The organism is Sphingobacterium sp. Ag1, assembly GCF_000988325.1.
GTDB lineage: Bacteria > Bacteroidota > Bacteroidia > Sphingobacteriales > Sphingobacteriaceae > Sphingobacterium.
In genome coordinates, this window is sequence record NZ_LBGU01000042.1 from 288357 (window position 1) to 346027 (window position 57671).

The window sequence follows — 57671 nt, forward strand, 5'->3', positions numbered from 1 at the left end:
GTATAGGGTGAAAGATAATCAAGGATAAACCAAAACAAAACCAAAATATTATAGATAGGAAATAGCCTAAAAACTTCTTCATAAATGTTATTTAATGATACAAATATATCATTAAGCAGTGGTTTTTAAAAAATATTGATTTTATAGTGTTTTGTTTTAATATTATTAATGTTATATTTAATAATATTAATATAGTTATTATTTAATGAAAAAAATACCGGTTGATTGCCCTTGTTGTGAAGCGAAGTTAAAAGTCGCTAAATTGGTGTGTGACTCCTGTGAAACCGAAGTTGTTGGAAAGTTTTCATTACCCGTGTTAATGCAACTTACTGTTGAGGAGCAAGAATTTGTTCTGAATTTTTTGATACACTCAGGAAGTTTAAAGGAAATGGCAAACCAAATGGGAAAATCCTATCCGACAGTTCGTAATATCCTGGATGATCTGATTCAAAAAGTGAAAGCTCTTACGAATAAAAATAGTGTTGGCAGAAATAGAAATATTTAGTGGCGAGGGAAATCGAATGATTGATGAACATAGAATGATGTCATGATGAAAAATAATACGCTTTTTACCGAAAGCCAATCTTTTTTTAGCTGGTTATTATGTTTGATCCTTTTAACGGTCAGTGTAGCCAGTTTTTCTGTGCACTGGCATGATATCTTGCAGTTGGATTTTGTTCCATTATTTCAATTACCAGGATTTTGGATCAATTTGGTATTGTGGGGGTTATTTGGCATACTACGATTAAAAACTACTATTCGTGAAGATGGAATTGAAGTCTATTTTTTCCCATTTAATTTCTATCGTAAAAGGACGCTTTGGGCAGATATCCGTGCTATTCAGGTACGAAACTATAACCCGATCGGTGAGTTTGGTGGATGGGGATTGCGGAGGGGGGTGAGAGGTCTGGCTTTTTCAGCTCGTGGTAATATGGGGTTACAACTTACATTGGAAACTGGTAAGATATTACTTATTGGAACCCAAAATCCGGCTGTGATTGAACAGCTGAACTTATCTCAATTCTTAAAAAATGAAAGTTAAACAGATTTTTCAGAATCCATTTGCGGAATTCCCAGAGTGGAAGTTATTCTTTGCAGGTGTTATCGGATTTTTGTTATCAAGCTATGTTATTTATTTATCGGGCCAGCAGTTCAATGGTTTTATGCATTTCTATCAACCGGATAGGGTGATTTCGATATGGGCTGTATTGGGCGTTCATGCCTGTATGGTTTTGGCTCCTTTTACACTTCTTTACGGTACTGGGATGTTATTGAACAGAAAGACCAGAATCATCGATGTCATGAATGTCGTTCTGATTATGCCATTTCCGCTTTATCTTGCCTTATTTTTAGGGAAATTGTTAAACCAGGATAAATTCACGGCTCAAGTATTAAAAGCAGTGCAAAACGGTGATCATACATTGGCTGGAGTTGATAGAAACCAGCTGCTTTTATTCGGTATGTTTGGAATGGTCAGTTTGTTATTGCTATGCTATCAATTCTATTTATTGGTTAAGGGTATGAATGTAGCCGTTAATAATAAGAAAATTGGGATCAGTATGGTATTTGTGGCATTATATTTTATATTGGATTTATGCATACAGTTTAATTTCTAGTAAAAAACGACAATGAGAAAAATTTTATATCTATTTATCATTTGTTTTCATTTTTCATGTACCCATGCGCAGACATTTGATGGCTCATGGAAGGGCGAGGTTGAGGTTTCAGGGCAGAAGCTGCTATTGGTATTCAATATTCAAAAAGATAGTGCAGGGAAGTGGAATGGTACCTTTGAGAGTCCGATGCAAACAGCGCAGAAATTTCCAATCAATCAAATACGTATTCAACACGATTCCATTTGGATGGATGTTAAGAATATAGGTCTTCTGTATGCGGGCTTTTTGGATCGGGATAAAGATGTTATGAAAGGGGTGATGAAACAAGGCCCCTTTGAATCTGCTATGATTTTAGTACGAAGCGAGAATGAACAGAGTGGGCTTTCTCGTAAGCAGGATGTTTTTCCTCCTTATAGCTATACGGAAGAGGAAGTTTCGTTTAAAAATAGTGCCGGCAATGCAGTTCTTACGGGCTCTCTGACTTATCCTAAAAATGGTGGACCATTCCCCGCGTTGGTGTTGGTCAACGGTAGCGGTCAGCAGAATAGGGATTCTGAAGTGTTTGGCCACAGGCCATTTAAGGTGCTTGCAGATCATCTTACCAAAAATGGTTTTGCTGTATTACGTTACGATGATCGAGGGGTAGGCGGCTCTAAAGGAGAAGTTAATTTAGCGACAACAATTGATTTTGCCTCTGATGCCAATGCTGCAGTTGATTTTCTCAGCAAGAAAGCTATAGTAGATGTGGATAAAATCGGAATGATCGGGCATAGTGAGGGAGCCCTAATTGCCGAAATAGTGGCATCCGAGAACAGTAAGGTAAAGTATATTGCACTTTTGTCTGGACCTGTGATCAAAGGAGATTCTTTACTGATCTTACAGAGTTATGCTTTAGGAAAAGCGGGCGGATTATCTGAAGTAGCATTACAGACCAATAAGGCAAATAATCGAAAATTGTATACTATTCTATTGGAAGACGAGCCACCCAAGGTGTTGGCCGAATCGTTGGAAAAGGAACTTATTCAGCAAAATAATGGTAATCCACTAACGCCTGATATGAAGATTAAGCTTAGTCCAATGATGAGCCCCTGGTTTAGAACGTTTCTTCGTATCGATCCGGCTTATTATCTGAAGCAGCTGAAAGTACCGGTTTTTGCTTCATTTGGCGGAAAGGACGTCCAAGTTCCTGCAAATGAAAACATTTATTGTCTCCAACATCTGCACTTAAAGACTACCGACATCACCATTAAGGATTATCCTAATTTGAATCACCTTTTTCAGCACGCGCAAACTGGAAAAATTGAAGAATATTTTGAAAACTCAGAGAGTTTTAATGAGCAATTGATGGACGATCTTACAAAATGGCTTAAATTGAAGACAAATTGATGTAATGAACTGAAGGCCGCGAGTTTTAGTATTTCTTTCCGGATCAAATAGGGGTAAAAGATCAGGGCCATTTAATGTTCTATTAAATGGTCCTGACTATATTAGATCAACCTGACTATATTAGATCAAGGGATATATCTCTTTGAAAGGTTGATTTTCCAATTAAGGTGTTGTATTGGCTACAGGAAGTATTTTCCCATTGAAATAGTGATGTCCATTTTGAGCGAACTCTGCGATATAACGACCCATTTCAAAGGCTAAAGTACCCGCTTCAACACCCGGAAAAGCAGCCTCGAACATTTCAGTCTGAGCAGATCCTAAGGCTAGACAGTTCACTTTGATTCCTTTTTCCTTAAACTCCTCCGCTAAGCATTCTGTAAGCACTGCTAATGCGGCTTTGCTGGTTGAATATGCCGAAAGTCCGGGAAACTTCAATGATCCCTGGAATCCGCCCATACTGCCAATATTGACAATATGTGAGCCTGATGGCATCATGGGAACAACGTGTTGTATCATATTGACATGTCCCATTACATTAGTTTGTAGCATTTCTGCAAAATCCTTTCCATCAGTTTCCATAAATGGCTTATTGATCAGTGCTCCAGCATTGTTTATCAAGATATCAACCTTATCAAATTTTGATTGGATGAAGGGAACAAGTGTAGTATAGTCATCGTAGACAATATCAAATTGAGCGGGGTATAAGGTGCCGCCATCATAGTTGAGCTGACCTGCAATTTCATGAAGTTTTCTCAGTTTGTCTGCTGATCTAGCCAAAGCAATGACTTTGTTGTCCTTTTTAGAGGTCAAATCCAACACCGCTTCAAATCCAACACCACTACTTGCACCTGTAATAATAATATTTGCCATGTTTATTCTTCTAGTTTTTGACTTTGTTCAACTTCTTCTGCGGAAGGTAATTTGTCCTCTCCAATTGCTTGCGGATGAAAGATAAAATAAATTCCTGAAAGCGCGACGAGAGCGGAAATAATATAAAATAACAAGGTGATTAAAACCGCATTGTGTGAGTCGACGTGAAATATGCCCGCTCCCCACATAATCACAAGTTCGCGCATGCCTAATCCACCGACTGAAAAGGGAATGATTGAAACCAGAGAAGATGCAAGGAATAAAAATAGGTAAGGAGAAAATTTGCCGCTAAATCCTAGCGCATAAAGGATAAGAATTGCTGCAATAACTTGCATGGATTGTACACCGATTGCTTTTAAATGAGCTTTTAGAAATGTAGCCTTGTATTCTTTAAAGAACTTGGTTACGATAAAGTAATAGAGAACGCTCCCTATTATAAATAGAATAACGGTCAGATAGTTCGGGATTCCCAGCTGTGGCATATAAGTAATTAGCGCTGCAATGATCAGGCAAAGTGCCCATAATCCACTTAATCTATCTAAAAATAAGGCTGTAAATAATTTTCGTCCTTTAATATTGAATCGTTTTCTGAGGAAGAATATTTTATAACCATCTCCGCCAACACCGCCTGGTAAAATGAGGTTGTAAAATAGGCCAAGTTGATACAGTTTTAAATTATATTTTTCAGTAACATCCAAACCAATTGCCTTTAAAAAGGTCAATAAACGCGAGGAGGAAATAAAAATAGAGGTGCTATAAGCAACTAAAGCAAAGAATAGATAAAGTGGATTGGAATTGATGATGGCTTCTTTCAGATCCTTTAGCGATACCTTGCTGAATACCCAATATAAGGCCCCCACAGTAACGACAATCTTTGCTATATTTTTGGCTATTTTGAGCCCCTTTTTTTTATCCATATAAATTATACATCCAATCTTGTTCGGCTGTAATTAGCGTTTTGGAGAATCCAAAGTTAGAAACTTTGGCGAATTGTGCAATTGCGATTAAGCAATCGTTGGGTAAATTCTTGAATACAATAATATCAAATATAAAATACCAAAGATAGTGGCGAGAGAAAATAGCCAATTTAGGTCAATTCTGTTATATTTGTGCTTGAGCACAGCGATCATTAATCCAATAATGAAGCAAAATAACAGGATAGGAGCTATAAGAGCTATCTTATTGGTAAAAGCAAGGCTGATTTGATTCAATTTGCTTTTTGCTTCCTGTCCTAAAAAGAGCGGATAAGAGGCAAAGGCCAATAAAATGATAAATAACCTTAACAGTGTTTTTGCGATTATTTTGCTTATGGTATGATTTTTGGCTGTAATCTTCATGATTTGTGGATTAATTAAACCCAAAAATACAATTTGAAATTAAAATTTATACATATGAATCGATTCGTTTTATCATTAGCAACTGTTTTTGCTACGGTGACCTTATTTTCTTGTGGAGCACAAAAGCAAGGTACATCAACTGGAAATCCTTCTTCCAATACGAGTGCAGCTTCTGGTCCTAGCGCTTCGGATTGGAAATCCGCTGTAAAAGGAACGTGGACATTGAATACAATCGATAGAGAGAATTTACCTTCTTCATTCACGATCAAAAGTGTATTTGAAGAAGCTCCGGCAGAATGTTTCGTAGGTAGCACATGGAATTTTATTGGAAATGGGAAAGGATCAATTACATTTAATGCGCAAGGAACTTTGTGTGCTCCAGGAGCATCACGTGAGATTTTTTGGTCTATCTATAATCCTGGAAAAGGCTTAGGAGAACCTCAGTTTCAATTTAAAAAGATTTATGCGGGCGATAAGGCGAAGAACGTAACAACAGGTTACCGATTAGATTTATCTTATTCTGATGGAAATAAATTAGTTATGCGTATGCCGTTGACAGTTGCTAATGGAGAAGCTTATTTAGTTTTTAACTTTACGCGCTCAAATTAAACATAAACGATAAAAAAAGAATAACAGAAAGCTATAGGAATTCCTATAGCTTTTTTTGTTTAAAATTTAATACTTTTACACTCCCAATTCATTATGATTTATTTGCACTGTAGACGGATGAGTTGACGAATACGGTGGACGGCAGGTATTGTATGATAATCTTGTGCGTGGCTAAATTAATCGCGGATAAACTAATTGTAAGTATGGGTATGGGATAAATATCTAACGATTTCGTCAGGTATTGCTTAATCTAGAGAGAAACATGGCTGAACAAAACACGAAAACTGCTTTAATAACAGGTATAACAGGACAAGATGGTGCCTATCTAGCAGAATTCCTATTGAAGAAAGGATATAAAGTACACGGTTTAAAACGCCGTAGTTCTTTATTCAATACGGATCGTATTGACCATCTTTATCAAGATCCTCATCTTGACAACCGAAATTTCACGTTGCATTTTGGTGATTTAACGGATTCAACCAATTTGATTCGTATTATACAAGAAACACAGCCTGACGAGATTTACAACCTTGCGGCACAATCTCACGTAAAGGTTAGTTTTGATACGCCAGAATATACTGCGAATGCAGATGGTATCGGTACCTTGCGGATTCTTGAGGCGGTCAGATTATTGGGAATGATCGAAAAAACCCGGATTTATCAGGCTTCCACTTCCGAATTGTATGGATTGGTGCAAGCGGTTCCACAAAGTGAAACAACACCCTTTTATCCCCGAAGTCCGTATGCTGTAGCAAAAATGTACGGGTATTGGATTACTGTAAATTATCGGGAAGCTTATAAGATGTATGCCTGTAATGGTATTTTATTTAATCACGAGAGCCCTGTAAGAGGAGAAACTTTTGTGACACGTAAAATTACCAGGGCTGTGGCAAAAATCGCACTAGGGTTGCAGGATAAATTATATCTTGGTAATCTGTCTGCACAACGTGACTGGGGGCATGCCAAAGATTATGTAGAAGCAATGTGGTTGATTCTGCAACAAGAAACCGCAGAAGACTTTGTGATTGCTACAGGTGTGACAACAACTGTTAGAGACTTTGTTCGCATGGCTTTTGCAGAATTGGGAATTGAGATTGAGTTCAGTGGAAAGGGAGAGCAGGAGAAGGGGGTAATTATCGATATCGACGAAGAACGCCTGGCCCAATTAAATATTGATAAGTCGTTGATTAAATTCGGTCAGACTGTTGTCAAAGTTGATCCGGCATATTATAGGCCAACTGAAGTCGATTTACTTATTGGTGATCCGACAAAAGCGAATACAAAACTTGGATGGACGCCAAAATATGATCTTCAGATGTTGGTAACAGACATGGTACAATCCGATCTTCATCTGATGAGAAAGGAAGAATACTTAAAACAAGGCGGATTTGAAACCTTGAATTATTTTGAATAATTCATAATTGGTAAAAAAAATAAAACTGGAATAATTTTTGTTTAAACATTCAATAGTATAAATTTATAGATTTATACCTATGAAAATGACAGTATATTATGATAAATTCAGAAGTTGTTTCGAGTAAGAAAGAAGAAGAAAAGAAGAAAGATTCTTCGAAGATTTACTTCTTTATCATTGCGATAGCAGCATTACTTGCAACAAACATATATTTTTATGTCAAGTTTAAGTCCAATGGTGAAAAGGTCTACACACTTACAGTAGAAAAAGAAAATCTGCAGGTACAAATCGATCGTATTGAAGCTGAATTGGATAAAATTGATGTAGAAAATGTCCAATTGACGCCAGAGATGACCGTGCAGAAGGATGATTCTAGGGCGGAGATAGCAGTGCTTCGTAAAAAGCTTGAAAATAAAAGTATTACTCCAAAAGATATTGATGATGCACAGCACAAGATCAATCAGCTTAAGAAGCAGGTGGATACGTATCGTGTAAATGTGCAACGGCTGATCCAGGAAAATCAAATTTTATCGAAGCAAAACTCCAATTTGAGCGAATCTGTAGTTGAAAAAGAAAAACAGATTACTTCGTTAGTTACATCAAATTCGGACCTGAAAGAGAAGGTTGCGACTGCTTCGGCACTAAAAGTTTCAAGCATCAGTATAAATGGCCTTGAAGTCAAAAAGAATGGAAAAGAATTTGTAGAAGAACGTGCTAAAAAAATCGATAAGCTGAAAATCAACTTTACCGTTGCTGATAATCCGTTGGCTAAAAGTGGAGAACGTGATATATATGTCAGAATTATTGATCCGCCGGGAAATCTGGTCGTGCAAGGTGATAATATTTTCTATGTACATGGCGAGAAATTACAATATACTTTTAAACACAATATTTTATTTACCAACAAAGGTGAAGATTATATCGTCTATTGGGCAGCTGAAGAAGGATTCTCTAAGGGCGCCTATACGGTTCTGTTATATGAAGATAATGCAATCATGGGACGATCTACTGTTGTATTGCGTTAAAAATAGATACACTATTAAACAAAAAAGCTCTTTGCAGTCATGCAAAGAGCTTTTTTGTTTAATAGTGTATGCTGACTTGTTATACTGATCCTTAAACCAGAAGGATAAGGCTATCCATTAACTTGATAAGTTATATGCTATCAGTGTTTGAATTATGAGGTGCTCATTGAATTGGAGCAGCAAGTCCTTATATATACGCTGGAGATAGGCCGTATATAAGCTTTCTTCCAGGTCTTATTTTTGTTGATTACCTAGCTACACCTATTAAGATTCTATCTGTTGCAAAGGAAGCAGTATATGAAACGTTGTACCGTCGCCTTCAACAGTCTCAAAATAGATTTGTCCATTACTGGCTTCAATTGTCTTTTTGACAAGAACTAGCCCTAAACCGTTTCCGGAACTCTTCGTCGTGAAATTAATCTGGAAAATTTTATCCTGCATCTCTTTGGGAATCCCATAACCGTTGTCTTTGATATCTATCTTGACAAATTTGTCTGAGTAGCGTTCAATAGAAATCTCGATTTTCATGTTTTTTCGTCCATAACCGCCTTCAATTGCATTTTTTATTAAGTTATTGAAGGTTCTCAATAGCTCATTACCGTCGGCTTTTACAATAAGAGTTTTGTGATCAGCATTGTTAATCAGACGAATACTGACATTTGGTGTGTTGTTGTACAAGGAAATAGACTTTGCTACTTTCTCTACAATATTGATATTTTCCATTACCGTATTTGGGAATTTCGCAAAATGTGAAAATTCCGAGGCAATATGCGTCAATGCATCGATTTGTTCGATGAATGAAGTGGAGAATTTATTGAAGCGATCCGGAAATTTAGGGTCTTCATCTTTGTACGATCTACGGAGTTGCTGAATACCTAGTTTCATCGGTGTCAGCGGATTTTTGATTTCATGGGCGATCTGTTGAGCCATCTCGCGCCAGGTGGATTCTCGCTCGGTATCTTTGATTTTATTAGCATAGTCCTCCAGCTTTATGATCATGAGATTATATTCTTTGATCAATGTACCTATTTCATCATTTCGTTGCCAAAACAGAGGCTCGTTAGGCTGTCCCAGGCGAAGTTGTGAGATTTTCTTACTGATGATACTCAATGGATTGGTGACACTGTTGGCCACAAACGTCGCATAAAAACCAAAGCCTATGATGATCAGCGAATAAATGTTCACTATGGTATTTAAAAGAAGATTCTTATTGATATTTTCTTCCTTCTGAAGTGAGAAGTTTGGTATACCTATATAAGCCAGTGTATTATAGTTTTTATCCCTGATGGTGGCGTAGCTGGTCTCAAATTGGAAAGTACCTATACGCTCATCTTCAATCGTCTCCGATTTTTTTAAGATGGAAAGATTCTTCAGTGCAGCCGGATTAATAAAAGTGGAAAAAAGCTCCAGATCGTAGATTCTGCGCTGCGAGCTATAGAGTAACCTGCCTGATTTGGAATAAAGATTGAAGTCTTTGGAAATAGTTTCGGATAATGTCTTGAGAATACTGATAAGCTGCGTCTCGGTGGATGTTTCATCTGTGTAGGTCAACATATTTTCCATCCGTTTGCCTAGTTCGATAATAAAACGTTCCTTACTTGCTTTATTGTTATTATAAAGCTGCTTGTTGATACTTATATACGAAATTACTGCCGATATGAGGATTGCCAGTATTACCGATGAGATAATGGAGGTCTGAATACGTGTAGAATACTGTATTTTATTAACTATTTTGTAGAACTGATATTTTAAATTACGGAAAGTTAGCTTGGTGTTCTTAAGAAAGATATAGAAGGATTTTATGAAATGGAAAAACATGAAAATCATAAAAAATACCAAGAACAGAAATGAAGTCGTCGCTAGATAATCCCAAAAAGAAGGCTTTTGTTTACTGATCACATAGGTGGAGAATTTATTGGCAACATAAGCCATATGTAAATATGCATCGCGATCCAGCACCTGAATATATTCTCCTGGAACACCTTTCAGCCCCCTCAAATTGTTTTCGTAGGTATACTTTCCAAACTGTGTTATTAAAGAACCTCCTTTATAAAGGGCTATTGAATAATCCCCTTTGTTATAATATTGCGAATTGTTGATCCGCATATCGGTGAGGATTTCAGGATAGGGAACCGTATAACTAAAGTCTTTATTGGAAAGATTGATGATAACATTGACGATCCTATTTTGGTCAATGGTGACAGGAATGATGGAGAAGTATTCATGCGTGCCTAATTCCGCGCTGGCACGGTAGAAGTTCTGTGTGACTTTTATCGACTTATTGATTACCTTTTCTCGATATTCATTGATCTTATTCTGACTGGCCGGATTGAGCGGAACATTATTCTGATCATAATAATATGCTTTGAACTCATATTTGGAGAGATAGCCACTAAAGTACTTTTTCTTGATGAAATCGTTGATCCCCTCGGTATTGGTATAGGGAAGGCTGATATTAAATAGGTGTTTTAATTCTTGATCGTTTGCTATACTACTTTCAATATCGGAAAACAATGAAACAGCATTGACATCATCTTCTGATTGTAAATTACTCAATAAGATTTTCATGTCAATTAAGTTCCGTTCCTGATAGAAACGAGCGTGCGTGATCGCACTTATGATTGCCCAAAGTATCAGTACGGCAATATAATTTGTTAATATATGTCGATCGAAATACTTTTCGCCAAAGGATTTAATAAGGATGATCAATGCAAGTAACAAATTGACCAGGCTATTTTTCTCTATATAGAAGGATATGATCAGGATGACAAAAATGACACATGCCAGTTGAATGTTGAGTAGCTGCGTTGGTTTTAATTCTAATTTTTTAAGAAAAAATAGGACAAGATCAATGTAGATGCTCAAGGCCAAAATACCCATGCCAACAATGCCTAAATCTACCCAACTTAGGAAATGTAAATCGACAAGTTTTGTGAAATCAAAATAGATGTTGTTGGAGTGTGTAATCAGGGTACCAGCGATGTCATACAATAGACCGAACGACAGGTATATACTTAGAATAAATCCGATTGCGATAGGAATTCTGAAGAGTCGGATGTTCTTTATCTTGTCGAAATTGAGCTCTTTGCGAATTGAATAGATAAATAGAATCAACCATAACACCAATATGGTGGTGGACATCACGGACCATATATTGGGGAAGAAGCGATTGTAAGCGTAATTGCGCGAATCGAAAATTGAAAATGTCGCGTTTTCGGACAGCAGATTCCATTTAAGATCGGCAAATTTGACGAGGCTAAATACCGATAATAGCAGTAATGCAGACCACCAGGCCCTTCCTGTCTTGGCCATATGTAGGCAGAGACTATTGAAGAAGATCAGTAATGCGATCCAGGCAAGTAGCCAACAGAAGAATTGCAAAATCGTATAGGCATTTTCATGCTCTCCGTCTTTTAGCTTAACAGAGAATAGATAAGACCCTTCATTGCTATAGATATTTTTAATGGTGACCGTGTCTGTATAGGAGGCAATGTCGATATTTCGAGAGTCGAAGAAGTTCCTTCGCAATGAGCTATTTAAATAGGGGTTATTGTTATTTGTATAGCCTTTTACAATAATATAGGCGAGTATACTGATATTACCAATTGTTTTTTTTCGAACAACGTAAGAACGGTTATCATCCTGAATAAAATTGGATTTTTCTGGGAATCCCTGATCTGTAATTGGCACAAATAGATGTGTGCTCCACATCTTCGGTTCATGGTCCTTAAAGAGAAATAAATAAACCTTCTCATTGGTTTTAAACTTTTCGAACGCCTGATAAACTGCAATAGGATATTGGTCGTAGTTTTTAAATGTTTTGAGTAGAAGAGAATCATTGAAAATTCGGTCGACCTTTTTCTCTTGTTGAGCGATATAATCATTGAGTGATTTTGTATCAATGTCCAGTATTTCCCTATTGGTAACAGATTCTTTAATGGTGATAGCTGTTCCTATAAAGCATAAAGTCAAGATAAGTAGGAGTAATCGAATTTTTATACCAGAATTCACGTTCGTCAATTTACATTATTGTAAATATAAAAAAAAGTCCTTGCTTTCTTAGGGCAAGGACTTTTATATTATTTTCTGAATAGCCTATTTTAATGGGCTAGAAAGAATCTTCAATCGGTTTCTTAAGCATTTGTTAATGCTATCGAAAACACGAAGGATTTTAATTGCTTATTAAGCGTGCGGTTCTTCTTGTCTGAAGATTTTAGCAGTCAAGTACTCACGATTTAAGCGAGCAATGTTTGTTAACTTGATACCTACAGGACATTCAGCTTCACAAGCACCCGTGTTGGTACAGTTACCGAAACCTTCAGCATCCATTTGATCTACCATTGCCTGAGCACGTTCGTAACGCTCAGTTTGACCTTGAGGTAACAGAGCAAATTGAGATACCTTTGCAGATACGAATAACATTGCAGAAGCATTTTTACATGCTGCAACACAAGCACCACAGCCGATACATGTTGCCGATTCGAAAGCTTCGTCAGCAATACGTTTAGGAATAGGAATCACGTTTGCATCAGGAACACCGCCTGTATTGATATTTACATATCCTCCTGCCTGTTGAATGCGATCAAAAGCAGTACGGTCGACTGCAAGGTCTTTCAATACGGGGAATGCAGCGGCTCTCCAGGGCTCGATCACGATAGTCTGTCCATCGTGGAAGCTACGCATGTGCAATTGACATGTTGTAGTACCTTCTTTAGGACCGTGAGGGCGACCGTTGATGACTAATGAACACATCCCGCAGATACCTTCACGACAGTCGTGATCGAAATATACAGGATCTTCTCCTTTACGAGTCAATTCTTCATTGACAATATCAAGCATCTCTAAGAAAGACATATCATCAGCGATATCGTTTGCCTGATAAGTTACAAATTGACCTTTATCTTTATCATTTTTTTGACGCCAAACTTTCAGCGTTAAATTCATATGTTGTGCCATGATAATTTTCCTTCTTATTTATAACTTCTTTGTGTTAACTGAACGTTCTCGAATACCAAGTCTTCCTTGTGTAATTCCTCAGGTACATTGTCTCCTTTGTATTCCCAAGCAGATACATAGGCGAATTCATCATCGTTACGTTTTGCTTCACCTTCTTCAGTTTGGCTTTCCAAACGGAAGTGACCACCACAAGACTCAGCGCGTTGCAATGCATCCACAACCATTAACTCACCTAATTCTAAGAAGTCAGCCACGCGACCAGCTTTTTCTAAAGAAAGATTTAATTCTTCGTTCTCTCCAAGTACTCTAACGTTTGTCCAGAATTCTTTTTTCAACTCTTGGATCAAACCTTGTGCCTTTTGTAGTCCTTCAGCTGTACGAGCCATACCACAGTATTCCCACATGATGAGACCTAATTTTTTGTGGATATCATCAACAGTTTGTGTACCATTTAAAGACAACAATTTGTTGATTTTCTCTTCAACTTCTTTACGTGTAGACTCGAAAGCTGGGTGGCTATGATCTACTGGCGCAAATGAACCTAATTTAGCTAAGTAATCACCTACAGTGTAAGGAATTACGAAATAACCATCGGCAAGACCTTGCATCAACGCCGAAGCACCTAAGCGGTTTGCGCCGTGGTCAGAGAAGTTACACTCACCCAATGCATACAATCCAGGAATTGTAGTCATCAAGTTGTAATCAACCCATACACCACCCATTGTGTAGTGAACAGCTGGGTAGATACGCATTGGTTGTTTATAAGGGTTCTCGTCCGTGATTTGGTAGTACATGTCAAATAAGTTACCGTATTTAGCACGTACAGCATCTTCACCTAGACGACCGATAGCCTCTTTAAAATCCAAGAATACCGCGAAACCAGTTTTACCAACACCACGACCATCATCAACAGCTTCTTTTGCATTACGAGATGCCACGTCACGTGGTACCAAGTTACCGAATGAAGGGTATTTACGCTCCAAGAAATAGTCTCTGTCGTCTTCCTTAATGTCATTGGCTTTGATCTCTCCTTTACGTAATCTTTCAGCCATTTCTTGGGTTTTAGGAACCCATACACGACCATCATTACGTAAAGACTCTGACATCAATGTCAACTTAGACTGGTGATCTCCTGTTACCGGGATACAAGTTGGGTGAATTTGAGTATAACAAGGGTTCGCGAAGTAAGCACCACGTTTGTGTGCTCTCCAAGCTGCTGTAACGTTACATCCCATTGCATTGGTAGACAAGAAGAACACGTTACCGTAACCACCAGTACACATTAATACTGCATGTGCAGCATGCGTTTCGATTTTACCTGAAACCAGGTCACGAGTTACGATACCTTTAGCATGACCATCGATCATTACTAGGTCTAGCATCTCATGACGTGTGTACGATTTTACTTTTCCTTTTTTGATTTGACGGTTTAACGCTGAATAAGCGCCCAACAGCAATTGTTGTCCTGTTTGACCACGTGCATAGAACGTACGGCTAACTTGTGCACCACCGAAAGAACGGTTGTCTAATAGACCTCCGTATTCACGCGCAAAAGGAACACCTTGAGCAACACATTGGTCAATAATGTTGACAGATACTTCAGCCAAACGGTAAACGTTTGCCTCACGTGAGCGGTAGTCACCACCTTTGATTGTATCGTAGAATAAACGGAAAACAGAGTCACCGTCATTTTGGTAGCTCTTTGCTGCATTGATACCACCTTGTGCTGCAATAGAGTGCGCGCGACGAGGTGAATCTTGATAACAGAATGTAATTACATTATATCCTAATTCAGCTAAAGACGCTGCTGCAGATGCACCAGCAAGACCTGTACCAACAACAATAACGGTAAATTTACGTTTGTTAGCAGGGTTAACCAACTTAAGATTAAATTTATGATTTGACCACTTTTGGGCTAATGGACCCGCTGGTACTTTTGAATCTAACATATCTCTTAATTTTATATTGATCGAGAAAGCCTGAGCTTTCTCTTAAAAGATTCTGAATTATTTAAAGAAGAAAAACAATGGCATTATTGCAAAGCCAATTGGAATTAATACCCCAAATACCCAAACACCGATTGCTCTGATGATTCCAATATATCTTCTGTGGTTAAAACCTAAAGTTTGGAATGCAGATTGGAAACCATGAATTAAGTGGAATGCCAAAGCTGCCATCGCAATAACATATAAAGCTACCAATGCAACATTTTTGAATGCAAAGTCAACTTGCTTGTACAAATCTCTTGCTTTTAAGATTTGAACATTGTTTTCTACCGTTTCTTGGTAGTCGTGGAATTCAGAAGCTTGAAGTTCTCTCGCTGTAGTTTGTCCAGTTGCCAAATCAGTACGGTATTCGATGTAAGGCACTTCATCATTGTGAAACTTCCACCAAAAATTAGACATGTGCGTAGCTAAGAATACTAAAATGACAGTACCTAAGATACCCATGTTGCGTGAATTCCACTTACTATTTGCTTGACCATCATATTTGGCATAACCAATAGGACGAGCGGCCTTGTTTTTCATCGACAATGTAATAGCGTAGATGACGTGAACAATTACCGAAGCATACAATAAGTAAGAAACAACTTTGATTGGTGTAAAGTGAGTCATAAAATAGGCGTACTTGTTGAACGCTAGACCCGCATCATCTTTAAATAATTGCAAGTTACCAACCAAGTGAACAACTAGGAATAAACATAGGAAGATTCCTGTTAAGCTCATGATTAGCTTCTTCCCAATCGAAGAACTGAAAACTGGCTTTGATTTACTCATTATCCTTGTAATTTAATTTGAATTAGGCAAATCTACTATTTGCTATTAAATATGATACCATTTTGACAAGAAAAAGCAATAATTTAGAACGGTTCTAAAGTTTATTGAAATAAAAAGTCCGTTTTGAATAAAAACGGACTTTTAAACGGTATATGAACAAGGCTTAAGGAACTATAGAATACTGAATAATCTATAACCCAAACCAATACTCCACATGTTGATTTTAGGATTTGCCTGACTCTCATTGTTGACTTTGTTTAAACCCATTTCGTATCTAACATCGACACGTAAGCTTGAAATGTCAGCACCTACGCCAAAAGCCCAAGCTGTGCCACTTTTTTTATAGTTATTTGGGTTCAATTGGTCAATGACTTTATCTTGCTTGTCATCTACTTTAAATGAAAATATCGGACCTGTTTGAATCCTTGCTCCAATCGGTCCTAAACCAAAACGTTTGCCTAATAATACCGGAACATCGACCGTTGTAAATTTAACATCTGTTGATTCGCCATTTTCCGCTTTCACCGTCGTGTTTTTACCTGTTAAGTACACCTCGGGTTGAATATGGAATCCCAATACACCAACACGTCCATAAAGACCTGCTTGGTAGCCTGCTTTCGTGTCGGAATTGAAATATTTGCCATCGCTTTTAAGTTTGGAGAAGTTTAGACCTCCTTTTACACCCACCTCAAAACCGGGCAAGAGCTGCGCCTGTGCCGTTGCTACGCTACCACAAATCAAAAGTAATGCTGGTAAAATCTTTTTCATAATCTTTTATTTATGTATATATTGTATCTTTAAACAAACTTTTACAGTTCAGTAAAGATATACAAATTTTATACCTAAATCTGAGTTATGTTGAAAATTAACGAAGAACAGTGGCAAGTAGCCAAAGAAAAACTCCGTCGCAAGTACAACCACTTAAGTGATGAAGATTTAGCTTTTCAAGCTGGCGAGGAGGATAAATTGATTAATCGATTGTCTTCTCGTTTGGGACGGAAGCCTTCCTATGTTTTATTTACGATAGGTAAAGAGATTCAGGATATTAGTAGCAACCGATTATGAGTGATGCCATTAGTTGGACCGATTTTGAGAAAGTGGATTTACGGGTAGGAACTATTTTGGAAGCAAAAGATTTTCCGAAAGCTAAAAAGCCAGCCTATCAATTGCGACTTGATTTTGGAGATGAAATTGGTGTATTGCAAAGCAGTGCCCAGATTACAGTACACTATAACAAAGAAGAGTTGATTGGAAAGCAGGTGGTCGCCGTTGTGAACTTTCCCAAAAAGCAGATCGCTAATTTCTTTTCGGAGTGTCTTGTGACCGGATTCGCTGACGAAAATGGCGATATTATTTTGACATCCGTCGACAAAAAATTACCAAATGGATCTAAACTTAGTTAAGTTTGTACCATGACATTTATAGATTTTGAAGGAACACAACTCATCGATAGTGACGAGTCGTTCATGCGTATGGCATTGAACGAAGCTAAGGTTGCATACGAAGAGGGGGAGGTACCTATTGGAGCAGTTATTGTTCATCGAGGACGTGTTATAGGGAAAGGTCATAATTTGACGCAGCGATTGAATGATGTGACAGCTCATGCTGAGATGCAGGCTTTTACAGCAGCTGCAAATTACCTTGGAGGCAAATACCTGGACGAATGTACATTATATGTTACCATAGAACCTTGTATTATGTGTGCCGGAGCGGCCTATTGGACCCATATTGGTAAAATAGTCTATGGAGCAAAAGATGAAAAGCGTGGTTATTCTCATTTTCACGATAAAATATTACACCCCAAAACCGTCATTACACATGGCGTTTTGCAGGAAGAATGCGCTGATTTGGTAAAATCATTTTTTCGTCAAAAACGGTAGGGAAAAAAAGGATTTATTGTAACACATAAAAACATAACCGTGTATATTGTGTTATATTTGTATGTATAAACGAAGTAATAAACATTTAAATTAAAATAGATATGGCATTTGAATTAGAAGCGTTACCATACGCAGCCGACGCATTGGAACCACATATTGACAAAACTACAATGGAAATCCACCATGACAGACACCATCAGGCATATGTGGATAACTTAAATAAAGCAATCGCAGGTACAGACGCAGAGAACTTATCGCTATTGGATATCATTAAAAATGTAAGTAAATACAGTGCAGCAGTACGTAACAATGGTGGTGGACATTACAATCACTCTTTGTTTTGGAAAGTTTTAGGTCCAAATGCTGGCGGTGCTCCAACAGGTGAGTTAGCGGAAGCAATCAATGCGACATTTGGTTCATTTGATGAGTTGAAAAAACAACTTCAAGCAGCTGGGGCAACTCGTTTTGGCTCAGGATGGGCTTGGTTAATCGTTGGTGCTGACGGTAAGTTAGCCGTAACTTCTACACCAAATCAAGACAATCCATTGATGGATGTTGCTGAAGTAAAAGGAACTCCTATTTTAGGAATCGACGTTTGGGAGCACGCTTATTACTTGAAATTCCAAAATAAGCGTCCGGCGTATTTAGAAGAAATTTTTAATGTTATCAATTGGAATGCCGTAGCACAAAACTATGCCGCAGCAAAATAATTGAACATTTGATAGAACAATAGAAAAGCGACAATACTAATTTATTGTCGCTTTTCTATTTTATAAACAAAACCTCATTTGTATATGTTTATAAGGCTACAGTAGAACACTACAGTGTAATAGTTAACTCCACGATCATACCCGCCTACTGATGAAAAATATTCTGATACTATTAGCAGCACTTTTTATTTTGGGCTCCTGCCAGGGACAGGGGCAGCAGGCAGAAAAAACTGATTTCTCGAAGTTGCCAGCAAAAAATACGGCAAGTTTGGATACAGCGACATTTGCGGCAGGTTGTTTTTGGTGTACTGAGGCACAATTTAAAGAGTTAAAGGGGGTTATACATGTTGTTTCAGGATATAGTGGCGGATGGGTAGCAAATCCAAGTTACGCGCAGGTTTGTACCGGGAGTACAGGGCATGCGGAAGCAACCAATATTATTTTTGATCCAAAAGTGATCAGCTACGACAAATTATTGGAGGCCTTTTTTGTGGCACATGATCCAACAGAGCTCAATCGCCAGGGGAATGATGTCGGCACCCAATATCGCTCAGCTATTTTTGTGCATAATAAAGAGCAGCTTGACAAGACGCAGTATTATCTTTCGGCGTTAGAAAAAGAGCATGTTTTCAATAAACCTATTGTAACCGAAGTAGTTCCGGCAACAGTCTTTTATCCTGCAGAGGACTATCATCAAGATTATTACAGATTAAATGGAAAAGAACCATACTGCCAATTGGTGATTAAACCGAAATTGGAAAAATTTAAACGTATCTTTTCCAAGGTGCTCAAAGAGGGACAGTAACTTTGGGTATTCATAAAATTTGAGGTAATTTTACTTCTATTAACGCTATTTAGTATCATGCTAACAAGTTGAAACCATGGTTTCTCATACAAATAATGGAATGAACAAACTTGATAGCTTTATGATTCATAAATAGCATTTTTTGGATGAATAATTAATAATTGTAATATGTCTAAAGGATTTTTTACAGTTCCTGTTCCTACCAATGAACCAGTGTACACTTACGCTGTCGGAACGAAAGAACGTAAATTGTTGAAAGCAGCAATTGATGAGGCACGTTCGAAACAAATCGATATCCCAATGTATATTGGTGGTAAAGAAATCACTACTTCTAAAAAAGTAAACCTAGCTCCTCCACATGACCACCAACATATTTTAGGTCAATACAATCAAGGCGATAAATCTCACGTAACAGATGCAATCAATGCAGCTTTGGCGGCAAAAAAAGATTGGGAAAATCTTACTTGGGAGGATCGTGCTGCGATTTTCCTAAAAGCTGCTGAATTGATTTCGGGAAAATACCGTTATGAGTTGAATGCTGCTACAATGTTGGGGCAATCGAAGAACCCCTATCAGGCAGAAATTGATTCGGCATGTGAGATTGTGGATTTCTTGCGTTTCAACGTACAGTACATGAGCGAAATCTATAAACAACAACCTCCTATATCAGGTAAAGGTGTTTGGAACCGTGTAGAACAACGCCCTCTTGAAGGTTTTGTATTTGCATTGACTCCATTCAATTTTACAGCTATTGCGGGTAATTTACCGTCGTGTGTTGCAATGATGGGTAATGTTGTTGTATGGAAGCCATCCAATACCCAAATCTATTCAGCAAATGTATTGATGAAAATTTTCCGTGAAGCTGGTCTTCCGGATGGTGTAATCAACTTGGTGTATGTTTCAGGTCCTGATGCAGGTGATGTGATTTTCCAACACCCAGATTTCGCTGGTATCCACTTCACAGGTTCAACAGGAGTATTCCAAGATATTTGGAAAACGATCGGTAACAATATCCACCGTTATAAAACATATCCGCGTATTGTTGGTGAGACAGGTGGTAAGGATTTTATCGTTGTACACCCTTCGGCTGATTTGAAGGTTGCGAATACAGCTTTAGTTCGTGGTGCTTTTGAATACCAAGGCCAGAAATGTTCTGCTGCCTCACGTGCATATATTCCTAAATCATTGTGGCCAGCATTGAAAGAATCTATGACGAATGACGTAAAATCTTTTACAATCGGCGGAACAGAGGATTTCACGAACTTTTTCAATGCTGTCATTGATGAGAAGTCGTTTGATAAATTAGCGAAGTATATCGACAGAGCTAAAGAATCTAATGAAGCAGAAATTGTAGTTGGTGGTACATACGATAAATCTAAAGGATATTTCATCCATCCAACAATCATTGAGGCTTCAAAACCAGATTACGAGACTATGGTTGAGGAATTGTTCGGACCCGTCTTGACCGTATATGTTTACGAGGATGCTGAGTTTGAGGAGACGTTAGCTATTGTTGATACAACATCTATTTACGCCTTGACAGGATCAATCATTGCGCAAGATCGCTATGCCATTAATTTAGCAACAGATAAATTGAGACATGCTGCGGGTAACTTTTATGTGAATGATAAGTGTACAGGTGCTGTCGTAGGTCAACAACCGTTTGGTGGTGCTAGAGGTTCGGGTACAAACGATAAAGCAGGATCAATGATCAATTTGCTTCGTTGGGTGTCTCCACGTACAATCAAAGAGACATTTAATCCAGATACAGATTATAGATATCCTTTCTTGGAAAAAGGAGAATAAAGAAGCTAGCATAACAGCTTTGTTAAAATAGAAAAAGGCGCTTATAAAGCGCCTTTTTCTATTTTTTAAATAATCCTAATTCTGTACCATCGTCTCTAGTCATCCGGATATTCAATGACTTGTTGTTCCCGGCCACATCGATGATGGTTCTTTTCCCTGCTTTTGGACCACCACCTATAAAGACAGGGTAATTGTGGTCTTTATCTGCTGGATAGTATCCATATTGATGTGTGTGGCCAGAGATCATGGCATCAATTTTATATTTCTGAAATAGGGGGTGGAAACATGCTCTGTTATCCAGGGTGCCGTGCCAGTCATCCGAATGAAAAATTGGAATATGGCTAATGACAACTGTATGTTGGGCACGTTTTCTTTCTTTGGACTGGAGAACCTGTTCCAGCCATCGGGACTGTTCTTTTCTGTAGTTATCGTAATCAACTGTTCCGGCGTATACCTCATGATTGTCAGGCTTGTCTTCGCCACTGTCTAGCATGATCCAAAAAATAGGTCCTCTTTTAAAGGCTTGGTAATACTTGTTGTCCGGATAACCAAAGTATCTTTTGAAATTACGTGCGAAAGATCCCCTTGTCTCATGGTTTCCTCGATTCATAATGAATGGTTTGCTTGTCGCAAAAAATTCAATTGGCTTTAGCAATTTCTCTGTGATATCTTGCTGATTGGTGACATAATGAAACGAGTCTCCATTCATCACAAAGAAATCGTACGGCGCGATATCCTGATTTGGGATAAGGTCGCGGTAACTGCTTTTTTCCTCATGGACATCGTTGTATACGAGACAGCGAACCTGCTCCTGATTGCTATTGGCTAATTTAGCCTCGAAAATGGAGGTTTCTATTTCTTGACCGTACACAATTTTATAAGGATCGAATTTTTGGACTTCCTTCGCCTTGATGCGATAGCGAAATGAGCGCGGCGCGTCCTCAATTGTAAAATGAAAAAAGTCAGTATTGGCGTTGATCATCCCATCTTCGGATTGGTAGATTTTTTTATGGACATTTCCCGCGTTATCGAGAATCTCGAGCCAAGCAAAAGCCTCTTTGCTCAAAATTGTAAAAATACTGACGCCTGTTTCCGTTTGATTCTGTAGATAGGCAGGTACGAGAAAACTGAACTCGCCTTCTGCCTCATTTGCTTCTTTTTCTTGCGCGACGCTTATATTCGGTAATGTAATCCCAGCCAGCGCCAGGACTTCTAAAAATCTTCTTCTGTTAAAATTCATATTTAAAGGTCACAAGTAGTTATTTAATATTTATCTCGACATATAATGGACGATGATCACTAGCGTATTTCTCGTCCAGAATTCGATGGTTAGAAAACCTTGCGGCAACTGTTTTATTGATCATGATATAGTCGATTTCAGTAGTGGGTTTATCTTGAGGAAACGTAAATCCATTGGCAATACTGCTTTTTGTGAATATTTTGCTAAGTTCAATAATCGCTGGATCATTGGGCTCGGAGTTCAAATCACCGACAAGGATGGTGGGTAACTTTTCGTTTTTGAAGCGATTGGTAATGAATTTTGCCTGTTCGATTTTGTTTTTGTCTTTCAGGTCAAGGTGTGTATTCGCAAATAAGAGTTTCTTTTTGTGAATAGTGACTTCGATTACAGATAAACTACGTGTTTCGCTTTCCACTGGGGATGGTAGAACGTGTTTTTCGACACGTTCAATTGGATTTTTTGATAAGATGGCGGTGCCATATTCACCTTTATCCAGGTCTATTCCTTTGGAAAATATATAGTGCATACCTGTTAATTCGGCTAATTTCTTGGCTTGATTTTCAAAATATGATCTACCGAGATTAACATCGATTTCCTGAAGCCCTACGAGGTCAGCTTTTGAATTTTTAATAATTTTGGCAATCGTGTCAAGGTTGATAATAGATTCTTTTTCAGTCGGTGGGTTTCCATGGTGGATATTGAAGGAGAGTACGCGTATCGTTTGTGCATGTAGATGGAATACTGGCCCTAGCAGTATTAAAAGAAATAGAATTAGTTTACGATTCATTGTTTATATTAAGTTTAGCATTTGGATTTCAGACGTTTTTAGTTCGCCTTGCTAAAATTAATAAAATCTATTAGTACAAATTGAAAACTTTGGACATGTAACAAAATAATCATCTAAGCACTTGAACTTTCGCAAAAAAAAAGCCATCCTAAACAGGATGGCTACCTACATTATACTAATTTTTACAGCAACTAGTCTTCGTTTTCTTCGATGTTAAGCATTGGATCTTCTCCTGTCACTTCAGCGCGGATTTTAGCTTCAAGTTCGTCCATTAAATCGGGATTGTCGAATAATAAGGCTTTAACAGCATCTCGACCTTGTCCTAATTTGGTCTCACCATAGCTAAACCAAGAGCCTGCTTTTTTGATAATACCATATTCAACACCGAGATCAATAATTTCACCTACTTTAGAGATACCTTCACCAAAGATGATATCAAATTCCGCTATGCGGAACGGAGGGGCTACTTTATTTTTTACAATCTTCACTTTTACGCGGTTACCCGATACTTCATCAGAATCTTTGATTTGTGATGTACGACGGATATCTAAACGTACAGAAGCGTAGAATTTTAAGGCATTACCACCAGTTGTTGTTTCTGGGTTACCAAACATGACACCAATTTTTTCACGCAATTGGTTGATGAAAATACAACAACAGTTTGTTTTTGAAATTGTACCTGTTAACTTACGTAAAGCCTGAGACATCAAACGAGCTTGAAGCCCCATTTTAGAATCGCCCATTTCGCCTTCGATCTCGCCTTTTGGTACCAAAGCCGCAACGGAGTCAATGACAATAACGTCGATTGCACCAGAACGGATTAGGTTATCAGCAATTTCTAAACCTTGCTCACCATTATCTGGTTGAGAAATCAATAAATTTTCTACATCTACGCCTAATTTTTGAGCGTAATATTTATCAAAAGCATGCTCAGCATCAATGATTGCTGCAATACCGCCTTTTTTTTGTGCCTCGGCAACAATGTGAGTTGCTAAGGTAGTTTTACCTGAAGATTCAGGTCCGTATATTTCAATGATACGGCCCTTTGGTACACCGCCAATTCCTAAGGCGATATCCAAGCCTAGAGATCCTGTCGAAATAGCTTCGATCGGCTCAACAGCAGTATCCCCTAACTTCATAATTGAACCTTTTCCAAAGTTCTTTTCCAATTTATCTAACGTCAGCTGTAAAGCTTTTAGTTTATCTGTGTTGCTCATATTTTTAGTATATATTTCTCAAAATTAAAAATTAAAAATCATAAACCAAATATTTTCACTAAAAAAATTAGTTTTTTGTTTCTGATATAGCTGAAACACTTTTTATATGGTGATTTTTTTCAAAGTATTTGCACATATAAGTGATCGGACATTTCTCACACATTGGTTTTCGGGCCAGACATATGTAACGTCCGTGTAAGATCAGCCAATGATGAGCAATGGCAATTGTATCTTTGGGTAGATTTTTTACCAACTGTTTTTCTACAGCCAATGGCGTTGTCGCACGATAGGTTAGCCCAAGACGATTTGCAACACGGAAAACATGGGTATCTACGGCCATCGCCGGATTATGATAAACAACAGAGGAAATGACATTAGCAGTTTTTCGACCTACACCCGGAAGTTTCACAAGATCCTCAATTTTTTCGGGTACAATGTTGTTGAACTTTTCAATCAGTAGTTGAGCCATTCCAACAAGGTGTTTGGCCTTGTTATTTGGATAGCTTACGGATCGTATATAGCTAAACACCTCGTCTACACTAGAAGCTGCCAAACTGTGTGCATCGGGGTAGCGTTCAAACAATTTGGGCGTGACTTGGTTGATCCTTTTATCTGTACATTGTGCAGATAAAATAACAGCGACCAGTAATTCAAACGGATTACTATAGTTGAGTTCTGTCTGTGCGTCAGGACTATTTTTGGAGAAATAATCTACGAAAGCCTTGTATCGTTCTTGTTTTAACATCGGTTCAAAACTAGCCAAAATTTCCATCAAAAAAGAAATTTTGAAACCTACTACATGGTGAATACTCTGATTTTAATGTGCAAAATAGAAGGCAAGTCTCAACAGTTTTGGATCATAGATAAATCAAGACGATATTAAGGTTAAAAAATAAGGCCTAATCTTCCAGATTAGGCCTTTCTTTTTTCCAGTTGTTTCGAATATGCCAGGATATTCTCTACACTTCTTTTGCTTGGATGAAGCAACATTTTTGGTAATTGAAGTTTCAATTCATTTTCTATGTCCTCGTCTGTCATTACCTTCTCGTTTTGGGTTAGCAAATTTTGAACTTCGTTTTCTGATTGGGTAAAGTTTTCTACCATAAGCATCTGTTGTTTTGTCTCTGTAAGTTAAATAATTAAACGGACAAAAGATAGTTTTGGTATAAAAAACGAGAAAATATTTATTTTTTCTTTTTGTTGGTATATTCTTCTGCTTTTATAATGGCGTTATAGGCATTGACAATTCCTCCGGTGACCGAGATGTCCGCTAACCGAACTGTTTTGGTGGCATCTTCACCAACCTTTATCTGTACCAGTTGGTTCGGCTTTTCTACCGATTCCATAATAATCTGTTTGGTTTCCACCGCGCTCAAATTGGGATAATAAGATCGAATCATTGCCGCCAGACCAGCGACAACGGGCGCAGCCATACTCGTGCCCTGTTCTTCTTTATACTTGGAACCTGGTACCGTTGAGTTGATGTGGACGCCAGGAGCAAAAACATCGACCGTTTTTTTACCATAATTGGAAAAATCGGCTAATAGTTCATTGTCCAAATGAAGACCGGTTGCGCCTACGGTGATCCATGCATTGGCAACTCCGGTGGTATCACCTTTTCCATCCGTATAATACTTCATTGGAAAATTAGGTTCTATATCGTTATCTTCACTGTCATTTCCTGCAGCATGAACCATCAATACATCTTTGGATTCAGCATATCTGATGGCATCGTCTACGGCCTGCTTATTATGGGCATAACTTTTCCCAAAGCTCATGTTCAGTACTTTGGCTCCGTTGTCTGCAGCGTAGCGAATAGCATTTGCGACGTCCTTGTCACGCTCATCACCATCAGGGACGAGTCTAACCGTGAGTATTTTAACGTTATCCGCTACTCCATTGATACCGATATTATTATTGCGTTTTGCACCGATAATTCCTGCGACATGGCTGCCATGTAATGCATCTGGCCCCTTTACGTCCGCGTTGCCATAATGGCGCTCTGAAGCATCTTCATAATTATCGCCAACAATAGGTCGAGAATCGTATGCTTTGTTTAAATGATAATCAACTTGATTGTTGAAATATTTTGCACCTTCGGTGATATCATCAAAAAATTTGGCAAAGCCGCCGTTGTGGATTTCATCCTTTGCATAGCCTAGTGCGATGCGTTGCGTATTTGTGGTCGCTTTGAAATTGTCTATGTCCTCCTGTGTGATATCCTCGGGCTTTTTACCTATTTCACGTACCACAGCGTCTATGTTGCGTTTGAGCGCATCGTACGAAAATTGACCCATCTTAGCTTCTTCTAGCTTGTTTTTATATTTGGCAAGCATTTTTTGATAACTAGCGAAAGCTTTTCGACTAGCGTCATTGAGTTCTGTTGCCGCTGTGATGTTTGCAAACTTTTCGTCCAATATCCTAAGCTGTCTTGTCAGTTCAAGGTTGTCGAACTGAACATCTTCTCCATTGGCGTTTCCAATAAAGTTCCAGCCATATTTATCATTGATATAGCCATTGCCATCATTATCTATACCATTTGCAAGACTATCCTTCACATTGATCCACACGACATCTTTGAGGTCCTCGTGATAAACATCCACACCTCCATCCAATACGCCAACGATGACTGGAGTGGATTTTCTCCCTTTCAATAAAGTTTTATACGTTTTTTCGGTACTGATTCCCATCACCCCATCCGTTTTATAATCCAAATTAAACCAATTTGCTGGAATGGTATCCGATTGTCCGAAAGAGATAAGTGGCAATGAGCCTAAAGCAATTAGATATAGTGATTTTTTTAAATTCATATGTAAATAATTCTTAATGAAGTGTCTGCTTTCAATGATTGCCATGAACGCATTCACCTGGTTATTCTCTCCTGTGTGTTTTAAATTTTTTTCAAGAGTGTGCCTATTCATTTATTCCTAACTATAGCAGAATAGCAAAGATAATGCTAATGCTTCTTCTGAACTGTTAATTTTTATTAAAAGTAGTTATAATCCATATCTCTTATTAAACTGTTGACGAAATATCTTAAATTCAAATCTTTCTAGGAGGCTCCTGTTTTATGGGATGGTCCGGATAGCAGAATGAGAAAGCGTTTATATTAAATAGCGAATAAGAAAGCGAATGCAACAAAATAAAAAAATAGTTTGGCCTAATGTAATGGCCCCAATGGCAGCAGTTTACCCTCATGTAAGAAATATACATGATGATGCTGTGCGAGATGATTATTACTGGATGATTGATTACTTTAAAAAAGGAGAAAAAGCGCAAGAAGTTATTGACTATCTGGAAAAGGAAAACGATTACACCAGTTTGATGCTTCAGGATACAGTAGACCTACAGGAAGATCTTTTTCACGAATTGAAGTCCCGTATTAAGGAAAAAGACGAGTCGGTACCTTATTACAAAAATGGCTACTACTATTATAGCCGGACGGAAGAGGGGAGACAGTATTTTAAATTCTGTCGGAAAAAGGGTACGCTTGAGGGCGAAGAAGAAGTGCTGTTGGATGTAGATCAGCTTGCCCAAGGGCATGCATATTATACGGCAAAGGGATTTTCGGTTAGTCCGGATAATCGTTTGCTTGCCTTTAGTGTGGATACCGTATCCCGGAGGGAATATACCATATTTATCAAGAATATTGAGACCGGAGAAATTTATCCCGATCAAATAAAGAATACAGAGGGGGCAGCGATATGGGGAAATGATAACCTGACGTTGTTTTATACGGCTAAAAATCCTGTAACTTTACTTAGCGAGAGGATTATGCGACATACATTGGGCAGCGATACAAAAGCGGATGCGGCTGTGTATGAAGAGAAAGATAATACAAATTATATTGCTGTCGGGAAATCCAAAAATGGAAAATATATCATCATCAATTCTGAAGGGACATTGTCTTCAGAAATTTGGATATTGAATGCTGATTTACCGCGGTCGGAATTTCGCGTTTTCCAGCCAAGGATACACAATGTTCTCTATTCGGTCATTGCATTGGACGATCGCTTTTTAATTCTGACCAATGATGAGGCCATCAATTTCCAAATCATGCAATGTCCCTTAGATCGTACAGAGCGCAGTAACTGGCAGACATTCATCGATCATCGACCGGATGTATTGGTCAGCGATATTGAAGAGTTTAAGGATTTTCTAGCGATTGCTGAACGAAAAAACGGATTGACCCAATTGGCAATTTATAATTTAAATAGTCAGCAACAGCATTATTTGGATTTTGGAGAAGTTACCTACACGGTATATCCGGGTATTAATGTTGAATACAATAGCGATAAGTTGCGATATGGCTATACTTCTTTAGTGACACCAAGCTCAGTCTATGAATATGACATGGCTAAGCAGGAAAAAGTATTGTTAAAGCAACAGGAGATTTTGGGTGGATATGACCAAGCGGCATATATCAGCGAGCGTGTTTTTGCAACGGCAAGAGATGGTATTCAGGTGCCGATCTCTATTGTTTATAAAAAAGGAACCAAACTTGATGGTTCAGCTCCATTGTTGCAATATGCCTATGGATCTTACGGGGCATCGATGGACCCCACTTTTTCGAGCAATCGGCTCAGTTTGTTGGATCGGGGATTTATCTACGCCTTGGCACATATCAGAGGTGGAGAGGAAATGGGGCGGCAGTGGTATGAAGATGGGAAAATGATGCATAAGATGAATACCTTTTATGATTTTGTGGATTGTGGTAAATACCTGATTGATCGACAATATTGTACATCCGAACACCTTTATGCACAGGGGGGAAGTGCCGGAGGTTTGCTGATGGGCGTAGTCGCTAATATTGCACCTGAGCAATATCATGGGATAATAGCTCAGGTACCGTTTGTGGATGTTGTGAATACGATGTTGGACGATACTATACCGTTGACTACAAATGAATATGATGAATGGGGCAATCCCAATGAAAAGGAAGCTTATAGTTATATGAAGGCCTATTCTCCATATGAAAACATTGAAGCAAAAGGATACCCCAATTTATTGGTCACAACTGGGCTTCACGACAGTCAGGTGCAGTATTTTGAACCAGCAAAATGGGTGGCTAAACTTAGAGCAACTAAAACCGGAGATACGGTTTTACTTTTAAAGACAGATATGGATTATGGCCACGGTGGGGCTTCTGGTCGATTTGACTACTTAAAGGAAATTGCATTGGAATATGCTTTTCTCTTTAAATTAGAAGGTCTTATTCCAAATTATACAGACGAACAATAAAAAAGCGGCATTCGCCGCTTTTTTATTGTTGTGCATGATTAATGCTATCCTGCTGTTTCTGTAAACGTTCTTCCCGTTCGATCTCTCTCGAATCGATCTGATGCTGTTGATAATTGTCCATGGCCACTTTACTGGCTTTCTGCGATACGTAGATCGCTAATAGGGCAACAATAGTAATGATTGCTATTCCCCAGGCATATTTATGTTTGTCCTGTTTGACGAGCCAATACATAAAGATAATGTAAGGGACAGCAAAAATAAGATAGAATATTAAACTCGGTGACATACTATTCTCCATTAAATGATCCTTACAAAAGTATCGTTTTTGACTAAAAATAAAGAACCGATATAAAAAACAACAATTTCAATTGATAAAGCCGTAAACCTTTATCCGTTTTATTGTCAAATTAATATCGCTAATGAGGGCGGTATATTGCGGAGTTGTTGTGGATTAATTGCTTGAAAATGAAGCTTACAGGGCGGTTTTGACGGCGGATTGTAAATTTTTAATTTTTGCAAAAAATCAATGAGAATATTGTGGAAAAGAAAAAAATATTTTTATACATTTGCATCGTCAGAAACAATTGACAGCGCATTAAAAAATGAAACAGAACAAAAAGAACAATTATTCTTATACTCAAACTTTTGAGAAGTTTATGAGGAAGGTCTTCTGTGCTTTCATTTTTGTAGAAATACCTGTTTTACGCCTCCGACGACCTATACTACCTCGGGCTTGATTTGAGGTAGTGAATCTTTCCAAGCAAGACCATGATTGTCCGATGGTTTTGAATCCATTATTTTAATTTATTTAGTAACAAAACACGACAGTAGTTGTTGTTTTATTATTAGGGTCGTAAGTCAATGACTATATCAGATTTTTTAATTATCCCGGCTAAACCTGAGCATGCACATTATGCAGAGGTTATTTGCGACGAAATGTTCGAGTCTGCAAAGGCTCGTGGTACTGGTATTGCGCGTCGTAAACCAGAATACGTTGCCAACAAGATGAACGAAGGTAAAGCAGTGATTGCTTTACATAGAGATGGCCGATGGGCAGGTTTTTGTTATATAGAAACTTGGGGGCATGGTGACTATGTCGCCAACTCAGGTCTGATTGTCAATCCCGAATTCAGAAAAGTCGGTTTGGCAAAAGCGATCAAAAAAAGAGTCTTTGAGCTTTCCCGTGAGAAATACCCTAAAGCGAAGATCTTTGGTTTGACAACCGGTTTTGCCGTGATGAAAATCAATTCGGAATTAGGTTATGAGCCTGTTCCATATTCCGAATTGACGACAGACGATGAATTTTGGAAAGGCTGTCAAAGTTGCGTGAATTATGAGATTCTGATGAGTAAGGACCGTAAAAACTGTATGTGTACAGCCATGCTTTGGGACCCTGAAGAGAAAGAACGTGAATTGAGAGAGAAGATTCAACGCAAACATGAAGCGAAAGAGCGCTTGGAAAGAATTACGCAAAAACAGTCTCTGCTAAAGCGCATACAGGCGAAGTTTTGGAAATCGGCCAATAAATTTATTGCCGTCAATTTTCCGAAGCATAACAAAGTCGCAAAGGGATATTAAACGAAGGCTTCAAAGATTAAATTAAAATAGACGTAGCATGCAAATGAATATCTTCGTGACAACACGATCTGTTCATGGTCCGCTCGACATAAAAATAAAAACCGAGTGAAACGAGCTTAAATCAGCCGTTGAAAACAAACACTCATAAAATAACATTCTAATGAAAAAAGTAGTTTTAGCATTTAGTGGCGGCTTAGATACTTCATTTTGTTGTATCTATCTTACACAAGATTTAGGTTTAGAAGTTCATTCCGTAGTTGTAAATACAGGTGGTTTTTCGGATGAAGAATTAAAAAATATTGAAGAACGTGCATATGCTTTAGGTGTGAAATCACATACAGCTATAGACGAGACGGCAGACTATTACCGCGAAACTATTAAATTTTTGATTTTTGGCAATGTGCTTAAAAATTCGACTTATCCATTGTCAGTGTCTGCTGAACGTGTATGCCAAGCCACTGCGATTGCAAACTACGCAAAGAAAATCGGTGCTGAATGTGTTGCTCATGGATCTACCGGTGCAGGAAACGACCAAGTACGTTTCGATATGATTTTCCAGACCTTGATTCCAGGTGTGGAAATTATCACCCCAATCCGTGATCTGCAATTGTCGCGTGAAGCCGAAATTGAGTATTTGAATAAGCATGGTGTAGAGTATTCTGCTGAAAAAGCAAAATACTCCATCAATAAAGGACTTTGGGGTACTTCTGTTGGAGGTGCGGAAACATTGACATCCAACCAATATTTGCCTGAATCGGCATGGCCAACTCCAGTGACTTCTTCAGAGCCACAACAAATTACAATCGATTTTGAAAAAGGAGAGCCTATTGCTTTAAATGGTGAGAAAATGGCTTCTGTTAAAGTGATTCAAGAATTACAGGCAATCGCTCAACCATACGGTATTGGCCGTGATATCCACGTGGGTGATACCATCATTGGTATCAAAGGTCGTGTGGGTTTTGAAGCTGCTGCTTCTGTCATTTTAATTAAGGCACACCATGCCTTAGAAAAACATACCTTGACCAAATGGCAATTGTCTTGGAAAGACCAAATCGCTGCTTTCTATGGAAATTATATGCACGAAGGCCAAATGCACGATCCCGTTATGCGTGATATTGAAGCATTCTTGCAATCTTCACAAGAAACAGTGACTGGCCGAGTGATTGTTGAACTTCACCCATACCGTTTTGTCGTCATTGGTGTCGAGTCCGAACACGATTTGATGTCCAATAAATTCGGTAGCTATGGTGAGATGAACAAGGGCTATACAGGTGACGATGTGAAAGGTTTCTCCAAAATTTTTGGAAATCAAACCATCATTTGGCACAAAGTGAATAAAAAATAAACTGTGTTTTGTGCCCTGTATTTTTTCTTAATGTAAAATTGATAAGAAAAAATGCAGGGCATAATAGGTGACAACACATACCTAAATTCTAAATTCAAAAAAATGATAAGAGTAGGAATAATTGGTTCGGCAGGGTATACTGGTGGTGAATTATTACGTGTATTGATTTATCATCCTGAGGTGGAAATCGTATTTGCTAATAGTGCTTCCAATGCAGGAAATAAGTTATATGAGGTACACAATGATTTATTTGGCGATACTGAATTGACCTTCTCTTCCGACTTTCACTCCGCGATTGATGTCTTGTTTTTATGTGTGGGCCATGGAGATGCACGCAAATTTTTAGATGCAAATCCGATCGATGCATCCGTGAAGATTATTGACCTTTCACAAGATTATCGTCTTCGTGCGAATACAGCTTTCCAAGAGCACAAATTTGTGTATGGGCTTCCAGAACTAAACAAAGAAGCAATCAAAACGGCTCAGTATATTGCGAACCCAGGATGCTTTGCAACAAATATCCAATTGGCTTTATTGCCGTTAGCGAGTAAAGGCTTATTACCGGATCAAATCCACGTTAATGCAACGACTGGATCAACAGGAGCGGGGCAGAAACCGGGTGCAACCACGCATTTTTCCTGGCGTAACAATAATCTTTCTGCTTACAAATCTTTTGAACACCAGCATTTACAGGAAATTTCAGAGTCTTTGGATCAGCTGCAAGGGGGATTTTTGCCGGTTTCAGGAGGATCATTGTTGGAACGCGCAGCTGCAAAAATTAATTTTATTCCACAACGTGGAGATTTTGCCCGCGGAATTTTTTCGGCTATTTATGTAGACACCGATTTGTCTGAAGAGCAGGCCTACGCATTGTATGAGAGCTATTATGCCGCTCACCCTTTTACGCATGTCAGCAAAAAAAATATCGACCTTAAGCAGGTTGTCAATACAAATAAGAGTATTATCCACCTCGAAAAACACGGAAATAAGCTGCTTATTTTAAATGCAACAGACAATCTGTTGAAAGGTGCGTCTGGACAGGCGGTGCAAAATATGAACTTAATGTTCGGGTTAGACGAGCGTACAGGATTAAACTTGAAAAGCGTTGGTTTTTAACCCTTTTTAGGATATTAAACAACAATATCAACAAGTTGTGAATAACTTGGGGGTTCGTCCTGAAAGCGAAATAAGGTTTTCAATATTTTATTAATATCGTGTGGAAAAGTGAAGGGTAGCCCCTTCACTTTTTTTATGAATCGGTCTTTCGAAAACATAGATTATCCCGTGATGAACAATGATATGTCGTTTTTCAAAAAAAGGAGCGTCATTTTGCATTGATTGCCCAAGTCCATTAACTTAAGAAGAGGAAGTCCATGTTGGGTAAATAAACAAGAGTCAATGTGATTATATTGCTGTTTTTTTACACAATCGATTGATATACATTTCCTTTCTTTTTCTGTAAATCTAAGCCTTATCTTCATCAAATAATCCAGTTTCACAAACCGATACCATCTTTATTCAATAGTAAAGTGCAGCATAAAGGTAGCTGATAAATTGAGTTTCGGAATAGCTAAAGGAGTTTGGTTTCGTGAAGTATTCGAGTATAGCAGCATCTCGAATTCATGGCAAGCATTAATAACCGCAGGTAGTATAACTAGCCTAGGTTTGATATATAAATTGATAAAAAAAATAAAGTATGAAAAGAAAACACTTTATCCAGTATCTCTTTCTGGGAGCTTTATCCTGTCTTTCGATAAGCAGTATAGCGCAGACAGTAGGGAAGACTTATGCCGTACCACTTGCTGGGAATGCTTTCATTACCGCAGGACAAGCCGGTGAAGCGGAAATTTCCGGTCGTAATGGCCTTGTAAAATGGTCAAGCAATCAGGAAGTGGCATCGGTTTATTTTCGGGCTCAGAGAGCAGGGAAATTGACATTAAAGCTGAAAGCGAAAAATGATGCTGGGAAATCTAAAATAGAAATTGACGCACTAGGGAAAAAAGCCGTTGTAGATGTTGAAGGTACTGAACTTGCCGAAACAGCTCCGCTGTCCATTGAAATAAAGGCTCCCGGTTATGTTCGGGTCGACCTAAAAGGAGTCGGTAAATCGGGCAGTAATTTTGCTAATGTGACAGAACTACTTGTTAGCGGCGAAGCCGCGTCAGAAGGACTTATTTACTCTGATAACCCCGACTATTACTACTGGTCCCGAAGAGGACCTTCCTGTCATCTTAATTATACCGTTCCTACGGAGGGCAACGTGAGTTACTATTATAATGAAGTTACCGTCCCTCAAGGCGAAGATAAAGTTGGTTCCTATTTTATGGCGAATGGTTTTGGCGAAGGTTACTTTGGTATACAGGTTAACTCAGAAACGGAGCGACGTATCTTATTTTCCGTCTGGAGTCCATTCCATACAGATGATCCGAAAAGTATTCCAGACGAGCAAAAAATCCATCTGCTAAAAAAAGGAAAGGATGTGCATTCGGGCGAGTTTGGAAATGAAGGGTCAGGCGGGCAGAGTTACCGTAAGTACTTTTGGAAAGCAGGTATAACCTATAAGTTCCTCTTGAAAGGTGTGCCCGATGGAAAAGGGAATACCGACTATACGGCCTGGTTTTTTGTACCTGAAGAGAATGCATGGAATGTGATCGCGAGCTTCAAACGTCCGCAGACAAACACCTACCTGAAACGATTTCATAGTTTCTTAGAGAACTTTAGTCCTAATCAAGGCTACCTGGGTAGAAAGGTTGAGTTTGGCAATCAATGGGTCTATGATGGACAATGGAAAGCTGTACAGGAGGCTTCTTTCAGTGTCGATAATACCTATCGTGCAAATCAACGCATTGATGCAATCGGCGGCATTACCAAAAACGGATACTTCCTTAAAAATGGTGGTTTCTTTAATGACGTTGTTAAGCCAGGAAGTAAGTTTGAATTCCGGAATAAAAATAATGCACCAGAAATTGATTTTGACAAACTGCCTTAATCAAAAAGGAATAAAGACAATGCCTTATTGTTGCTCAAAGTTTATCCTAAACAAAAAAGAGTCGCATTTCAATGCGACTCTTTTTTGTTTTGTACAGCTCTGGATTTATTTTTCAGACAGTTTGATATCACGTTCTACCGAAACATTATCTCCGGTAACAGCATTACCATCCTTATCTACTAGAGTCAATTTTACTTTATTGTTGCCCATTGGCAGGCCTTTTATCTCATATGGGCCCCATTTGTCCAATGTAAATGTCTGGCCATTGATATCTGCAATTACCTTGTTGCCATCTGGAGCAAGTTTGGTATTGACTAGGTAAAAATCTAACAGGAGATTTTTTGTTTCATCTCCTTTATACTCACCTTTTGGTCGAGAATAGAAAAGTGATGGTTCCTTTGGTGTTGCATCTGTCGTCAATTTACCCGTTGCGTCAATCTTAAATTTTACCAATTTAGAAGCTTCAGTGGTTTTTATGGATTCATGATAGGATCTTGATAAAAATGAGAGCAGGTAATGTTCCGAATTTAACGATACTGTTACAGAGTTCTCGGGCTTGTATAGAGCCGTATAAGGTTTATTGTCTAAAATAAAATGAATATGTTGTCCATCATGCGAATTTGCCATATGGGCAGCATGGGCATCATCAGTCATCTCCGTTAATTTGAAATTCTTAATCGCATATTTTACAGTTACTTTTGCGGAGTCTGTTCCTACCTTTTCTGCAGTGATCGAGGCAATCTGCAGATCAGCTCCAGGAAATTCTTTCGAGTCTGCAATAGGACTAACGGTGATTGAGTCCATTTTTTGTGCAGTATTTGTATCGATACTGCTGCTTGAGTCAGCTCCACCTGTTGTACTTTTCGTAGATGAGTTGTTACACCCAATAGCGCCTACCATGAGCGCTACTGCAGCAGTAATACCGGTAATTCTGTAATACTTCATAATTTTTTTGTTTAATTTTTTAATCATTCAGCATCTTAAGTAACAGTCTATGTTCCTATTTTGTTTGTAATAAGTTGAAAAATAGGCCGTTTGGGCTACTCATTGAAGTTTAATACACAGTGAATTAAATATTTTTAAAAAAATAGTCATATTAGATGTAATAAATCGATAAGCTGAAATGTCTTGATTATATAAAAGGCACAGGTGATACGGAGATGGGGCAAAAGCCGATTAGAAGATTAAAATAGCGTAAGTCTCAATATTGACGATAATATGAACCAAGAGCAATTTAAAAATACCGTTTTCATCCATAAGGATAAGCTATTTCGCTTTGCGAAACGGATCTTGGTTGATGATGATGAGGCTTTCGATGCGGTACAAAATGTGATGATGCGGTTGTGGCAATTAAAAGATCAGCTGCTTCAATATAAAAATATGGAAGCCTTCTGCATGCAGAGTGTGAAAAATGAAGCGCTCAATCGTCTAAAAAAAGATAAGGTCAGGGCAGACTTTGTTGAGCGGCATCAGGTTGTTACCATGACGGAACATACTGTTGGGAATACGAAAGAAATTATCCTGAAAATGATCAATTCCCTTCCCGAAAAGCAACGGCTTGTTATGCATCTGCGCGATGTTGAGGATTATGATATCGATGAAATCAGTGAAGTATTGGAGATGGGCGAGTCTGCGGTCAGAGTTAATCTGATGCGTGCTAGACAGAAGGTAAAAGAACAATTGACAAAATTATTCGATTATGAAACCACGCGGATTTATTCAGGTAAAAAATAAACCCGAATGTTTCATCGTCTTTGAAAATAAGATGCACAGTGATGAAAGATAAGAAATTAAAAGAATTGGAAGAGAAGTACTTTAATGGCCAGTCGTCATTAGAGGAAGAAAGAGCATTGAAAAACTCGGATGATGTTTTTTTTCAATCATTGAATCAAGAAAAGAATAGAACAATGGACTGGTCCTTTGAAGACTTCCAAAGTGAGATCAATGAGGATAAGAAACGTATTGTATGGTGGAATAATAGCTGGATAAAATATGCTGCGGCAGCCATGTTGCTAATGGCTATTGGAATTGCGTTATTCCTAAATCAGGAGTCAACAACTCAAGTAACGGTACTTGCCGAAAAGGAAATGAAAGAGCTAAAATCCGCGGACAAGAAGCTGATCGAACATCAAAATGAAGAAACGGTAGTTTCCAATGCTAATGATAGCTTCCGTTCGGTGAAAAGCGGTAAGACGTTACAGATCGCAGAAACGGTCAAACATCCTAAAGTTAAAAAACGAGCGAAGGCATGGACTGAAAAGAAGAAAATAGTTGCTGAGAGTCTGCAATCAGTCGAAAGTGAACCCTATCAGGCAGATTATGTTGTTTTGAATGGGAAACCTGTCGCGAATGAACAGGAAGCTGTTGAACTGACCCTAAAATCTTTAGGCTTACTGGCAAATAATCTGGAAAATGGTGTAGATAAAGCAATGAATATAAAACAAATGTCAATAACGATTAACTAAAATAAAATGAAAGGTTTTTTAATAGCTTGCCTTCTACTTGTAGCAAGTATGGCAAATGCACAAATTTCAAAATTGGATAAACTTTTTGAACAATATCAAGGAAAGAAAGGTGTGACAACACTCAAAATCGGGGCGCCGATGTTCAAGCTATTGGGTAATTTGAAAATAGACGATGAGGATATGCAGACAATTACACCACTACTTAAGAATGTTAAATCGTTGCGGATGCTGATTGTTGAAGATGGAGAGGATAAAGCCTTAACAGGTATTATTCAAGGGGCAGTTTCAAATTTAAAATATGAAGAACTCATGTCGCTCAATAATGAAGGTCAGGATATCCGGTTCATGGTGGAAAATATGTCTGCAAATGCCGACATCCTAAACAATCTGTTACTAACGATCAACGGAGATGGGCAAAATCTATTTATGATCCTTGACGGGGCTATACCGTTGAAAGACGTGACTAGCTTGGTCAACGAAGGGAACAATAAAGTGAGTAAGAATAAAGGTGATAACAACAAAAAGTAGAAGATTATGAAAAGATTACTAACCTTGTTGTGCCTAGTTGGCGTTCTTTTCTCCATGCAGTCATGCATGATAAAAAAAGCCTCCAATATGGATTTCGTCAGCCGGTCTAATGTATCGGACGACGCCGAGATTGTTGCCATTAATTTACCAATGTGGTTAACAAAACCCTTTATGAAAAAAGCCTTAAAGGACGATAATGATGAAGAGTCTCGTGCAATGGCTGAAATTGTAAAGAAATTAAAGAAGTTCAGAATGCTGACACTTTCAAATAATGATAAAACGAAGAATGCACGGATTTTGGATGATTACCATAAGTTTTTGAAGAAGAACAAATTTGAGGAATTACTGGTTATTAACACGGATGGACAGGAGATTTCGCTGAATGCGCGAATTGATAAGAATAATGTTATTCAGCGGGTTTCTCTACTCGTTCATGATAACGAAGATGAAAGTGTTTTTATGGATATCAAAGGTAAGTTTTCATTGGATGAACTTATTGCCGGACTAAATAAGATGAAATCTAAAGATAAGAAGCTGGCAAACAAACTGTAATAAGCACGTTGATTCGAGCCTATACTTCCACTAACCCATAAAAAAAGCCCTCTAGTAATATACTGGAGGGCTTTTTTATAGTAGTTTGATTTTATGCACTAAAGACAATGTCTAAAGCATCGAAAATATGTTTTTTTGCCTGGTCAAGATCCGCTGCTGTATGTGCATCAGAAACAAAGCCTACTTCATAGCCTGAAGGACCAAAATATACGCCACGATTTAACAACTCGCGGTGCATAATTTTATAAGATTCCATCGATTTAGGATCGATTTCACTCGCTTTTTTAATTTCGTGCTGTTCTGTGAAGGCAAACCAAAAAATAGAAGCCACATGGAAAAGTTGAACTTTATATCCTTTCTCCGCAATATATGTACGCATATCATTGACGAAAGCTTCTGTTTTGGCATTTAAATTTGTGTAGAAGTCCTTTTGTGCCAAGATACCTAATGCGGCAATGCCGGCAGCCATAGCAACTGGATTTCCGGATAAAGTTCCGGCTTGGTAAACTGCACCATCAGGAGATATACAGGCCATCAATTCTTTTGAGGCTCCATAAGCACCGACAGGCATTCCGCCACCAATAATTTTGCCGTAGGTAATAATATCTGGTTGTACGTCATAGTAAGCCGAAGCACCTTCAAAACCAATACGGAATCCCGTGATCACTTCATCCATAATCAACATTGCACCATGTTCTTTGGTGATATTACGTAAGAAGTGAACATATTCCTTAGATTGCAACAATAAACCATTGTTTGCAGGTATACCCTCAATGATAACTGCGGCAATCTGATCTTTAAATTCTGCAAAAGCAGCTTCTAAAGCTTGCTTATCGTTTAATTCGATAACAATGGTTTCGTCTGCAAATGCTTTAGGTACACCAGCCGATGATGTCTCACCAAAAGTGACCAAACCAGAACCCGCTTTAACCAAAAGAGAATCGGAGTGGCCATGATAACAGCCATCAAATTTGATGATCTTATCACGTTTCGTATAGCCTCTAGCCAAACGGATTGCAGACATTACGGCCTCGGTGCCAGAACTGACAAAGCGAATTTTCTCAATAAATCTATTGTTTTCGATAATCAACTCAGCCAGTTGGTTCTCCAACGCAGTAGGAGCGCCAAAACTTAAGCCTTTCCCGAGTTGTGCCGCTACAGCTTCACGAACTTGATCATTATTGTGCCCTAAAATTAAGGGGCCCCATGAACAACAAAAATCGATGAATTCATTTCCGTCCGCATCCCACAGGTGTGCTTTATCGCCACGCTCAATAAATAATGGGGTACCATATACGGATTTGAAAGCCCTAACAGGAGAGTTTACGCCTCCAGGGAAATATTGTTTTGCTTTTTCAAATAGCTCAGCAGATTTTGCTCTTGAAATATCAGGTGCTTGCATAGTCTAAATAGTTGAATGCGAAATAAAACCTTTCTCCAATACTTCTTTGGAGTGGTAGGATAAGATTGCTGTAGCGCCAGCACGTCTGAAGCTCAATAACGTTTCTAGGATGACACGTTCGTCTAACCAGCCGTTTTGAATTGCCGCCTTTAACATCGCATATTCTCCACTGACATTATATACTGCAATAGGTAGATCGAAGTTGTCTGCAAGAAGTTTAACGATATCTAAGTAGGGAAGTCCTGGTTTCACCATCAGAAAATCCGCTCCTTCCTGTGCGTCGAGCTGTGCTTCAATAAGCGCCTCTTTTGCATTGGCAGGATTCATCTGGTAGGTCTTTTTATCGCCATGCTTGGGTGCCGAGCCTAAGGCATCTCTAAAAGGACCATAATAGGCCGAAGCATATTTTGCCGTATACGACATCAAAGAAACGTTAGTAAAACCATTATGGTCCAATAGCTCACGGATGTAACCGATGCGGCCATCCATCATATCTGATGGTGCAATGATATCTGCACCTGATTGTGCATGTGCCAAGGCCATTTTGCCCAATACCTCTAATGTCTCATCGTTTAGGATCTCACCGTTTTCGACAATTCCATCGTGCCCGTCACTGCTGTAAGGGTCCATGGCAACATCCGTTACGATACAAGCCTCCGGAAAATTTTTCTTTACCGCAGCAATTGCACGTAAGTATAAACTTCCATCACGGTAGCTTTCTGTAGCATATTTGTCTTTTAATGACTCTTCAATGTTAGGGAAAAGATCAAATGAACGTAAGCCCAACTTCAGGCAACTTTCCACTTCCTTCAATAGATTGTCTATTGAATAGCGATAGATGCCCGGCATCGATTTAACCTCAGTTTTTTGATTTTGCCCATCGACAATAAAAAGTGGGAAAATCAAATTTGACGCGTCTAAACGTGTCTCTTGAATCATGTCGCGAATCACGGCAGATTTACGATTTCTTCTCGGACGTTGTAACATTATATTAAGATTATTTATGATCTATGTTGTTTATTGCAATAGCAGTGCAATCGTTTACTGACTTTGAAATACAAACTACTTTATACGATTCTAATACTCCAATCCAAAAACGGCTTCGGAAAGGCCGATCTCATCAGGAGAATAAGGAAGGGTATAAGGCACATTCATCTCATCAAACTTTGCACCAGTAGAGCGGCCAATACAGATTACTTTTTGGCCTGGTTCCAGTAGGTTGTCTGCAAAATAAGCTTCCACATTGCTTGGACTGGTAAAGACCAATACCTCCGCATTGGATGGATCTACATTTTCTTCTAAGACCGTTTCATATACCGGTATATTGATAATTTTCGTCTCCGGGCTCAATGCTTTTTGGATCGTCTCCAAAGATTCCTTCGCACGTGGTATAAGCACGGTACCACCATTGGCCAATTCAGCAAATTTCTTCGCAATTTCCTCCATATTGATGCCCTCACTGTCGCCAGAGAAATCAGCAACGCGGTCATATTTGCGCAAAATCTCTTCCGAGCCACGGCCAATGACACCAATCTTGGTCTTTTTGCTCAAACGAGGCTCTAAATTGAAAAAGTGCTCAATGCCATTCTTGCTTGAAAATATAATCCAATCCACGTGTTTTAGGATAAAAGGATCCAATTTGTTGATGATGGGGAATATTTTGATCAAAGAGCGGCCTTCAATAGTGATATTGTGTTTGGCCATTGCCCTTGCGAAATAGGAATTTTCATCTACCTCCCGGGAGATAAATACAGATTGTGGCAACTTTCTATCCTTTGCATACTTGCTGAAAATACGCTCCGCTAAACGTGTCGTATCGGTATCTCTAAGGTAAACACGGTCAGGAAAATCTTCGCTTGTGTCAGCAATAGAGGCCCAAGCTTCGTATCCATCACCGCTTTTACGGCAATAACAGCCTAATGGCGCATGACATCCCGCGTCAAATTTATTTAATACCAAACGTTCTACGGAGATTGTTTTTGCTACTTCTTCATTGTTTAAGGGCTGTAAAGCGTCAAAAAGTTCCTTGTCGACTTCACGGATCTGAATAGCAAGTACCCCTTGAGCCGGTGCCGGGATAATTTCAACAGGAGGAATCTCCTCCACATGAAAATCTGTAATATCCATTTCAATACGGCTAATACCTGCCTTTGCAAGTACGATAGCATCGTATTGCTCATCACGTAGCTTCTGGATTCTTGTCTGTAAATTACCACGGAGATCGTCAAATTCTAGATCCGGACGTAGCGCCGAGATCTGCGCTTTTCTACGGTTGGATGATGTCCCAACAGTCGCATTGTGTTTTAATGAAAGACGTTTTTTGATATCCACACAATCTTTGTGGATAATCAATAATTCAGCGGGATCCTCACGCTCAGAAACCGCAGCAATGATCAATCCCGGAGGGTTGACCGTAGGTAAATCTTTGTGTGAGTGTACAGCTAAATCAATGGTACCGCTTAAAAGCTCCTCTTCAAGCTCTTTGGTGAAAAATCCTTTGCCTTCTAATTTATCCAAACGAAGGTGTTGAATGATATCCCCTTGTGTTTTAATGACTTTTAATTCTGCTTCAATTCCGATTTCTGCCAATCGATCTTTTACAAAATTTGCCTGCCACATGGCAAGAACACTTCCCCGGGTACCAATAATTAGTTTTCTATTCACGTTAATTTTACTTTACCTATTAAAACAATCACAAAATGTTCCCCCAGTAGCGACGTATTCAACTAGCACAGCATGTGTTTTAATTCAATTGAGCCCCGGAAATAAACAATTTCGGAAAAATGTGTTTAATACCATTAATCAGAGCAAAAATAAATAAATAGAAGGAATATGTTGACACGTTACTGTCATTATATGTCAGGAAATAATTGACAAACCGAAATTTAAAGAAACAGTCAAAGGATAGCTCCGGGTGACGGGCGCAGATTCATTCCGCTAATAGGCATTGGTGCAAAACCTAGGGAAGCAACAAAAAGTAATAGAATATAACTCTGTTCGAAGAGGAAGCTTAGTATTAGTTTTTTTCCGTTTCTGGAGTTTTAACCAAAATTTCTTTCGCCATAACCATTGGAACTTTGATGTATTTCTTTTCCATATAGTTGATGACTTTTTCCAATACTTCTCTCGCTTCGGGGGTTAGGGCTTGAACCTCTTGAGCAAAAACCTCATTTAGCGCAAATGACTTAATTTCTTTAATCTTTTCAGGAACCTCACGCATAGCAACCTCTACACGTCGCTGTTTGATTAAAGGTAAAAATTCTTGGATATTGTCCTGTATAATCTTTTCGGCACTCTCCAATTCGTTATAACGCTCTTGGATGTTTTTCTCCGCAATAGCTTGTAAGCTGCTCACTTCAATATAATGAATCGGATTATTTTGGAGAACTTCAGCATCAATATCATTCGGAACGGCTAAGTCAATGATTATTTTCTTATCCGTTTCTCCGTTTAATAAGGATTGATAAAGTGTGTTGTCAATAATGGAGGTCGGAGCACCTGTGCAAGTAATTAAAATATCAAAGCCTTCTTTGTACTGATCAATATCAGCTAGGGGATAAGCTTCAGCATTTAATTCTTCGGCTAAGGCCTTTGCGTTCTCTAGTGTGCGGTTGAAAATAACGAACTTAGCTTTTTGGTTCTTTTGGAAATATTTCGCTAAGTTCTGATTGGTTTCTCCAGAACCGATGATGACGATTCTAGGGTTTTCAACCAGTTTTAGTTCGCGCAATTTGCGATAGGCAAGCGAGACAACGGAAATTGGGTTTCTGGAAATTTTAGTATGGGTGTATACTTCTTTAGCCGTTTTTACGAGACGATCCATCATCAGACGTAGAAAATCTCCAGTAAAACCAGCTTCTCTACAACGATCATAAGCCCGACGTACCTGTGCCAAAATTTCTTTTTCACCAACAACAAGACTTTCAAGTGAACATGACATCCGAAGCAGGTGGTTTAAAGCATCCATACCCTCGTATTTGTTAACCTGTCCTAAATAACATTGTAGTCTCTCCTGCGGAACACAGAAGTTCAATTTTCCCATAAAATCAGCAATGAATTCATGGGTCAATTCGTGAGCACCATAAAATACAAACTCTACTCGGTTACAAGTACCAATATAAAAGATCTCTGGAATGTCTAGGCTATGCTTTAGATTGATGAGGCGACTTTCTAAATCCTCATTGCAGATCACTAGATTACCTAGATCTTTTAGTTCGACATGTTTATGAGTAAACGCTAATACTTTAAGATTTTTCAAAGCTCTAATCCCTCGCTTATATTTAACGGTACAAATGTAGCTTAAAAGCTTTGTGCTTGTGTCAAAAATCTGTCAAAGGGATTAATTTAGAAAGATTTTAAATAGCTGATTTTGATGGTTATATGTCTGTAATTCAGGTGTTTGTTTTGCGTATCAATATCGAATGATTTTCGTCACGATCTGTCGTGACGAAAATTTTAAGCGATAAAATACGATAAACTACTCTTTAATACCTGTATTTGTAGTTGCAGAGTCGATGGTGACATCTTGCAATTCTTCCACATAAGGCTCCTCTTCGGAAGTGGTAGCTTCCTGAATTTCACTATCACTGTATTGGTAATAGCTGTCGAAGGTCTTGCTGCTTTTATTGTAAATTAATGCGTACTTGGAATTTTTATTCTTGACAATAATTCCATCAGCAGGAGCAGGTACTAACTTCATCTCATCCATAAAAATTTTTTGTCCCTTTTTGAAGCTGTTGATGAGTGGCAGTTCGCTTGAATATTCCTTCCAGAATAAAATATCGCCTTTTGCTGAAATGATCCAGATGGCACTGCTCTGGTAGTCGTTCTTTTCTACCAAAAAAGCCATTTCTTTATTCCAACTGTCTGAATCGTTGCGGTCGGTAAAGTTCCCATAACAGAAAACAGATTTAGCACGATCTTTTATCCGTGTAAACTTGTATATCGGTTTATCATCTACAGGTTCAAGGTAGTTATTACCCATGAATATCTTTGTAATACCCCTTCTATAGCGTAACGGGATATTATCGTATTCGGGAATCGTGAAGATTGCATTGTTCCAGTGTTGATAGTCTTCCAGTGAACTCCAACCATCAGCATCTTCCAGGTCTTTGGGATCTGCATTGTCAAACCCCACAACAGCTGTTGCGGTACTATCCACCTGCAAGCCGTCGAAAGCTTGTCGATGGCTATAGTTGTAATATCCGCCGCCAGCAGCCAGGACAACCAACAGTAAGACGCCAATAATGATATAGACCTTTTTCTTTTTATTAGGCTGTGCAGGTCGTTCTGTTGCGATTTCTTCAACTTCTCTTTTCATGTTTGTTATTCGGCTTAAATGCTAAAAATTATATTCATCTCTTTTAAACAAGTGAAAAACAGATTCTAAATGATTGATGATCTTTGTGTTAGTTTTGTTTTTTATTTGTTCTAAGCGTTAATTGCGCTTAAAAATAGAATAATTTTTCAAAAAGTGAAATACAAGTTATATATGTGTCAATATTCAACTTATATTCGTAGCAATTTTAAAGTAATTTGAACCATGATTATTATCAAAAAATACTTTGCCATTGTTGGACTAGTCATTTCTTTTTTGTCCAGCATGACACCATTCTTAAAAGTGCCTATTAAGGGAAATTGGAATTTATATCAGGTAGATGCCTATTTGTTCTTTATCACATTACTTATTCTCGGGGTGACTGCCCTCTTGTTTTTTGTCCGTGCGGTTCGAGCTTATCAGTGGATGACCCGATTGGCCGCCTGTTGGTACCTGTTGAGTATAACAGCGGTCTGGTTTAAGATCAATAATTATTTCGGCTGGGGATTTGCCGATAAATTGCTTTCTAAATCCCTGCACATGCGCTGGGGCTGGATTGTCTATTTGGTTGGCATTGTACTATTATTGTTGAGCACCAGGAAGGTTTCTGCGACGGCTGAATAAAATAAAGCCGTTTACCAAATAAAAAATAAGCTAGATGAATTTCATCTAGCTTATTTTTTATTTGGACGATGTGGTATGAAATGATTTTTCAGCTTATCCAGTCCTAAATCCTCTTCAATCTTATCCAGTTCGTAGGACCATATTTTTTCATCCAAAATTTCGTTGAGGACTTTTGGATTAGTAAGATCTACAGGACGTACACGCTGTTCTCTGTTGATTGGTGAGGTCAGTTCCTGCAAACTACCACTATGCCGTATGATCTGAAAACGGAAGGTAGGCCATTTCCCAACATTTGCAAAGTTGCCTGTATAAAACTGCATCGAATCGTGTGGCGGTATTTTATTGCTGAAAATACCTTTCACTTTATTCGCTGTAGCTTCAGCTACGGACACCAGGAGCTCAAAACTCGTTTCATTGATGATATGTAATTTGGCAAGTCCATCTTTGTGGTCTCCCGAAATTGCCAAAAGTATTCCTTTTTCGATAAATCGATGTGGTGTCAGTGGTGTCGCATGCTGGTCAAGTTCATCATCTGCACGGCGCATATTGCCGAAGACGAGGGTGATTTTATCCATGGGCACCGGAATCTCAAAACCAGTGTCGTCTGTAACGCCTACAATATCGTTGGGCTGCATGGATGTGATATGCCCCTCAATGGGCTCATCGACAAACCGTACTAAGTCGCCTATTCTAAATTTCATGTTTACTTTACTTTTGTGTCAATAATATATAGTAGCTTCTCAAGATCCGAGTGATCATTGTATAAATGAAATCCAACACGGATCCCCGATCCTCGGGGAAAGCATTTTATGCCCTCATCCAGGAGGGTCTGATAATTGTCGGGGTTGATCTGAATATTGAAAATATTGCTCTGCGGACGTCTATTGATGATGCTGTCCAATAACAGTTTCCGGTCGGCAAGTTCAGCGCGGGCATCTGCAATTAACTTTTGGGTATAGGCCACTGTTTCGGAAAATCCCCATTCCTCCAATTGAAGAAGGGACTGCTGTAGCGTTCCGTGCGATAGGGTGTCCAGATGCCCTGGTTCAAAACAGAGTTGTACCACAGATTTATTCATCCATTGATTGTTGAGGAAGCTGTAATTTTTTTGGATATCCGCATAAAGTATCGCTTTGAGTCTGTCACTTAAGAGAACAAAACCATTGCCAAAGCCAGCCATAAGCCATTTGTATCCACTGGATAATACGGCGTCAAAGCCCGAAAGCGTAAAATCAAAAAGATCTGTTCCCAAAAACTGGGTGCCGTCGCCTACAATCAACAACTCGGGATGCTGATGCTTTAATTCCTGTATGAAAGATAGGTCTATTTTTAATCCCGAAATATATTGAACAATGGAAAGAATAAGGACATCTGGTTTAAATGTTGCTATTGTGTCCAATAAATTCGTTTCCAGCTGTTCGTCCATCCTGACAAATTGATGTTCAAAACCGCTTATAATTGTAGGAAAATTAACAGAAGGATAATCATTGTCCAATAGCAGCACTTTCGATTGTTTCGGTAAACCTGCCAATAGCGCATTGAAGGCAAAGGAAAAACAACTTGATAAGAACACATTTTGGGAAGGGCAACTAAAGAATTTACCGAGCGTATCCCGACAGGCATCTAAAGTTGCGCCTTGCTGTTCGCGTAAGGTGCTGTTCGCGTCAAAGAAATCTTGGTCTCTTTGGGCCCGCCATGCCTTTGTTTCACGTGAAAGTAAGCCGGATCCGGGTGTGGTGAGGTAAGTTACCGCTGAAGCGATGTCAAAATGTTTACGATAGGGACTACTCATGTCTTTGGTCTTTTGTTAGTATTGCTAAATAATCTGTCAAGGAAAGGTATTCACCGCCCATGCTTTCCAAATGATCCGTGTGAAATTGGCAATCAATTAAACGTAGTTCAATTTCTTGGGCAAGATAAATCAGGGCCGCTTTCGACGCGTTGGCGACTTTTGAAAACATGCTTTCACCACAAAAGACACCACGGATTAACACGCCATAAAGCCCCCCAACCAATATACCATCTTGCCATACTTCCACCGAATGTGCATAACCTAACTCAGCAAGTTTACTGTATGCGTGAATCATGTCCTGGGTTATCCAGGTTCCAGCCTGGTCTTTTCTATTGATAGTCGCGCAAAGCTGAATGACTTCTCTAAAGCTTTGGTCTATCGAGAAGGAGAATGTCTTTTTACGGAGAACACTGGCCATGCTGTTGCTGATCTTGATCTTGGACGGATTGATCACAAATCTGGGATTTGGGGCATACCAAAGTATGGGGCTATCATCGCTGAACCATGGAAAAATTCCATTACTATAGGCCAGTAGCAAACGATCTACCGAAAGATCTCCGCCTACGGCGAGTAAACCATCTTCTTCTGCATAGCTTGGGTGTGGAAACTCCAGTCTGTTCGTATCCAGTTCAAATACCATGGTTGTTTAACATGCTGCGGTAGATGGTATTATTCTGGCTGACGCGGTTCTTTGCCGATCTCTTCAAATAGTTTATCCATGTGTTCAACATATTCGTTGGTATCATCGAGGAAGAACTCCAATTGAGGGACAATCTTTACCTGGTTCTTAATTTTTGCTCCCAGTTTGTAGCGTATTTCCGATGTTTTGGAACGAATGGCCTTCATATCTTCCTGTGCCGTTTTTGTGTTTAAAAAGCTCACGTAAACACGGGCAATTGCCAAATCAGGCGTAACACGAACACGTGTAACCGTGATAAATGCGCCGGGAGCCCATGAATTACCTTCGCGTTGAAATAATGCTGCTAAATCCTGTTGAATCACCCCAGCAAAACGTTGCTGTCTCTTGCTTTCTGTTCCCATCGTATACGTTTTATGTTGAATATTCTCAATTATGTCTAAACAAAAATAGCCAAAATTTCAATTAAAAGAGAAACTTGACCCGACATAAGAAAAAAGGCACATCTTGGTTTGACGTGCCTTTAAATTTCGATTCACAATTGGTTAGGTAATTTCTTTCAAGTTTTAAGACTTTGAGGTCTATCATATTTGGTTTGAAATTTCGGTGTATTTAAAGCGGTAAGTATTTACTAACCTTACCATCTTCTATTTTTTCATCTCCCTTACACTACAAACATAGGAATACTTAAAAAACTGACAAAATAACTTTTAAAAATAAAGTGAGTGGTTACTTATTATATGTGTTTATCGCGATTTAACAAACTTTTAACATTTTATTTTTTTTGTAACAGCCTTTTTTTTCCACCTGATTTTTTTGTTTTTCATCCAATTGTCCGCGCAAAATGTATGCAATCTTTGCATTGATATAACCATTTGCAATTGGTATTTTTGTAAAAATTGTATGTGATAGAATTATCAGGAGCTTCAATCAATACTAAACCGACAAAAGGCTTTTGATGATAATAGGATCAAAAAGAAATTATACGAATGAAAATCTGGCAAAAAAATATAGATGTCGATTCTTTTGTAGAATCGTTTACGGTAGGCAATGACCGCGTAATGGACCTGCAACTTGCTGCTGCGGATGTTTTGGGTTCATTGGCCCATACACGCATGCTGAATAGCATAAACCTGATGACCGATGAGGATCTAGCGCTTGTTCAAAAAGAACTGAAAAATATCTATAAAGAAATTTTAGCCGGTGACTTTCGTATAGAAGACTCGGTAGAAGATGTGCATTCGCAGGTTGAGATGCTGCTTACGCAGCGTATTGGAGAGGCAGGTAAGAAAATTCACTCCGGCAGATCCCGTAATGACCAGGTTTTGGTCGACCTAAAATTATACTTTCGCTCAGAGATTCAGCATATCATCCAGAATACGGAGGCTCTTTTTAATGAATTGATCCAGCTCAGCGAGCGATATAAACATATTTTGATCCCTGGATACACCCACTTACAGATCGCGATGCCTTCATCGTTTGGATTATGGTTCGGTGCTTACGCGGAAAGTCTTGTGGATGATCTGGAAATGATGCGTGCAGCATGGAAGGTTTGTAATAAAAATCCGTTAGGATCTGCTGCAGGGTATGGGTCATCCTTTCCATTGAATAGAACGATGACGACGCAATTGCTGGGATTTGAAGACCTCAATTATAATGTAGTTTATGCACAGATGGGAAGAGGGAAGACTGAACGCATCTTGGCACAGGGCATGAGTTCCATCGCGGCGACATTGGCCAAGTTTGCCATGGACGTATGTTTGTATATCAACCAAAATTTTGGCTTTATCTCTTTTCCTGCACATTTGACTACGGGATCGAGCATCATGCCACACAAGAAAAACCCGGATGTCTTCGAGCTGATCCGTTCACGCTGTAATAAAATACAGGCCTTGCCAAATGAAATTGCGTTGATGACGACCAACCTTCCATCGGGTTACCATAGAGATCTTCAATTGTTAAAGGAAAATTTATTCCCAGCGTTTAAATCGCTCAATGAATGTCTTGAAATCGCAACCTTTATGTTGGAAAATATAACTGTAAAAGACAATATCCTGGACGATCCAAAATACGATTATTTGTTCTCTGTTGAAGTCGTGAACAATGAGGTCCTTAAGGGAGTTCCTTTCCGGGAGGCCTACAGGACTATCGGTATTGATATTGATGAAGGGCGTTTCAAGCCATCAAAAGAGGTAAATCATACCCACGAGGGAAGCATAGGAAATCTTTGCAATGATCAAATTCAACGTATGTTTGCCGAGGTCAAAGCAACTTTTGGTTTTGAAAAAGTCGAATCTGCACTGGATGACCTTTTAAAATAAAAAATGTGCTGTGGCCCTACAGAGGAAACAGCACATCATGTTCTTATTTTTTTATGGAGAACTTAAAATGTGTCTCGGAGTCGAATGATTCGCCTGCTTTTAACAAGGTTGAAGGAAATTCCGCTTGATTGGGTGTATCCGGAAAATGCTGTGTTTCCAGGCAGAATCCGGCATAAGGAAGATACTTGTAACCTCTTTTGCCAAAATCATTTCCGGTCATCCAGTTTGCTGTATAAAGTTGTACGCCCGGCTCCGTTGTAAAAACATCCAGCTGAATGCCCGTGTTTTTAGAATAGACTGTTGCACAAGGCTGCGATATAGGCTGGTTGTTGACATAACAATGATCATACCCTTTGGCAGCGATCAATTGTTCGTTATTTGCAGTAATATCTTGTACAATAGGTTTGGGTATGCGGAAGTCGAAGGCGGTGCCCTCCACAGGTACTATTGCATTCGGTATCTGGTTGTCGTCTACAAATAAGACTTCATCTGAATTGATCTGAAGGATCTGCTGCAATACGTCGCCACTGCCTTCCCCATCCAGATTGAAGTACGTATGATTGGTCAAGTTGACGTGCGTATCAGCATCCGATTGCGCATGATATTTGATAATGATCTCGTTATTTCTGGTCAAGGTATAAGAAACCATAACTTTTAGATTCCCTGGAAATCCTTCTTCACCATCTTGGGAAACATAATAAAATTCGACGTGCGATTGATAAGTGACCCTTCTGTCCCAAACCTTATCATGAAAGCCCGAAACACCCCCATGAAGGCAATTGTTACCATTGTTTTGCGGAAGCGTATAGTGTTTTCCGTTGATTTCAAATTTGCCTTCAGCAATGCGATTGGCGAAACGGCCCGCTGTGCAGCCATGGTATTTCTCATCAGAATCCAAGTAGGCCTGAATGGAATCGAAGCCCAGTGCAACATCCACCAAATTTCCCTTGTTATCAGGTACCAAAATGCTGACAATACGTGCACCGTAATCCGTTAAGAGTACTTGCATGCCCCCTTCGTTTTTTAATAAGAGCAAATGCGTGTTTTTGCCGTCGATTGTACCTTCAAAATGTTTTGGAATAAGTGTTTGATATTTCGTCATGATGAATCCCTATTGGTATTTAGGTTAAAGATACAGAATATAACCAGTATAAAAATGACTTTGACAACAGCTGTTTGTAAAATTTGTCATTTTGAAATGCAATCCAGGATACTGTTGCAAAAATGACTCCTGGACAGGTAAATAACAGCAGTAAAATATAACGATAGGCGTACAGTCATTCGGGTAATTTCCGAACCGGTCTCCTATGATTATAATTGTATTTAAAGGCAAATTTATCTAAGTTTGCGCTATGTCTGAAAAAATGAATTGGAAAGATTTGCTCTCCGCAAAGCGCTGGGGTTACGAAGATCGGAGCGTAGATAGTTACCTGGTGGCCCGGTCGGAATTTCAACGGGATTATGATCGTTTGATCTTTTCATCCCCATTTCGGAGATTACAGAATAAAACGCAGGTTTTTCCACTTCCTGGCGCGGTATTCGTACACAATAGGTTGACACATAGTTTAGAAGTTGCCAGTGTAGGACGCTCTTTGGGACGTATGTTTTATGCACAGTTGAAAGAGGAAAATCCAAACCTGGATAATGATTACCCTTTTTTGCAAGAAGTCGGAAATATTATCTCTGCGGCGTGTTTGTCACATGACCTGGGCAACCCGGCCTTTGGTCACTCGGGTGAATCCGCCATATCCACGTATTTCACAGATGGCGATGGACGTAAATACCAAGAGCAGGTAACGGCCGAAGAATGGGCCGATCTGACCCACTTTGAAGGAAATGCCAATGCCCTACGGATTCTGACACATGCCTTTCAAGGAAAGGATCCTAAAGGTTTTGCATTGACCTATACTTCCCTGGCTTCCATTGTAAAATACCCCTGTCTGGCAATTGATGGCCACCTCAAGAAAAGCCATCATCGCAAGAAATATGGTTTTTTTACGGAAGAACAAAAAGCTTTTGAGAAGGTTGCCAATGAATTGGGATTATTAAAAGATCCTTCCAATCCAAAGGGCTACCTAAGACATCCCTTGGTTTATCTCGTGGAGGCTGCGGATGATATCTGTTACAATATTATTGACTTGGAAGATGCACATCATCTTAAGATATTGTCCTATCAAGAAGTGGAAGAATTATTATTGCCGCTCTGTGGCAAAGAAAATCTTCGCGACAGGCTCGATGGATTGCTGGATACCCCAAGCCGTGTAGCATTGTTGCGTGCTAAAGCGATCAATACCTTGATTAAAGGATGTGTTGATGTCTTTGTGCGTGAGCAGGACAAATTTCTGTCAGGAACTTTCGGATCAGCGCTAATGGATGCTTTAGATGAGGACATTGTTACACAAATGAAAAAAATCTCGAAGATTTCCATTGCAAAAATCTATAATGCGCCCACGGTTGTGCAAATTGAGATTGCTGGTTACCGGGTGATGGATGCCCTATTAAAAGAGTTTGTTCCGGCATACCTAAAGAAGAACAAGAACAATTACGATAAAAAGCTCGTTGCATTAATTCCTGAACAATTTTATACGGATAAACAAGATTCGTATTCAAAAATCCGTTGTGTATTGGATTTTGTTTCAGGTATGACTGACGTTTATGCCATAGAGCTGTACCGTAAAATCAAGGGAATAACAATACCATCCATAGAATAGGGACGTTTCAGGTAAAGGGATAAAATATCAATATTAAATTGAGACTCGCTGTAATACCTGAGGGTATTATCCTAAAGTCTCGGATCGAAAATCTAACATCTGATATCTAAAATGAAGGTTGTAATTGCTGAAAAGCCCTCCGTGGCGCGTGATCTGGCTCGAGTGATGGGGGCGAAGGAAGTCAAAGACGGTTATATCGCCGGCAATGGCTATGCTTTTACGTATGCTTTTGGCCATTTGGTTCAACTCTGTACGCCACAGGCTTACGGATACAATTCGTGGACAATTTCAAATTTGCCGATCATTCCACCAACATTTAAGCTGGAATCGAAGAAAGTGAAGCGTGATGGCAAGCAGATGGATGATACCGGAGCAGTTAAGCAACTCAACACCATAAAATCCCTGTTGGAACAGGCCGAAGAAATCATTGTGGCTACCGATGCGGGACGGGAGGGTGAATTGATCTTTCGTAATATATACTATTTTTTAGGTTCTAAAGTACCTTTTAAACGCCTTTGGATATCGAGCCAAACGGATAAAGCCATTAAAGAAGGTTTTGCCAATTTGAAAGCAGGTACGGAATACGATAGCCTGTATATGTCTGCCCGTTCACGTTCGGAATCGGACTGGCTAATCGGTATCAATGCGACGCAGGCCATCACCTTGGCGGCCGGGAATAAAGGATTACTTTCTTTGGGCCGTGTACAGACGCCAACTTTGGCCATGATCTGTTCGCGCTATCTGGAAAATAAAGACTTTAAACCCCAGGCATTCTATAAAATTCAGGCCGGTTTTGAAAAAGATAATATCAGTTTTAAGGCAACATCCAATAAGATCGATAAAAAGGATGTCGCCGAGCAAACCATTGCGCGATTGACCGTTGGTTCCAATGCTCGCGTGGCAAAGGTGGAAGCCAAAGAAACAAAAGAGCAACCGCCCTTGCTATTTGATTTGACATCGCTGCAACAGGATGCAAATAAGAAGTATGGTTATTCGGCCGATCAGACATTGAGTATTGCGCAAACACTTTACGAAAAGAAGGTCATCACTTATCCGCGTACGGGTTCCCGTTACATCGGTGAGGATGTTTTTGAAGAAATTGGCGCACTTTTTCAACATTTGTCGGATACCGCAGATGAATCCATCGCGTCGATCGCAAAAAATCTGATCGGCGCAAAATTGAACAAACGTTCTGTCGATGACAAAAAGGTAACCGATCACCACGCCCTATTGGTGACGGATGAAAAGCCGGGTCCCATGCTCAAAGAGCAACAGAATGTTTACAATATGATCGCCAAGCGCATGGTGGAAAGTTTCTCGGAAGTATGTGTAAAAGATATTACCACCGTGACAATTGATGCGCAGGGGGTTGAACTTATCGCCAAAGGTACTGTGATCAAGCAATACGGCTGGCGTCTTTCCGCGGAGCAGATCGAAGCGCCCGATGAAGATAAAAACAACGACGATCAGGATAATGAAAATGCGCAGTTACCGAAGCTGTTAGCCGAGGAATTATTGCAGATTCTGACCCTCGAACTTGCCGAACGTTTTACCAAAGCAAGACCCATACATACCGAAGCCTCCTTATTGAAGGCCATGGAAACTTCGGGAAAGGAAATTGAAGACGATGAAATGCGGCAGGCCATGAAGGACTGTGGACTTGGTACCCCTGCTACACGTGCTGCAACCATCGAAACACTTTTCCAGCGGGATTATATTAAGCGCGACAAGAAAAAACTGATCCCAACGGAAAAAGGACTTGCGGTATACAATCTTGTAAAAGATCGTTCCATTGCCAAGGTAACCTTGACCGGTAAATGGGAGCAGAAGCTGGAAGAGATGCGGGCCAATAAAGTGTCCTATGATGTTTTTATGAAACATATTAAAGACTATACGGCCAAAATTACAAAAGAACTGTTGACGTTGCGGATTTCTCTCGCGCAAGAGGAAGTTAAACCTCAACAAAAAGGAAAGATAAAATGTCCGAAATGTGAAAAGGGATTGATTTTGCTCTACGATAAAGTAGCCCAATGCGACCATTATGCCCGTGGATGTGATTTTAAGATCTGGCGAACATTGAATGGTATCTTTCTCGACGAAAAAGAGATGAAGAACCTGTTGGAGAAAGGAAAAACCTCCGAGTTTAAAGGGGTGAAAAATAACGAGGGTGCTATTGTTACTGCGCCGCTTGTATTTGAAAATTTTAAGGTTAACGTGGGATAAATTGGTTTACCCCACGTTGATCTTTTCAATTTTTACCCCCGCTGTAGAATATCCTGTAAAGCACTTGATATCGTTGGAAACCTAAATGTAAATCCACTATTCTCCAACTTTTCAGGTAATACCCAACGGCTTTTTAAAAGCAGCTCTGTCTCCGTACCAATTAAAGCAGCGCCTATTTCCAGCAGCCATTTGGGAGATGGTAGACCAATGTTACGGTTCATTACTTGTCGAAAAGTCGCCATAAAAGTCTTATTCATTATCGGGTGGGGGGCCGCACAATTGACGACACCATCCATATCTCCATGATCTTTTAAGAATAAAATAATTTGAAAAAGATCTTCAATATGGATCCAGCTAAAATATTGCTGACCATTTCCTTGTATACCTCCTAGTCCAGCGCGAACCAAATTTTTGAAAGGAAGGATAACACCTCCATCCGCACCCAAAACAATCGCCATCCGAAGTGCCACCTGTCTTGTCTTTTCCAATTTGAAGTCGAAAAAAGTCTTTTCCCATAATTTGGCGACATCAACAGAAAAACCTGTTCCGATTTCCCCCGAGCTTTCTGTCATCGGACGATCTTCGGCGTGCCGATAGATGGTCGCCGTACTGGAGTTGAGCCACAATTTTGGTGGATTGGTACAGTCTGCGATCAGCTCACCAAGAATCGTTGTCGTCTTTGTTCTTGAAGAAAATATTTCGGCCTTATTTTTTTCGTTATATCGACAGTTGACAGACTTTCCGGCTAGATTGATCAGCATCTCCGCATTTTCCAGTGCATCGGAAATACCAGATCGATCGGTCCAAAGGATATTGCCCGGCCGACGGCCAATGATGATAACCTGGTAGCCCAATGTCTGAAATCTCTCGGAAAGATATTGTCCAACAAAACCTGTTCCTCCAGCGATGACTATTTTATGCATGGCAAGTGTGTTTACAGTCCAGTTCATGATGCTACATCATTAATTTGATCAATTTAATTAATAAATCTCCCCCGCTTGTATTGAAAATCTTGTTGGCAATAGTTTCGAGTTGATCCGTCAGATTTTGGATGTCCTTGACCGTTTTATGGAATTCTTTACCTTCTGCCGTCTGATCCTTCTCGGTATTTCGGCTGATATCCTTTAGAACATCCATAACGGGGTCAAGTTCTTTTTGCTTACGCATTACCGCAATTTTCATGGCCCATTTTAAGACTTCTTTCTCGGCAACAAAATATTCTTTTCTGTCGCCGGCAATATGCTTTTTGTAGACGATGCCATAATCGATCAATTGTCGGATACTCATATTGGCATTGCCGCGCGAGATCACCAACTTGTCCATAATCTCGTCTGTAGACATGGGATTGCTTGCCGAGAGGAGTAAGGCATGAACTTGCGCAACGGACTTGTTGATTCCCCATTCAGAACCTAATGCTCCCCAGGTATCTATAAATTGCTGTTTTGCTTCTTGTAATTCCATTATGCTTCTATCGTGTCGTTTGCTAAATTTTCTCTATCGGCCTTTTTATC

At 39.1% G+C, this 57671-nt stretch carries 54 protein-coding genes (1 of these 54 only partly in view); 26 read left to right on the top strand and 28 right to left on the bottom strand.

What is annotated here, in order from left to right; translation table 11 throughout:
* On the bottom strand, positions 1 to 82 hold the start of the coding sequence (locus AAW12_RS17335) for a lysophospholipid acyltransferase family protein (protein WP_046674899.1). It extends 659 nt beyond the left edge of the window; the window shows 82 of its 741 coding nt (coding positions 1-82); the start codon lies at positions 80 to 82; its stop codon lies off the left edge, out of view.
* Positions 83 to 205: 123 nt separating this feature from the next.
* On the opposite strand from AAW12_RS17335, the gene AAW12_RS17340 reads away from it, so the two are divergent.
* From AAW12_RS17340 to AAW12_RS17355, 4 genes are read left to right on the top strand one after another with little or no spacing between them, the layout of a single operon-like run.
* Positions 206 to 505, top strand: a complete 300-nt coding sequence (locus AAW12_RS17340; RefSeq protein ID WP_046674900.1) for a DUF2089 family protein — start codon at positions 206 to 208, stop codon at positions 503 to 505.
* A 42-nt stretch (positions 506 to 547) separates the two neighbouring features.
* Positions 548 to 1042: a hypothetical protein gene (locus AAW12_RS25675; protein ID WP_156167684.1), complete on the top strand. Its 495-nt coding sequence runs from the start codon at positions 548 to 550 to the stop codon at positions 1040 to 1042.
* The gene (locus AAW12_RS17350; protein WP_046674901.1) at positions 1032 to 1616 is read left to right on the top strand and encodes a hypothetical protein; all 585 of its coding nucleotides are present in this window, start codon (positions 1032 to 1034) and stop codon (positions 1614 to 1616) included. Before AAW12_RS25675 ends, AAW12_RS17350 begins: the two co-directional genes overlap by 11 nt.
* Positions 1617 to 1628: 12 nt before the next feature.
* A complete protein-coding gene (locus tag AAW12_RS17355; protein ID WP_053003774.1) occupies positions 1629 to 3002 on the top strand; it encodes an alpha/beta hydrolase family protein in 1374 nt (457 codons plus the stop codon).
* 162 nt (positions 3003 to 3164) lie between these two features.
* On the opposite strand, the gene AAW12_RS17360 is transcribed toward AAW12_RS17355, so the two are convergent.
* On the bottom strand, positions 3165 to 3872 hold the full coding sequence (locus AAW12_RS17360; RefSeq protein ID WP_046674902.1) for an SDR family NAD(P)-dependent oxidoreductase: 708 nt from the start codon (positions 3870 to 3872) through the stop codon (positions 3165 to 3167).
* A gap of 2 nt (positions 3873 to 3874) precedes the next feature.
* A complete protein-coding gene (locus tag AAW12_RS17365) occupies positions 3875 to 4789 on the bottom strand; it encodes a lysylphosphatidylglycerol synthase transmembrane domain-containing protein (RefSeq protein ID WP_046674903.1) in 915 nt (304 codons plus the stop codon).
* 474 nt (positions 4790 to 5263) lie between these two features.
* Here AAW12_RS17365 and AAW12_RS17375 point away from each other — a divergent pair, with 474 nt between their 5' ends.
* The 3 genes from AAW12_RS17375 to AAW12_RS17385 all read left to right on the top strand — a co-directional run bounded on the left by AAW12_RS17375 (position 5264) and on the right by AAW12_RS17385 (position 8257).
* Positions 5264 to 5818, top strand: coding sequence for a lipocalin family protein (locus tag AAW12_RS17375; protein ID WP_046674905.1), 555 nt, complete (start codon positions 5264 to 5266; stop codon positions 5816 to 5818).
* A 262-nt stretch (positions 5819 to 6080) separates the two neighbouring features.
* Positions 6081 to 7232: a GDP-mannose 4,6-dehydratase gene (gene gmd / locus AAW12_RS17380; RefSeq protein WP_046674906.1), complete on the top strand. Its 1152-nt coding sequence runs from the start codon at positions 6081 to 6083 to the stop codon at positions 7230 to 7232.
* A gap of 98 nt (positions 7233 to 7330) precedes the next feature.
* Complete coding sequence (locus tag AAW12_RS17385; RefSeq protein WP_156167685.1) at positions 7331 to 8257, top strand: hypothetical protein; 927 nt, start codon at positions 7331 to 7333, stop codon at positions 8255 to 8257.
* A gap of 264 nt (positions 8258 to 8521) precedes the next feature.
* On the opposite strand, the gene AAW12_RS17390 is transcribed toward AAW12_RS17385, so the two are convergent.
* From AAW12_RS17390 to AAW12_RS17410, 5 genes are all read right to left on the bottom strand, one after another.
* Entirely contained in the window at positions 8522 to 12268 is a 3747-nt protein-coding gene (locus tag AAW12_RS17390) for an ATP-binding protein (RefSeq protein WP_053003775.1), read from the bottom strand.
* A gap of 171 nt (positions 12269 to 12439) precedes the next feature.
* A complete protein-coding gene (locus AAW12_RS17395) occupies positions 12440 to 13213 on the bottom strand; it encodes a succinate dehydrogenase/fumarate reductase iron-sulfur subunit (protein WP_197084076.1) in 774 nt (257 codons plus the stop codon).
* A 14-nt stretch (positions 13214 to 13227) separates the two neighbouring features.
* Positions 13228 to 15162, bottom strand: a complete 1935-nt coding sequence (locus AAW12_RS17400) for a fumarate reductase/succinate dehydrogenase flavoprotein subunit (protein WP_046674908.1) — start codon at positions 15160 to 15162, stop codon at positions 13228 to 13230.
* Between the two features lie 57 nt (positions 15163 to 15219).
* Complete coding sequence (locus AAW12_RS17405) at positions 15220 to 15990, bottom strand: succinate dehydrogenase cytochrome b subunit (protein ID WP_046674909.1); 771 nt, start codon at positions 15988 to 15990, stop codon at positions 15220 to 15222.
* Between the two features lie 171 nt (positions 15991 to 16161).
* Positions 16162 to 16758: a porin family protein gene (locus AAW12_RS17410; protein WP_046674910.1), complete on the bottom strand. Its 597-nt coding sequence runs from the start codon at positions 16756 to 16758 to the stop codon at positions 16162 to 16164.
* Between the two features lie 87 nt (positions 16759 to 16845).
* Between AAW12_RS17410 and AAW12_RS17415 the strand changes: the two genes are divergently transcribed.
* From AAW12_RS17415 to pruA, 6 genes are all read left to right on the top strand, one after another.
* The gene (locus AAW12_RS17415) at positions 16846 to 17055 is read left to right on the top strand and encodes a hypothetical protein (protein WP_046674911.1); all 210 of its coding nucleotides are present in this window, start codon (positions 16846 to 16848) and stop codon (positions 17053 to 17055) included.
* A complete protein-coding gene (locus AAW12_RS17420; protein WP_046674912.1) occupies positions 17052 to 17393 on the top strand; it encodes a tRNA-binding protein in 342 nt (113 codons plus the stop codon). The genes AAW12_RS17415 and AAW12_RS17420 overlap by 4 nt, the downstream gene beginning before the upstream one ends.
* A 9-nt stretch (positions 17394 to 17402) precedes the next feature.
* Complete coding sequence (locus AAW12_RS17425) at positions 17403 to 17870, top strand: nucleoside deaminase (RefSeq protein ID WP_046674913.1); 468 nt, start codon at positions 17403 to 17405, stop codon at positions 17868 to 17870.
* Between the two features lie 101 nt (positions 17871 to 17971).
* Positions 17972 to 18580, top strand: coding sequence for a superoxide dismutase (locus AAW12_RS17430; RefSeq protein WP_046674914.1), 609 nt, complete (start codon positions 17972 to 17974; stop codon positions 18578 to 18580).
* Positions 18581 to 18731: 151 nt separating this feature from the next.
* Entirely contained in the window at positions 18732 to 19385 is a 654-nt protein-coding gene (gene msrA, locus AAW12_RS17435) for a peptide-methionine (S)-S-oxide reductase MsrA (RefSeq protein WP_046674915.1), read from the top strand.
* 168 nt (positions 19386 to 19553) lie between these two features.
* Positions 19554 to 21191, top strand: coding sequence for an L-glutamate gamma-semialdehyde dehydrogenase (pruA, locus tag AAW12_RS17440; RefSeq protein WP_046674916.1), 1638 nt, complete (start codon positions 19554 to 19556; stop codon positions 21189 to 21191).
* Positions 21192 to 21249: 58 nt separating this feature from the next.
* Here the strand turns inward: pruA and AAW12_RS17445 are convergent, their stop codons facing one another.
* The 6 genes from AAW12_RS17445 to AAW12_RS17470 form a co-directional block, all read right to left on the bottom strand.
* Positions 21250 to 22431, bottom strand: coding sequence for a metallophosphoesterase family protein (locus tag AAW12_RS17445; protein WP_053003776.1), 1182 nt, complete (start codon positions 22429 to 22431; stop codon positions 21250 to 21252).
* Between the two features lie 19 nt (positions 22432 to 22450).
* A complete protein-coding gene (locus AAW12_RS17450; RefSeq protein ID WP_046674917.1) occupies positions 22451 to 23218 on the bottom strand; it encodes an endonuclease/exonuclease/phosphatase family protein in 768 nt (255 codons plus the stop codon).
* Between the two features lie 191 nt (positions 23219 to 23409).
* Complete coding sequence (gene recA / locus AAW12_RS17455) at positions 23410 to 24435, bottom strand: recombinase RecA (RefSeq protein WP_046674918.1); 1026 nt, start codon at positions 24433 to 24435, stop codon at positions 23410 to 23412.
* 67 nt (positions 24436 to 24502) lie between these two features.
* Positions 24503 to 25180: an endonuclease III gene (gene nth / locus AAW12_RS17460; protein ID WP_046674985.1), complete on the bottom strand. Its 678-nt coding sequence runs from the start codon at positions 25178 to 25180 to the stop codon at positions 24503 to 24505.
* A 167-nt stretch (positions 25181 to 25347) separates the two neighbouring features.
* Positions 25348 to 25539 carry a hypothetical protein gene (locus AAW12_RS17465; RefSeq protein ID WP_139144906.1) on the bottom strand — a complete coding sequence of 64 codons (192 nt, stop codon included), beginning with the start codon at positions 25537 to 25539 and terminating at the stop codon, positions 25348 to 25350.
* An 80-nt stretch (positions 25540 to 25619) separates the two neighbouring features.
* A complete protein-coding gene (locus AAW12_RS17470) occupies positions 25620 to 27245 on the bottom strand; it encodes a S8 family serine peptidase (RefSeq protein WP_046674986.1) in 1626 nt (541 codons plus the stop codon).
* A 367-nt stretch (positions 27246 to 27612) separates the two neighbouring features.
* Between AAW12_RS17470 and AAW12_RS17475 the strand changes: the two genes are divergently transcribed.
* Complete coding sequence (locus AAW12_RS17475; RefSeq protein ID WP_231585291.1) at positions 27613 to 29676, top strand: S9 family peptidase; 2064 nt, start codon at positions 27613 to 27615, stop codon at positions 29674 to 29676.
* Between the two features lie 22 nt (positions 29677 to 29698).
* Here AAW12_RS17475 and AAW12_RS17480 read toward each other — a convergent pair whose 3' ends face one another.
* Entirely contained in the window at positions 29699 to 29962 is a 264-nt protein-coding gene (locus AAW12_RS17480; RefSeq protein ID WP_046674987.1) for a hypothetical protein, read from the bottom strand.
* Positions 29963 to 30537: 575 nt separating this feature from the next.
* On the opposite strand from AAW12_RS17480, the gene AAW12_RS17485 reads away from it, so the two are divergent.
* From AAW12_RS17485 to AAW12_RS17500, 4 genes are all read left to right on the top strand, one after another.
* On the top strand, positions 30538 to 31254 hold the full coding sequence (locus AAW12_RS17485; protein WP_046674921.1) for a GNAT family N-acetyltransferase: 717 nt from the start codon (positions 30538 to 30540) through the stop codon (positions 31252 to 31254).
* A 160-nt stretch (positions 31255 to 31414) separates the two neighbouring features.
* Positions 31415 to 32599: an argininosuccinate synthase gene (gene argG / locus AAW12_RS17490; RefSeq protein ID WP_046674922.1), complete on the top strand. Its 1185-nt coding sequence runs from the start codon at positions 31415 to 31417 to the stop codon at positions 32597 to 32599.
* A gap of 102 nt (positions 32600 to 32701) precedes the next feature.
* Entirely contained in the window at positions 32702 to 33715 is a 1014-nt protein-coding gene (argC, locus tag AAW12_RS17495) for an N-acetyl-gamma-glutamyl-phosphate reductase (RefSeq protein ID WP_156167686.1), read from the top strand.
* 580 nt (positions 33716 to 34295) lie between these two features.
* On the top strand, positions 34296 to 35588 hold the full coding sequence (locus AAW12_RS17500) for a DUF3472 domain-containing protein (protein WP_053003777.1): 1293 nt from the start codon (positions 34296 to 34298) through the stop codon (positions 35586 to 35588).
* Positions 35589 to 35693: 105 nt separating this feature from the next.
* Here AAW12_RS17500 and AAW12_RS17505 read toward each other — a convergent pair whose 3' ends face one another.
* Positions 35694 to 36533 (bottom strand): hypothetical protein, encoded by an 840-nt coding sequence (locus AAW12_RS17505; protein WP_046674989.1) that lies wholly within the window; start codon positions 36531 to 36533, stop codon positions 35694 to 35696.
* 273 nt (positions 36534 to 36806) lie between these two features.
* Between AAW12_RS17505 and AAW12_RS17510 the strand changes: the two genes are divergently transcribed.
* The 4 genes from AAW12_RS17510 to AAW12_RS17525 are packed head-to-tail and all read left to right on the top strand — an operon-like array spanning position 36807 to position 39133.
* Complete coding sequence (locus tag AAW12_RS17510; protein WP_046674924.1) at positions 36807 to 37322, top strand: RNA polymerase sigma factor; 516 nt, start codon at positions 36807 to 36809, stop codon at positions 37320 to 37322.
* Positions 37323 to 37363: 41 nt separating this feature from the next.
* Entirely contained in the window at positions 37364 to 38053 is a 690-nt protein-coding gene (locus AAW12_RS17515) for a hypothetical protein (protein ID WP_046674925.1), read from the top strand.
* 6 nt (positions 38054 to 38059) lie between these two features.
* Positions 38060 to 38581, top strand: a complete 522-nt coding sequence (locus AAW12_RS17520) for a DUF4252 domain-containing protein (RefSeq protein ID WP_046674926.1) — start codon at positions 38060 to 38062, stop codon at positions 38579 to 38581.
* 6 nt (positions 38582 to 38587) lie between these two features.
* On the top strand, positions 38588 to 39133 hold the full coding sequence (locus tag AAW12_RS17525) for a DUF4252 domain-containing protein (RefSeq protein ID WP_083295802.1): 546 nt from the start codon (positions 38588 to 38590) through the stop codon (positions 39131 to 39133).
* 91 nt (positions 39134 to 39224) lie between these two features.
* On the opposite strand, the gene hemL is transcribed toward AAW12_RS17525, so the two are convergent.
* The 5 genes from hemL to AAW12_RS17550 all read right to left on the bottom strand — a co-directional run bounded on the left by hemL (position 39225) and on the right by AAW12_RS17550 (position 45855).
* Complete coding sequence (hemL, locus tag AAW12_RS17530; RefSeq protein ID WP_046674928.1) at positions 39225 to 40535, bottom strand: glutamate-1-semialdehyde 2,1-aminomutase; 1311 nt, start codon at positions 40533 to 40535, stop codon at positions 39225 to 39227.
* Between the two features lie 3 nt (positions 40536 to 40538).
* Positions 40539 to 41522 carry a porphobilinogen synthase gene (gene hemB, locus AAW12_RS17535; protein ID WP_046674929.1) on the bottom strand — a complete coding sequence of 328 codons (984 nt, stop codon included), beginning with the start codon at positions 41520 to 41522 and terminating at the stop codon, positions 40539 to 40541.
* A gap of 90 nt (positions 41523 to 41612) precedes the next feature.
* Entirely contained in the window at positions 41613 to 43199 is a 1587-nt protein-coding gene (hemC, locus tag AAW12_RS17540) for a hydroxymethylbilane synthase (RefSeq protein ID WP_046674930.1), read from the bottom strand.
* 352 nt (positions 43200 to 43551) lie between these two features.
* Positions 43552 to 44793 carry a glutamyl-tRNA reductase gene (gene hemA, locus AAW12_RS17545; protein ID WP_046674931.1) on the bottom strand — a complete coding sequence of 414 codons (1242 nt, stop codon included), beginning with the start codon at positions 44791 to 44793 and terminating at the stop codon, positions 43552 to 43554.
* Between the two features lie 219 nt (positions 44794 to 45012).
* Entirely contained in the window at positions 45013 to 45855 is an 843-nt protein-coding gene (locus tag AAW12_RS17550) for a hypothetical protein (protein ID WP_053003779.1), read from the bottom strand.
* 222 nt (positions 45856 to 46077) lie between these two features.
* Between AAW12_RS17550 and AAW12_RS17555 the strand changes: the two genes are divergently transcribed.
* The gene (locus tag AAW12_RS17555) at positions 46078 to 46476 is read left to right on the top strand and encodes a hypothetical protein (protein WP_046674932.1); all 399 of its coding nucleotides are present in this window, start codon (positions 46078 to 46080) and stop codon (positions 46474 to 46476) included.
* A 50-nt stretch (positions 46477 to 46526) separates the two neighbouring features.
* Here the strand turns inward: AAW12_RS17555 and AAW12_RS17560 are convergent, their stop codons facing one another.
* The 4 genes from AAW12_RS17560 to rbfA are packed head-to-tail and all read right to left on the bottom strand — an operon-like array spanning position 46527 to position 49309.
* The gene (locus AAW12_RS17560) at positions 46527 to 47177 is read right to left on the bottom strand and encodes a hypothetical protein (protein ID WP_046674933.1); all 651 of its coding nucleotides are present in this window, start codon (positions 47175 to 47177) and stop codon (positions 46527 to 46529) included.
* A gap of 2 nt (positions 47178 to 47179) precedes the next feature.
* Positions 47180 to 48268, bottom strand: a complete 1089-nt coding sequence (locus tag AAW12_RS17565) for an aminotransferase class V-fold PLP-dependent enzyme (protein WP_046674934.1) — start codon at positions 48266 to 48268, stop codon at positions 47180 to 47182.
* Positions 48261 to 48908, bottom strand: a complete 648-nt coding sequence (gene aat, locus AAW12_RS17570; RefSeq protein WP_046674935.1) for a leucyl/phenylalanyl-tRNA--protein transferase — start codon at positions 48906 to 48908, stop codon at positions 48261 to 48263. The genes AAW12_RS17565 and aat overlap by 8 nt, the downstream gene beginning before the upstream one ends.
* Positions 48909 to 48937: 29 nt before the next feature.
* Positions 48938 to 49309 carry a 30S ribosome-binding factor RbfA gene (rbfA, locus tag AAW12_RS17575; protein ID WP_046674936.1) on the bottom strand — a complete coding sequence of 124 codons (372 nt, stop codon included), beginning with the start codon at positions 49307 to 49309 and terminating at the stop codon, positions 48938 to 48940.
* Between the two features lie 585 nt (positions 49310 to 49894).
* On the opposite strand from rbfA, the gene argH reads away from it, so the two are divergent.
* Complete coding sequence (gene argH / locus AAW12_RS17580; RefSeq protein WP_046674937.1) at positions 49895 to 51226, top strand: argininosuccinate lyase; 1332 nt, start codon at positions 49895 to 49897, stop codon at positions 51224 to 51226.
* A gap of 43 nt (positions 51227 to 51269) precedes the next feature.
* Here argH and AAW12_RS17585 read toward each other — a convergent pair whose 3' ends face one another.
* Positions 51270 to 52328 (bottom strand): aldose epimerase family protein, encoded by a 1059-nt coding sequence (locus AAW12_RS17585; protein WP_046674938.1) that lies wholly within the window; start codon positions 52326 to 52328, stop codon positions 51270 to 51272.
* Between the two features lie 250 nt (positions 52329 to 52578).
* Between AAW12_RS17585 and AAW12_RS17590 the strand changes: the two genes are divergently transcribed.
* A complete protein-coding gene (locus AAW12_RS17590; protein ID WP_046674939.1) occupies positions 52579 to 53937 on the top strand; it encodes a deoxyguanosinetriphosphate triphosphohydrolase in 1359 nt (452 codons plus the stop codon).
* A 111-nt stretch (positions 53938 to 54048) separates the two neighbouring features.
* Entirely contained in the window at positions 54049 to 56160 is a 2112-nt protein-coding gene (locus AAW12_RS17595; RefSeq protein ID WP_046674940.1) for a type IA DNA topoisomerase, read from the top strand.
* A gap of 32 nt (positions 56161 to 56192) precedes the next feature.
* Here AAW12_RS17595 and AAW12_RS17600 read toward each other — a convergent pair whose 3' ends face one another.
* Both AAW12_RS17600 and AAW12_RS17605 read right to left on the bottom strand, forming a co-directional pair.
* Positions 56193 to 57110 (bottom strand): TIGR01777 family oxidoreductase, encoded by a 918-nt coding sequence (locus AAW12_RS17600; protein ID WP_231585292.1) that lies wholly within the window; start codon positions 57108 to 57110, stop codon positions 56193 to 56195.
* Positions 57111 to 57114: 4 nt separating this feature from the next.
* A complete protein-coding gene (locus AAW12_RS17605) occupies positions 57115 to 57621 on the bottom strand; it encodes a GbsR/MarR family transcriptional regulator (protein ID WP_046674941.1) in 507 nt (168 codons plus the stop codon).
* Positions 57622 to 57671: the final 50 nt, after the last annotated feature.

Excerpts from the sequence above, each read along its gene's own strand:
- AAW12_RS17340 (WP_046674900.1), top strand. The coding sequence starts at position 206 with ATGAAAAAAATACCGGTTGATTGCCCTTGTTGTGAAGCGAAGTTAAAA.
- AAW12_RS25675 (WP_156167684.1), top strand. The coding sequence starts at position 548 with ATGATGAAAAATAATACGCTTTTTACCGAAAGCCAATCTTTTTTTAGC.
- AAW12_RS17350 (WP_046674901.1), top strand. The coding sequence starts at position 1,032 with ATGAAAGTTAAACAGATTTTTCAGAATCCATTTGCGGAATTCCCAGAG.
- AAW12_RS17355 (WP_053003774.1), top strand. The coding sequence starts at position 1,629 with ATGAGAAAAATTTTATATCTATTTATCATTTGTTTTCATTTTTCATGT.
- AAW12_RS17360 (WP_046674902.1), bottom strand. The coding sequence starts at position 3,872 with ATGGCAAATATTATTATTACAGGTGCAAGTAGTGGTGTTGGATTTGAA.
- AAW12_RS17365 (WP_046674903.1), bottom strand. The coding sequence starts at position 4,789 with ATGGATAAAAAAAAGGGGCTCAAAATAGCCAAAAATATAGCAAAGATT.
- AAW12_RS17375 (WP_046674905.1), top strand. The coding sequence starts at position 5,264 with ATGAATCGATTCGTTTTATCATTAGCAACTGTTTTTGCTACGGTGACC.
- gmd (WP_046674906.1), top strand. The coding sequence starts at position 6,081 with ATGGCTGAACAAAACACGAAAACTGCTTTAATAACAGGTATAACAGGA.
- AAW12_RS17385 (WP_156167685.1), top strand. The coding sequence starts at position 7,331 with ATGATAAATTCAGAAGTTGTTTCGAGTAAGAAAGAAGAAGAAAAGAAG.
- AAW12_RS17395 (WP_197084076.1), bottom strand. The coding sequence starts at position 13,213 with ATGGCACAACATATGAATTTAACGCTGAAAGTTTGGCGTCAAAAAAAT.
- AAW12_RS17400 (WP_046674908.1), bottom strand. The coding sequence starts at position 15,162 with ATGTTAGATTCAAAAGTACCAGCGGGTCCATTAGCCCAAAAGTGGTCA.
- AAW12_RS17405 (WP_046674909.1), bottom strand. The coding sequence starts at position 15,990 with ATGAGTAAATCAAAGCCAGTTTTCAGTTCTTCGATTGGGAAGAAGCTA.
- AAW12_RS17410 (WP_046674910.1), bottom strand. The coding sequence starts at position 16,758 with ATGAAAAAGATTTTACCAGCATTACTTTTGATTTGTGGTAGCGTAGCA.
- AAW12_RS17415 (WP_046674911.1), top strand. The coding sequence starts at position 16,846 with ATGTTGAAAATTAACGAAGAACAGTGGCAAGTAGCCAAAGAAAAACTC.
- AAW12_RS17420 (WP_046674912.1), top strand. The coding sequence starts at position 17,052 with ATGAGTGATGCCATTAGTTGGACCGATTTTGAGAAAGTGGATTTACGG.
- AAW12_RS17425 (WP_046674913.1), top strand. The coding sequence starts at position 17,403 with ATGACATTTATAGATTTTGAAGGAACACAACTCATCGATAGTGACGAG.
- AAW12_RS17430 (WP_046674914.1), top strand. The coding sequence starts at position 17,972 with ATGGCATTTGAATTAGAAGCGTTACCATACGCAGCCGACGCATTGGAA.
- msrA (WP_046674915.1), top strand. The coding sequence starts at position 18,732 with ATGAAAAATATTCTGATACTATTAGCAGCACTTTTTATTTTGGGCTCC.
- pruA (WP_046674916.1), top strand. The coding sequence starts at position 19,554 with ATGTCTAAAGGATTTTTTACAGTTCCTGTTCCTACCAATGAACCAGTG.
- AAW12_RS17445 (WP_053003776.1), bottom strand. The coding sequence starts at position 22,431 with ATGAATTTTAACAGAAGAAGATTTTTAGAAGTCCTGGCGCTGGCTGGG.
- AAW12_RS17450 (WP_046674917.1), bottom strand. The coding sequence starts at position 23,218 with ATGAATCGTAAACTAATTCTATTTCTTTTAATACTGCTAGGGCCAGTA.
- recA (WP_046674918.1), bottom strand. The coding sequence starts at position 24,435 with ATGAGCAACACAGATAAACTAAAAGCTTTACAGCTGACGTTAGATAAA.
- nth (WP_046674985.1), bottom strand. The coding sequence starts at position 25,180 with ATGTTAAAACAAGAACGATACAAGGCTTTCGTAGATTATTTCTCCAAA.
- AAW12_RS17465 (WP_139144906.1), bottom strand. The coding sequence starts at position 25,539 with ATGGTAGAAAACTTTACCCAATCAGAAAACGAAGTTCAAAATTTGCTA.
- AAW12_RS17470 (WP_046674986.1), bottom strand. The coding sequence starts at position 27,245 with ATGAATTTAAAAAAATCACTATATCTAATTGCTTTAGGCTCATTGCCA.
- AAW12_RS17475 (WP_231585291.1), top strand. The coding sequence starts at position 27,613 with ATGGCAGCAGTTTACCCTCATGTAAGAAATATACATGATGATGCTGTG.
- AAW12_RS17480 (WP_046674987.1), bottom strand. The coding sequence starts at position 29,962 with ATGTCACCGAGTTTAATATTCTATCTTATTTTTGCTGTCCCTTACATT.
- AAW12_RS17485 (WP_046674921.1), top strand. The coding sequence starts at position 30,538 with ATGACTATATCAGATTTTTTAATTATCCCGGCTAAACCTGAGCATGCA.
- argG (WP_046674922.1), top strand. The coding sequence starts at position 31,415 with ATGAAAAAAGTAGTTTTAGCATTTAGTGGCGGCTTAGATACTTCATTT.
- argC (WP_156167686.1), top strand. The coding sequence starts at position 32,702 with ATGATAAGAGTAGGAATAATTGGTTCGGCAGGGTATACTGGTGGTGAA.
- AAW12_RS17500 (WP_053003777.1), top strand. The coding sequence starts at position 34,296 with ATGAAAAGAAAACACTTTATCCAGTATCTCTTTCTGGGAGCTTTATCC.
- AAW12_RS17505 (WP_046674989.1), bottom strand. The coding sequence starts at position 36,533 with ATGAAGTATTACAGAATTACCGGTATTACTGCTGCAGTAGCGCTCATG.
- AAW12_RS17510 (WP_046674924.1), top strand. The coding sequence starts at position 36,807 with ATGAACCAAGAGCAATTTAAAAATACCGTTTTCATCCATAAGGATAAG.
- AAW12_RS17515 (WP_046674925.1), top strand. The coding sequence starts at position 37,364 with ATGAAAGATAAGAAATTAAAAGAATTGGAAGAGAAGTACTTTAATGGC.
- AAW12_RS17520 (WP_046674926.1), top strand. The coding sequence starts at position 38,060 with ATGAAAGGTTTTTTAATAGCTTGCCTTCTACTTGTAGCAAGTATGGCA.
- AAW12_RS17525 (WP_083295802.1), top strand. The coding sequence starts at position 38,588 with ATGAAAAGATTACTAACCTTGTTGTGCCTAGTTGGCGTTCTTTTCTCC.
- hemL (WP_046674928.1), bottom strand. The coding sequence starts at position 40,535 with ATGCAAGCACCTGATATTTCAAGAGCAAAATCTGCTGAGCTATTTGAA.
- hemB (WP_046674929.1), bottom strand. The coding sequence starts at position 41,522 with ATGTTACAACGTCCGAGAAGAAATCGTAAATCTGCCGTGATTCGCGAC.
- AAW12_RS17550 (WP_053003779.1), bottom strand. The coding sequence starts at position 45,855 with ATGAAAAGAGAAGTTGAAGAAATCGCAACAGAACGACCTGCACAGCCT.
- AAW12_RS17555 (WP_046674932.1), top strand. The coding sequence starts at position 46,078 with ATGATTATTATCAAAAAATACTTTGCCATTGTTGGACTAGTCATTTCT.
- AAW12_RS17560 (WP_046674933.1), bottom strand. The coding sequence starts at position 47,177 with ATGAAATTTAGAATAGGCGACTTAGTACGGTTTGTCGATGAGCCCATT.
- AAW12_RS17565 (WP_046674934.1), bottom strand. The coding sequence starts at position 48,268 with ATGAGTAGTCCCTATCGTAAACATTTTGACATCGCTTCAGCGGTAACT.
- aat (WP_046674935.1), bottom strand. The coding sequence starts at position 48,908 with ATGGTATTTGAACTGGATACGAACAGACTGGAGTTTCCACACCCAAGC.
- rbfA (WP_046674936.1), bottom strand. The coding sequence starts at position 49,309 with ATGGGAACAGAAAGCAAGAGACAGCAACGTTTTGCTGGGGTGATTCAA.
- argH (WP_046674937.1), top strand. The coding sequence starts at position 49,895 with ATGAAAATCTGGCAAAAAAATATAGATGTCGATTCTTTTGTAGAATCG.
- AAW12_RS17585 (WP_046674938.1), bottom strand. The coding sequence starts at position 52,328 with ATGACGAAATATCAAACACTTATTCCAAAACATTTTGAAGGTACAATC.
- AAW12_RS17590 (WP_046674939.1), top strand. The coding sequence starts at position 52,579 with ATGTCTGAAAAAATGAATTGGAAAGATTTGCTCTCCGCAAAGCGCTGG.
- AAW12_RS17595 (WP_046674940.1), top strand. The coding sequence starts at position 54,049 with ATGAAGGTTGTAATTGCTGAAAAGCCCTCCGTGGCGCGTGATCTGGCT.
- AAW12_RS17600 (WP_231585292.1), bottom strand. The coding sequence starts at position 57,110 with ATGAACTGGACTGTAAACACACTTGCCATGCATAAAATAGTCATCGCT.
- AAW12_RS17605 (WP_046674941.1), bottom strand. The coding sequence starts at position 57,621 with ATGGAATTACAAGAAGCAAAACAGCAATTTATAGATACCTGGGGAGCA.